This window comes from Clostridium vitabionis (genome assembly GCF_015351765.1).
In the GTDB taxonomy this organism is placed as follows: domain Bacteria; phylum Bacillota; class Clostridia; order Lachnospirales; family Lachnospiraceae; genus Clostridium_R; species Clostridium_R vitabionis.
Map to the genome: position 1 here is coordinate 1 of NZ_JADKQA010000002.1, position 50658 is coordinate 50658.

Here is a 50658-nt window from a genome sequence, read left to right on the forward strand (position 1 = left end):
AGAAGAGGAAGACTGAAACGGGAAAAACTTCCAGAGACTGCAAAGAAGCTCGTTATCTGGTGCTTTAGTTGTAAAATCTCTGGAAGTTCACAATAAATCGTGTGCATCCGCGGAAAAAGTATGTTATAGTAGATGCAGTAAAACAGAACAGACAGATCGGCCATTTCGAGCCCCGGATCCTCCGGCTTTTATGCCTGGATCCCCGGCCAAAGGGTCCGGGAGGAAACGCCCGGGCCTCCCGTTTTCCGGCCTGCGCCGGAAGACATTGGAAAGAAATCGTCCGGAGCCTGCCCGAAGGGGCGCGGCGCGGATTCTCCCCGGAGAATCTCCATGTCAGCCGCTGCTTCGCGTACCGTTCCTGCAGAGGACGGCAGTACCTGACATTCCGGATCTCCGGAAGTGAGGGAGGGACAGGCATATCCATGGATTTCTCTCCGCGCGAAGTGACGGATCGCACAGAACACCTGGCTCAGTGCGGAGAGCAGCGGTCTCTCCGGCTGAGCCTTTTTGCGTATATGGAGAGAAGATCATGAAACTTTTACAGACTGACACGCCTGCGCAGGCGCAGGCAAAGCTCCTGGAGGCATTCGGAGCGCATCCGGTGCAGAGGGAACTGGTTCCTCTCGCTTCCTGCACGGGCAGAATTCTGGCGGAAGACATCCGGGCGGGCGAGGACATTCCCGGATTTTTCCGCTCCACCGTGGACGGGTACGCCGTCCGCGCGAAGGACACGGCGGGTGCGGCGGATTCTGTTCCCGTCTTTCTGAAGGTTGCGGAGACGGTGAGAATCGGACATCCTGCCGTGACACGCCTTGCTCCCGGGCAGTGCGCTTATGTGCCGACCGGCGGCATGCTTCCGGCCGGAGCGGATGCCGTGGTGATGGTGGAATACTGCGAGATGCTGACCGGTGACGAGATCGCCGCTGAGGCGGCGGTCGCCGTGGGTGAGAATGTGGTCCGCCCGGGTGAGGACGTCAAAGCCGGCGAAATCCTGCTCACGAAAGGCACAGGGATCGGGCCCGCGCAGGCGGGGGCACTGGCTGCCGCCGGGGTCCGCAGCGTACCGGTCTTTGTTCCCTGGAAAGCGGCCGTCATCTCCACCGGCGATGAGCTGGTGCAGGCGGATGACGTTCCGGGGCCCGGACAGGTCCGCGATATCAACACCTGGTCGCTGGCAGCTGCGGTGCGGCAGACAGGGATGGAACTGGTGACGGCGGTCTGCATCCCGGATGACAGGGAACGGTTCCGGGATACGGTCCGGCGCGCTTCGGAGGAGGCGGATCTGGTCCTGACCTCCGGCGGAAGCTCGCAGGGTGTGAAGGATGACACGGAACAGGTCCTGGACGAGGTGTCCTGCGGCGGCGTCTTTACCCATGGGCTTGCACTCAAACCGGGAAAACCGACGATCCTGGCGCTGGACCGTGCGCGCGGCACACTGCTGATCGGGCTTCCGGGGCATCCGGTTGCGGCACTGACCGTGTTTTCTCTCCTGGCCGCTCCGCTTTGGCGTACTGTGACAGGGCAGAAAGCACCGCATGCGGTTCCGGCACGTGTGACGGAGAACATTGCGGCAGCGCCCGGGAAAGCCACGTGCGTACCGGTAAGACTTGCGGAGCACTGCTCACCGGACGGCATCTGCACTTACGATGCCGTGCCGGTTTTCGGAAAGTCCGGACTGATCACGACGATGGCAGGGGCGGACGGATACCTGATGATGGATGTGAACGAGGAAGGCCTTCATGCCGGCGATCTGACGCTGGTGCATGCATTTGCCTGAAGGAGGGTTTGCAGGCATGGCAAAGAGAAATCTGTATCTGAAAAACACTCCTGCTGATGAAGCACAGGCGGTTTATATGCAGGCGCTGGATCAGATCCTGGTTCCGGCAGCGGAACAGGTGCCGGTGCCGGAAAGTCTCGGGCGGATCACGGTGCATGCGGTCAGCGCGAAGTACTGTTCGCCTCTTTATAACGCGGCGGCCATGGACGGGATCGCCGTGACGGCATCCCGGACGGAGGGCGCTTCCGAGCGCACACCGGTGATCCTTTCTCCGGACGAGTTTATCACAGTCGATACGGGCGATCCGGTGCGTGATCCGTGGGACGCCGTGGTCATGGCGGAGGACGTGACGGAACTGCCGGACGGAAGCGTGCGCCTGATGGCGGCCGCTGCGCCCTGGCAGCATGTGCGGCCGATCGGCGAAGATATTGTCCAGGGGGAGATGCTGGTGCCGGGACATCACCGGATCCGTCCGGTGGATATCGGCGTGCTCCTGGCAGGCGGCGTCACAAAGATCGGGGTGTTCAAAAAGCCGAAAGTCGCGATCTTCCCGACGGGCACGGAGATCATAGAGCCGGGGACGGAGCCGAAAGACGGTGATATCATCGAATCTAATTCCCGCGTGTTCGAGGCGATGGTCCGCGAGGCGGGCGGCGATCCGGAGCGGTTTGCCCCGATCCCGGATGATTATAACCGCATCCGCAATGCGGTGGACCGCGCGGTCGATGATCATGATCTGGTCATCATCAACGCAGGCAGCAGCGCCGGCACGGAAGATTACACCGTGCATATTCTCCGGGAACTCGGTGAGGTGCTGATTCACGGCGTGGCGGTGAAGCCGGGTAAGCCGGTGATCCTCGCGGTGGTCCGCGGCAAGCCGGTGATCGGGCTTCCGGGATATCCGGTCAGTGCATGGATCAATTTCAGAAATTTCGTCACGCCGGTGCTGGACCGTCTGACCGGGCGGACGGCGCAGGAACTTCCGAAGGTGCAGGCGGTGGTCTCGAAGCGTCTGGTCTCCTCGCTCAAGTACCGGGAGTATGTCCGGGTGAAGGTCGGCGAGGTCGGCGGAAAACTGGTCGCCTCACCGCTTGCCCGCGGCGCAGGCGCTGCGATGAGCCTCGTGCGCGCGGACGGTTTCTGCGTGATTCCGCAGAACAGCGAGGGCGTGGAAGCGGGTGATCCGGTGGAGGTCGATCTGTTCCGGTCTCTCGATGAGATCCGGCGCACGGCGGTGATCATCGGAAGTCACGATCTGATCCTGGATATCGTGGCGGATATGATGCCGCAGAGATTTCCGGGCTATTTTATCTCCAGCACGCACGTCGGAAGCCTCGGCGGGCTGATGGCGCTGCGGCGCGGAGAGGCGCATATCACGCCGACCCACCTGCTGGATCCGGAGACGGGCGTCTATAACATCCCGACGCTGAAAAAGCTCTTCTCGGAACCCATCGCACTGGTCAAGGGTCTCGACCGGATCCAGGGCATCATGGTGCAGAAGGGCAATCCTCTGGGCATCCGGGGCGTGGAGGATCTGCCGGGCGTCCGGTATGTGAACCGCCAGCGGGGCGCCGGAACCCGGGTTCTGCTGGATTACCGGCTGCAGCAGGCCGGCATCGATCCGGAGAGTATCCGCGGCTATGACCGCGAGGTGACGACGCATATGGCGGTGGCGGCACAGGTTGCCTCCGGCGCCGCGGACGCCGGCATGGGAATCGAATCTGCCGCGCGGGCGATGCACCTGGATTTTGTGGAGGTCGGTCCGGAAGAGTACGATTTCGCGATTCCGGTGAGGTTCCTGAAACTTCCGCAGGTGCAGGATTTCCTGCAGCTTCTGCATGATCCGGAATTCCGGAAGAGAGTGCTTGCCCTGGGCGGGTATGCATTTCGCCAGACAGGGAAGATCATCTATGTGAACGGAGGTGATCAGAGTTGAGCAGGCAGCATACTGCAGTCGAAAGCCTGCAGATTTTTGAAAAGAAGGGCGCACCCGGGACCGCCGTGGCGCAGGTGCGGGCGATGGCAGGAGCGGGCCTCGCCGGCGACCGGCACGCGGACGGAGGTCCGAAGCAGATCTCTGTGACCGATGCTGCCGCGGCCGTGTGGATGGCGCGGCAGCCGGAGGAGGGACTGTGCTTTCCCAGGTATAAGGCGAACATCACCGTAAGCTTTGCGGGCGGCAGGACCTTTCGCCCCGGGGACAGATTCCGGGCGGGCAGCGCCGTGCTGGAGATCACGGACAGCAGGAAGCTCTGCTTTCCGGAGTGTCCGCGCTTTCCGAAGCGTGAGGCCTGCCTGCTGCGCTGGAGCGCCTGGTATGCGCGCGTCGTGGAAAGCGGCGTGATCCGGACGGGAGATCCGGTCATATTCAGCGAAGAGGAACAGTGAACATCCGCATGCGGAAATCTGCCGCGGGCCGCGCGATTGCGGCAGCAGGTGCCGGGAAGATCCGGTGCATCGGCAGGAACACAGCAGTGTCGGTCAAGGAGGTATCACAAATGAAGCGAATTGCCAAAGATGAATCAAAATGCATCGGGTGCAGATCCTGTGAGAATGCCTGTTCCATGGCATACTATAAAAAACAGGATCCGCAGCTCTCCTGCATCCGGATCACGGATCTTCCGGATGGGGGACATCACATCGCAGCCTGCAACCAGTGCGGCATCTGCGCGTCGGTCTGCAACACGGTCGTGATCCGGCCGAATCCGAAGGGCGTATATATGCTGAACAAAAAAGAGTGCGCCGGATGTCTCATGTGCGTGGGGTTCTGCCCGCAGGACGTCATGGTGCATGCGGAAGGAGCTCTGGAACCGTCGAAATGCACTTCCTGCGGTCTGTGCGTGAAAGCCTGCCCGACCGGTGCGATCTGGATGGAAGAAGTCTGAGGAGGGAAGAACCATGATCAGAATGAAAGATGTAGCACGCTATGCCAATCCCGATCCGGCCGAGATCACGAAGATGAAACAGGCGCACTGCCTGATCGCGGAGATGTCCTATGAGCACACTCCGCTCGAGAGAGGATATACGGACAAGCGCCTGCGGATCGACATCGGCACAAACGAGATTCAGATTTTCGATATCCCCGCGGACGTGAAGGAAAAATTCACCGGCGGCAAGGGATACTGCCTGCGGTATCTGTGGGACGACGTTACCCCTGAGACCCGGTGGGACAGCCCGGAGAACGCGATCACCATGTCTCCGGGACCGATCGCCGGCATCACGCAGTACGGCGGCACGGGCAAATGTCTTCTTGCAACCCTTTCCCCGATGACGGACATCCCGGTTGACTGCAACGTCGGCGGCTACTTCGGCCCGTTCCTGAAGTTCTCCGGCTTCGACATGATCGAGCTGGTCGGCAAGGCCAGGGAGGACATCATCATCGTCATCGACGGCATGAAGAACACCATCTCCATCGAGACGGCGCCGGAAGAGCACGAGGACGCGCACCTGCTGACCGAGGAGCTGACCAATGAATACGCCGAGGACGAGAACGACAAGAAGAACATCGCAGTGGTATGTTCGGGCAGTGCCGCAAAATACGCGAACATGGCCATGATCAACTTCAGCTTCTTTGATCCGAGAAGGAACGTCTGCCGCCTGAAACAGGCGGGCCGCGGCGGCATGGGCCGCGTGCTGGCTGACAAGCACATCAAGGCGGTGGTCTGCCGCTTCGGACCGGTCAAGGCGAACCTGAACAATCCTGCGGATCTCGATATCCTGTTTAAGGACGGACTCAAGTTCCACCGCGAGGTCGCGAAGCTCGACAGCAAGCAGAACGGCATGCGCAAGACGGGTACTGCCTACTCGATCGAGACGCTGAGCGATTACGATATCCTGCCGTTCCACAACTATCAGTACGGCGGCACCCCGGATGCGCCGAAGTTCGGGCCCGGCGTGTTCAAGGAGAAATATCTGACGCAGGGCGGCGCGGACGGCTGCTGGTACGGCTGCTCTCTTGCGTGCGCGAAGACGGCGGACCACTTCCTGCTGAAGACGGGACCTTATGCGGGCGAGCGCGTCTGCGTCGACGGGCCGGAGTACGAGAGCGCCGCGGGACTGGGACCGAACTGCGGAATTATTGACCCGGAGGCGATCCTGGAGCTGAACTTCTACTGCGACACCTACGGACTTGATACCATCTCCTGGGGCACCATGACAGCGTTCCTGATGGAGTGTTGGGAGAGGGGAATTCTGAACAGCGAGCGCACCGGCGGACTGGATCTGACCTGGGGCAACTGGAGATCCTCCCTCGAGATGATGCACATGATGGCGAAAAACGAGGGCTTCGGAAAGATCGCCGCGCTCGGCGCACATAAGCAGAAGCTTTACTTTGCGGAGCAGGGCTGGGGCAATCTCAAGGAGATGGACAGCTTCTGCATGGAGATGAAGGGCATGGAGTTCTCCGAGTACGGCTCGAAGGAATCCCTGGCGCAGCAGGGCGGCTTCGGCCTGACGAACAAGGGACCGCAGCATGATGAAGCCTGGCTGATCTGGATGGATCAGGTCAACAACCAGATCCCGACGTTCGCGGACAAGGCGGAGGCGCTGTATTTCTTCCCGATGTTCCGCACCTGGTTCGGACTGGTCGGCCTGTGCAAGCTGCCGTGGAACGATATTGCTCCCGCGGACAATGCGGAGACGTCGGAACCGGCGAAAGTTCCGGAGCATCTGCAGAACTACTGCGATCTGTTCTACGGCGTGACCGGGAAGAAAGTGACCGAGAAGGATCTGATCCGGCAGTCCGAGCGCGTCTATGATTTCCAGAGAATCTTTGATATCCGCATGGGCAAAGGACTCCGGAAGAATGACGCGATCCCGTACCGCGCGGTGGGCCCGGTTACGGAGCATGAATATCTCTCCCGGCAGGAACGCTACGACGGGCAGCTGACGGAGCGCGCCGGCATCCCGAAGGAGAAGGTTGCGCAGATGAGCACGGAAGAGAAGATGAACGAGACCTGGAAGTACCGTGCCGGTGAGTACACAAAGCTGATCAATTCGGTTTACCCGAAGCGCGGCTGGACGCTGAACGGTGTTCCGAAGATCGAGTATCTGAAAGAACTCGGGATGGATCTGCCGGAACTGATCGAGATCGTGGCGCCGCTGCAGGATGCGGAGCCGGATGCCGGTCCGGACGTGATCTGAGCCGGAGGTGCAGGGGATGAGAGTGGCGATCATTACATCCAGTGATTCCGGTTACGCCGGGACGCGGGAAGATCAGAGCGGTCCGGTGATTCGGGATATGATGACGGAGGCAGGCTATGAGATCGTGTCGGCCGACCTTCTGCCGGATGATTTCGACCGGCTGAAATCAAGAATCATGGAAATCTGCGATCAGGGGTCTGCGGATCTGATCCTGACGACGGGCGGAACAGGTTTTTCCCCGCGCGATGTTATGCCAGAGGTAACGAAGGCAGTCTCGGAGCGGGACGTTCCCGGCATTCCGGAAGCCATGCGCGCGAACAGCATGCAGTATACGGACCGGTCCATGCTGTCCCGCGCGGCAGCAGGCATCCGGAAAAGCACGCTGATCATCAATCTGCCCGGGAGTCCTAAGGCGGTTCGGGAGAATCTGAGTTTTATTCTCGGACCGCTGCGGCACGGGCTGGAGATTCTGACCGGACAGGCGGGCAACTGTGCAAGGTGATGGCATTCCGGTACATTTGTAATTTGCAACTGTTTGTGTTAAGATAAAAACAGAAAATTCACAGTGACACAGCCCGGCGGCAGACCGCCGGGCTGTATGTGACAAGGCGGCAGATCCTGCCGTGCACGGTGACGCCGCACGGTTTGTGCCGGAGTTTCCGCGCAGAGCAGACGGCAGGAGGTTTCCTTCTGAGGAGATGAGAGAGATGATGCTGAATCACAGACCATATCAGGACTGGCACGAAGGCCTGACCGTTCAGGGCGTGATCGAACATATGAAGTTTACCTGGCCGAAATTGGTTGTGAAGATCAACGGAAAGCTGATCTGGCCGGAACAGTACGGGCAGGCACAGCTTGCCGAGGGGGATGACCTGGAGATCATTCACCTGCTCGGCGGAGGATGAGGACGAGAAATTTTCGCAACAGGTCAGACAGGAAAAAGGAGCGTGAGGAGCAGCTGTGGCAGAACAGAAGATGAACCATTTTGACGAGAAGGGCAACGCCGTGATGGTGGATGTGTCCGATAAAGCGGTGACCAGCCGCACCGCGCAGGCATCCGGCCTGATCCGCGTCAACCGGGCGGTGATGGACGCTGTCCTGGCGGGAACCGTGAAAAAAGGCGATGTCCTGAATGTGGCGCGCGTCGCCGGTATCATGGCGGTGAAGCGCACCTGGGAGCTGATTCCGATGTGCCACCCGCTGCCGGTCACGAAGTGTGCGGTGGATTTCGAGACGGATCCGGAGCACCTGACGATCCGTGCGGTCTGCACGGTGAAGGTGGACGGGAAGACCGGTGTGGAGATGGAAGCGCTGACCGGCGTCAGCACAGCACTGTTGACGATCTATGATATGTGCAAGGCGATCGACCGGCGGATGGAACTGGATGAGATCCATCTGGATGCGAAATCGGGCGGAAAGAGCGGTGACTTCATCAGATGAATGACGAGTACGGAAGAAAGATCAATTACCTGCGGATTTCGGTGACGGACCGCTGCAATCTCAGATGTCTCTACTGCATGCCGGCGGACGGCGTCCCGGATGTCGGACACGATCAGATCCTGACGTATGAGGAGATTGCCAGAATCACACGCACGGCTGCGAAAAAGGGCGTGACCCGGATCAAACTGACCGGCGGGGAACCGCTTGTCCGCGGGCATGTGAGCAGCCTGATCCGCGAACTGAAGCAGGTCCCGGGCATCGAGCAGGTGACGCTGACGACGAACGGAGTGCTTCTGGCGGATCAGTATGAGGAACTGGCAGACGCGGGGCTGGACAGTGTGACGATCTCGCTCGATACGATGAACAGCCCCGCCTATCAGGCGATTACCCGCCGGGACGAATTCGAGCGGGTGATCCGCAGTCTGAGATACGCGATCGCACAGGGAAGGATGCAGCTGAAAATCAACTGTGTGCCTTTGCCTGGAATCAACGAGGACGATCTGATTCCGGTCGCGCAGATCGCGAAAGAGCATGAGGTTCATGTCCGTTTCATCGAGATGATGCCGATCGGGCTCGGCTGCAGTTTCCGCCCCATTCCGGAGTATCTGATCCGCCGCCGTCTGGAGGAAACGTTCGGCACGATGACGGAGGTGGAGGAAAAGCTGGGCAATGGTCCAGCGCGCTACTATGCGATCCCGGGCTTCCGGGGGAGAATCGGATTTATCAGCGCGATCTCCCACAGGTTCTGCAGTTCCTGCAACCGGGTGAGGCTGACATCCACCGGATTTCTGAAGACCTGCCTGCAGTACGACTGCGGCACGGATCTGCGCGGGATCCTGCGCGGAGGCGGCACGGATCAGGATCTGGAGCGCGCCTGGGAGGAAGCGATCGCGGGGAAACCGCGGGAGCACCGTTTCGGAAGTGCCGCGGCATATGTGCAGGACCGCGAAGAACGGGGCATGAACGAGATCGGCGGCTGAAAAGGAGAAAACATGGGGAGACTGCTGGCAGTGTGCACCAGTCCCGCGAAAGGGACAGAAAAAGTGAATATCCATGAGGGGGATCTGATCGCCGACTGGGGACTGCAGGGGGACGCGCATGCCGGACACTGGCACCGGCAGGTCAGCCTTCTTGCATACGAGAAAATCGAAGATTTCCGAAAGCGCGGGGCCGAGATCCACGACGGTTCCTTCGGAGAAAACCTGATCATAGAGGGCTGGGATTTGAAAACGCTGGACCTGGGGACGCGCTTTCAGATCGGCGAAGCGGTTCTCGAACTGACGCAGGTCGGGAAGAAGTGCCATCACGGCTGCGCGATCTTCCAGAGGATGGGCGACTGCATCATGCCGCGGGAAGGCGTCTTCACACGCGTGATCCGCGGCGGGCATGTGAAAGAAGGCGACGAAGTCGTGCTTCTGCCTCCGGTGAAGACACCGGATCAGATCCGGGCGGAGACCGAGGCGGATCTGATCCGCATGCAGGCGGAAAGCGCTGCAGCCGGGCGGGAAAACTGAGCAGAGAAGGAGTAACTGGATGAAGTATTTGAATCTTGCGGACGGCAATCGGATACCGGAGATGGGATTCGGCTGCTATAACGCGTTCGGGGACGAGATGGTGAAAGCGGTGGCCTGTGCAATCGGGTCCGGGTACGCGTACATCGACTCGGCGGAGAAGTACGGCAATGAAGACGAGGTCGGCAAGGGGATATCGGAAGCTGGCGCAAAGCGGGAAGATCTCTTCCTGCTCTCGAAAGCGTGGCCGACGTCCTTCGGAAATCTGGAGGACGCGCTGGTGCAGACCATGAAGAAACTGGGCACGGATTATCTGGATGCGTATCTGCTGCACTGGCCGGGCACGAAAGCAGATGTGCGGCTGAAGGCCTGGGAGCAGATGCTGCGCCTTCAGGAGCGCGGGCTTGTGCGAACAGCGGGTGTGTCGAATTTCCTGCCGGAACAGATTGAGGAGATCGGAAGAGAGTTCGGAGCACTGCCGGCGATCGATGAGCTGGAGTGCCACCCGAGTTATCAGCAGCGTGAGATGCAGAACTGGTGCCGCGCGCGGAAGATTCAGACGATCGCCTATATGTTGACTTCCAATAAAACGTGCAACTAGAGAAAAACTGCGCGCAATACAACGCCCCAAAAGCCTTGAAAACACTGGATAATTCCGCATTTTTGCTTGCAATTGTGCGGATTTTTTGATACACTATATATAGTCGTAAATACCACTATTTAATTTTGGAGAAAGCTATGTATCTTGGTTACCTTGTTGATGTGCCGGATGAAAAGGGAAAAATCACTTTCCGACAGAAGGGAAATGCGAAGTACGTGTACTATGAATACGATCGCGCCTATGATCCAAAACGCAAGTATACGATCGTGAAAAGATCGACGATCGGAAAACTGTCGGATGAAGATCCGGATAAGATGTGCCCGAATGAGAACTTTCGAAAGTTCTTTCCGGAGGTGGAAGCAGCCGGGGAACGTGGTGATGCCGGCCGGAGCAGCGCACTGAAAGCCGGCACATATATGGTGATCAATCAGGTGGTGAAGGATCTCGGGCTGGGCGAGAAACTGGAGGCTGCTTTTGGCGTCAGAAACAGCGGGATGATTCTTGACCTGGCTGCCTACTCCGTCATTACAGAAAATAATGCGGCACAGTACTATCCGGATTATGCGTATAACCATCCACTCTTCACACCAAATATGAGGATCTACAGTGATTCAACGATTTCTGATTTCCTGCGGGATCTCAGTGAAGACCAGCGGCAGAACTTTCTGAATCTTTGGAATGAGGAACGGAATAAGCGTGAACGGGTCTATATCTCCTACGATTCTACAAACAAGAATTGTGAAGCCGGTGACATCAGCATGATTGAGTATGGCGCAGCGAAGGTCGATGCCGGCCTGCCGATCTTTAATTATGCCATTGGTTACGATGTGAACAACCGTGAGCCACTGATGTATGAGAAGTATCCGGGAAGCATCAATGACGTTTCGCAGCTGCAGTACATGATCGCGAAGGCAAAAGGGTACGGGTACAACAACATTGGTTTTATTTTGGATCGGGGCTATTTCAGCAAAGAAAATCTGAAGTTTATGGATGAAAACGGATTTGCATTTATTATTATGGTGAAAGGCATCAAGGACTTTATTCATGATCAGATCCGTCAGCAGAAAGGCTCCTTTGAGAACGACTGGGGTAATCAGATCGCGGAATTCGGCGTGTACGGGAAGACGGTTCACACTTTTGTGTATGCATCAGATACCAGGAAGCGGTATGTACATATGTATTATAGCGCGGCGAAAGCGGCCGGTGAACGCGCCAGATTTGAAGAGAAGATCCAGCAGATGCAGAGCTTCCTGGATGCACACCGCGATGAAGACCGGGAGTTTGGCCCGACATTTGAAAAATACTTCTTCCTGCACAGGGATAAGGAAAGCGGCATGTTTGTTTACGCAGAGCCGAAGCTTCAGGTGATCCGGGACGAGCTGGAATTGTGCGGTTATTTTGCCATCATCACATCGGAAAAGATGAATGCAAAGCAGGCAATCAGCCTGTATAAAAACCGTGATGCGTCAGAAAAACTGTTCCGCGCAGATAAGTCCTACCTTGGCAATGGGGCGCTCCGGGTTGCCTCGGAAGAAGCGGCAAATAACAAGATCTTTATCGGATTTATTGCGCTAATCATTCGCTGCAGAATTTATACCGCGTTAAAAGACAAGGCAGGCACTATGCTAAAAAAGCCAAATTATTTCACGGTGCCTGCAGCTATCCGGGAGCTGGAAAAAATCGAGATGTGCAGGCAGTTGGATAACGTGTACAGGATGGATCATGCGGTGACCAAGACACAGAAAGAAATCCTGAGCGCCTTTGGAATTGATGCATCTTATGTGAAATATAAGGCTGCCTGCATCAATAGTGCGCTAAAGGAGGGAACAAAGTAATGGCAAGAACAATTAGCAGAGATGCACTGGAGCAAAAGATCAGTAAGCTTGAAACGGCAATCAGTAAGAACAGGCAACAGTATGATCAATTGACGCAGGAACTGAAAGAGCTGCTGGACAAGAAGAAAGCACTGCAGAGCGAGGAACTGATGAAGGCAATCGCTGAAAGCTCCCGAAGCTATGAGGATATCCTCCGTTACATCAAGGGCAGCTTGCCAGAAGAGGAAGACTGAAACGGGAAAAACTTCCAGAGACTGCAAAGAAGCTCGTTATCTGGTGCTTTAGTTGTAAAATCTCTGGAAGTTCACATGTTGGACGAGGTGCAGCTTCTCGGAGATTTTGAGTCGTAAGAAGCTCCTTAAGTTCGTCCTGGACGACGGAACGGGCACGGACCGCGTGATTTTTAGCGGTATCCATAGCTTTTACGAGCCGGAAGAGCTGGTCGGAAAGACCCTGATTGCCATCACGAATCTCCCGCCGAGAGCGAAGATGGGGATCGACTCCTGCGGCATGCTCCTGTCCGCGGTGAACGAGAGAAGCGGCGAGGAAGAGCTCCATCTTCTGATGGTGGACAACCACATTCCGGCCGGCGCGAAGCTGTATTGATCCGGAGAAAATCACGGGCGGAAAATCTGACACACATCCCAGTTCCAAAAACCTTCAAGGCACTCCTTTTCAGAATCAATCTGAGAGGGGTGCCTTTTATCATGCCAGATACGTTAATTTTTCATGCCCTCTGGGTACATTTTGACAACAAAATGCTCCGGCGATCGTGCTTGGAAAATCCCGGAAACTTATTGACAAAGCAGATGAAATAAAATATATTACATCAAGAAAGTCACATTGTAGCTCAGGGAGGAGAGAAAATACATGAATGCACAGAACTGTCTGGATATCCTTAGGGAGATTAAGGATGTGGCTTTTGCCACGGTGAATGACGAGGGAAAGCCGGAGGTTCGGATCATCGACGTGATGATCGTGGGGCAGGATAAGCTGTATTTTTGCACCGGTCGTGGAAAGGATTTTTACCGTCAGCTCATAGAACATCCGGACGTAGCCGTTACCGGACTGAATAAAAAGTTCCAGATGGTACGCCTGTCCGGGAAGGCAGAAACGCTGACAGATCAGAAATACTGGATTGATCGGATTTTTGAGGAGAATCCGGTGATGAATGGCGTTTACCCGGGCGAGAGCCGCTATATTCTGGAACCGTTCTGCATCAGCAGAGGGGAACTGGAATTCTTTGATCTCGGGAAAAGCCCGATTTATAGGGAAGGCTTCGTGTTTGGCAGTGCGGAGGCTTCGAGAGAAGCAACGCAGAATACGGGAAAAGAGGCGCAAATTTGTCATGCACCGCGTGAAAAAGGTTTTCTGATTACCGATGTCTGTATCGGCTGCGGGAAGTGCATGCGCGGCTGCCCGCAGCAGTGCATTACGAAGGGGACACCATTCCGGATCCATCAGGAGCACTGCCTGCATTGTGGACTCTGTTTTGAGAACTGCCCGGTTCAGGCAATTATAAGGAGAGGAGCATAAGATGCTGAAGGATGTATGGATCTTACTGACCACCAAATGGGACTTTTTCGGAAAACTGCTCCTTGAACATATCGGGATTTCGATCGCGGCAATTCTGATTGCCATTGTATTCGGAGGACTTGTCGGGATTCTGATCAGTGAATATCAGAAGAGCGCGAAGCCGACACTTGGCGTCATTAACTTTCTATATACCATTCCCTCAATTTCGATGCTGGGCTTTCTGATCCCTTTTTCCGGAATCGGCAATGCGACGGCAATAATCGCACTGACCATCTATGCATTGCTCCCGATGGTGCGAAATACGTATACAGGCATGACCAACGTGGATCCTGCAATTTTGGAAGCGGCAAAGGGCATGGGCAGTACAAAGAAGCAGGTTCTGTTTCGCGTGCAGCTTCCTCTCGCGATGCCGGTGATCCTCTCCGGCATCCGGAACATGGTCACGATGACAATCGCCCTTGCCGGCATCGCGTCCTTCATCGGCGCCGGCGGGCTTGGCGTCGCGATCTACCGCGGCATTACAACGAATAATGCTGCGATGACGATTGCGGGCAGCCTTTTGATTGCGGTTCTGGCTCTTGTCGTGGATTTTCTTCTTGGCTTTGTGGAGAAGAGGATGAATCTGCATGGAAAGAAGGCAAAAAAACAGAACCGGATCATGGCTGTGACAGCTGTGGCTTTGATTGTCTGCATGATTGCTGGAATCGCATTTCCACATAGGAGCAATAAAGTGATTCATCTGGCTACGAAGCCGATGACCGAGCAGTATATCCTCGGAGAAATGCTGAAAACAGTGATCGAACAGGACACGGGGCTGACCGTAGACCTGACACAGGGTGTCGGCGGTGGTACATCCAACATTGAACCGGCTATGGAGAGCGGGGAATTTGATCTTTATCCGGAATACACCGGAACTGGCTGGAACATGGTTCTAAAACGGGACAGCCTGTATTCGGAGGATCAGTTTGAAGAGCTGCAGAAAGAGTATCAGGACAAGCTGGGACTTACCTGGGATGTGATGCTGGGCTTCAATGATACTTACGGGATAGCTGTCCGGAAAGAGATCGCGGACAAGTATGGACTGAAAACGTATTCTGACCTACAGAAAGTTAATGGAAAACTGGTCTTTGGCGCGGAGTACGATTTCTTTGAACGGCAGGATGGTTATGACAAGCTCTGCAGCACCTACGGACTCAGTTTTAAATCGACCAGCGACATGGACATGGGGCTGAAATATCAGGCAATGAACAGCGGAAAGATTGATATCATGCCGGTGAATACGACAGACGGACAGCTCTCTCAGGCGGATGTCACTGTGCTTGAAGATGACAAGCAGATGTATCCGTCTTATCAGTGCGGGATCGTCGTTCGCCAGGAGATCCTTGACAAGTATCCGGAGCTTCAAACAGCACTTCAGAAATTTGACAAAATCCTGACGGAAGCTGATATGCAGGAAATGAATTATGAGGTAGAAACGGAAAAGAAGGAGCCTGCGGACGTTGCAGAGGCATTTCTGACGGAGAAAGGGCTGGTGAAATAAGAGATGGATACAGCGATTGAGTTCCGGCATATCCGGAAATCGTATGGGGATACGGTCATTGTCCCGGATTTCAATCTGGAAATCGAAAAAGGCGAATTTGTCACCATCATCGGTTCCTCCGGATGCGGCAAAACAACGGCGCTGAAAATGATCAACGGCCTGATTCCGCCGACCAGCGGAGATATCCTGGTCAACGGAGAAAATATCCGTAACAAGGACATGATTGCGCTCCGTCGCGGGATCGGATATGCGATTCAGGGCAGTGTGCTTTTCCCGAATATGACCGTGGAGCAGAATATCTCCTATGTTCCAAGCCTCCTGAATAAGAAGGATAAGGAAAGGACAGAAAAGGCAGTGGACAAATGGATGCAGATCATCGGACTGGATCAATCTATGAAGGAGCGCTACCCCTCAGAGCTTTCCGGCGGACAGCAGCAGAGGGTCGGGATTGCCAGAGCGCTTGCAGCCTCTCCGGATATCCTACTGATGGATGAGCCCTTTGGCGCGGTGGACGCAATCACAAGAGAACAGCTTCAGAATGAGCTGAAAGAGATTCATAAGAAGACCGGAATCACAATTCTGTTTGTCACGCATGATATTGAAGAAGCCTTGGAACTCGGCACAAAGGTACTGGTGATGGATCACGGAGAAATCCAGCAGTACGGGACGCCAAAGGAATTGCTTCAAAATCCGGTGACAGACTTTGTGAGGAAGCTGGTCGAAAAACAGCGCAGGATGTGCTTCCTTCCGGAGGGAAAACTGAAAGACTGCGAGTACTGCGGCGCGGCGTGTGGAGCAGTCGCAGGCTGAGACGGCAAAAATTGTTTCTCACATCGCCTGAAAGCGCTGGTTATGGTTCTATGTTTCTATGATGCGGCTTAAACGCAGCCGGATGTTGCCATTTACGGAAAGGAGCATCAGATGTATTATTTTAATCCGGATACAATCATGACAAATGGTCCGAAAATGAGCTTTGATCAAAAAATATCCGTACTGCAGGAACAACTTGCCAATGTGGATGCGGTTGTGATCGGAGCAGGGAGCGGTCTTTCGACTGCGGCAGGATATACCTACTCGGGAGAACGCTTCGAGAAATATTTTGCCGATTTTGGGAGAAAATATGGCTTTCGGGATATGTATTCCGGAGGCTTCTATCCGTATCAGACGATGGAAGAATTCTGGGGATACTGGTGCAGAAATATCTGGATCAACCGGTACGCGCAGATCCCGTCAGATCTCTATGAGCGGCTGCTTGCACTGGTCAGGGACAAAGATTATTTTGTCCTGACAACCAATGTTGATCATTGCTTCCAGAGAAGTGGATTCGATAAGAAGCGGCTTTTCTATACGCAGGGGGATTATGGCTTATTCCAGAGCAGTTCCCCGGGCAAGGCGGCGAGGAACAAGACCTACGATAACTACGAGGTCATCCGCAGGATGATCCTCTCGGAAGGATATCAGATCGGAAAAAACGAAGAACTGATTGTCCCGAAGGATACGGCGATCAGAATGACAGTGCCGTCTGATCTTGTTCCGGTATGTCCGGATGACGGAAAACTGATGACCACGAATCTTCGCTGCGACGACAGCTTTGTGGAGGACGAGGGCTGGCATCAGGCGGCACTGCGGTATCAGGATTTCCTGCGCCGGCATGAACGGCTTCGTGTTCTGTATCTGGAACTCGGGGTCGGGATGAACACACCCGTAATAATCAAGTTTGTGTTCCATCGTCTGACCCGCGAAAATCCACGTGCTTTCTATGCGTGCGTGAATCAGGGGGAGGCATATTTTCCGGATGACATTGCGTCCCGGTCTGTCGCAATCAACGCTGACGCCGGGAGGGTGTTATCCGCATTGATTCCATAAAAGCGGCATGCCGCTTCGCCCTTCATCGAAGTAGTTCATTCACGCGGGACTGCACGGCGTTGTAATCATACCCGGCAGCTGTCAGGCGCTTTTTGCGGTCCGACCCGGTTCCCCATTTTCCAGCGATAACCTCGCGGGCCAGCTGGTCATACGTTTTTCTTGTCGAGGATCCGGATAGTTTGGCATTGACTGCGGACTGCACGGCGGAATAGTCATATCCTGCCGCCTCGAGGCGACTGCGCCGATCGGAACCATTCCCCCATTTTCCAGCAAGAACCTCGTTCGCAATTTCGCCCACAGATTTCTTTGCGTCCGGTTCATTGTATCGCAGGACATGATTCCATGGATAGTTACGATATGAACGGATGAGGAATTCGCGCCCTGTCTGGTCGCCCGGTGTCCCGCCGGTAGCGGTCCCCTTCTCATTGATGGATGCCTCCACCTCGCGACCATTCCCGCAATATATGGCCGTGTGATGCGACGTATTCAACAAAACGTCGCCGCGCTTCAATCCCGCGCCGGTCGAAAGCGTGATTGAATTTGTTACATCAACGAACCCGCATTTGAGGAATGCGGCAAGCATGTTACCGGTATATGTGGCCCCTGCGTCGCGAACTTTGACGCCCGCCTGCTGCCATGCAGAAATCACGGCAGCAGAGCAATCATAATCGCCCTTCTGCCCCCAGCGGAATATCTGGTCGTATCCGTGGGAATTGTCGGCCGCCATTCTTTCCATCCATGCAGTAGCGTTTTCGGTTTTGCTCATGCCGCGCCTCCTCCCTTTTTATAGTTCATGCTCGAAATGCCAAGAACTGCGCCGAGGAATGTATCCACGGCAGCGATAGTTCCGGTGATCTCGGTTCCGAACGGAAGGTTCCAAATCTTCGCGATGGCGGCATAGAATACTCCTGCCGCCGGGAGAAAATACTGTGCAATCCACTTCAAACGGTCGTATGTTTCGTTCTTCATGCTACAAACTCCTTTCGTCTGATTTCCAAATCGCGGGCCTTCGCCTCGCTGTCCGAAATGACTTCCAGCTCCTCGCACGCCTCAAACCCGGATTTCCCGTCGCCGTTCCCGCCCATGTCGTGATACGGTTCATATAATTGTTCGAGGTTTGCGCGTTCACCGACGGTGATTGCCCCGCGGTCGATGTACTTTGCCGTCAGAAATACAATCCGGTCATGGCCGATTGCGAGAAGCATTCGAGCCACGGCAGAATTTTTTTCCTTCGCATGCTCCACCTTTTTGTCGTGCCGGGAAATCAGGAACGTGATGAACGACACGATTGTCCCGATGCCTCCGGATGTAATAATTGCGACAGCGATTGTTTCATTCATTTCCCGCCTCCAATTCTGCGAGGCGTTTTTCTTCCTCGTCCACGTTGCAATACTGGGCCAGCTCATCAATTAAATCGCGGCACAAAAATGACAGGCCGTCGATGATTGCGGCCTGCCCCTCGGCTATTGATTGCCAGTCTTTGTTCATTCGGTGTAATCCTCCCCGGTGATTTCCTTAAATTCCGCCTCGGTGATCCACGGATTCTTTGTCGGATGCGTGACCGCATTCTTCACGCGGGTGATACTCCAAAGGCCCATATCGTAGTAGCGCTTTACCTTCTCAAAATATTTACTGTGTTCCATGATTACACCTCCTCCAGGTCAATGTTAGCCATCATTGCAATATAATCGATGTCGCAGCGGGTTTTCGCGGTTGCAACCTCATTTGTGGATAGCTCTCGAAGGACGAACCAGTATTTCGTGCCGATTTTTGAAATCTGCACCAGTTCGAGGTTTTTTCTCGCGTCGGAGTTCCCGTCGCTGTCGGTAATAGTCACAGCGCCCAGTTTCCCGCTGAATGTTTCCTCAGTGACCTTCACTGGGGAAATATAATTGTTGCCATTCAATGTGAGGTTGGAAATTTCCGTCCCGTCCTCAAGTGTGATTGTGTACGTTACTTTCGCCATTTTGGCCTCCTTCCGAACAGGTCGAAATACAATTCCGACATGTTCTTGATTTGTTGTTTCGACATGATCTTTGTGAAGTCACCCATCCATGATTTATATGATTGTTCGATGCGGTCGTATGGCATTTCTCCCCGATCCATCAGGCGGCGGTATGCCTTTAGTTTTCGGCGCTCCCGCGTGACCGTGGCCGGGTTGATCCGTTTCACGACGTGGCCGGTGTCGGTCAGACTGTATCGAATTTGCAGAAATTTGAATCGCGAGGACAGTTTGCATATATGCGTTTTCCTCTTGTTGATGAACAGCCCAAGGTTTCCGGCCTCCTCTATGATTGCATCCAGCGCCGCGTTTACGGTTTCCTTGTCGTGAGCGATGATATACATGTCGTCCATATACCTGCCATATCGTGGCAGGCCGAGAACAATTTTCATTCTGTTATCAATCCGTGTCGGAAAGAATGTCCCGATGTTCTGTGATGCCTGGTCTCCGATGTCAACGGATTTATCCATGTATCGGCGGCCGGTTTTCATTTCCGGAGGAATGGCCGCGGCATATTCCACGGAATCGAACTTCGTTTCCATACACGCCGTGAATTCCGAATCATCCATATATGACACATCGACCCGGAAATCCCGCAGAACTTCATCCATCAGCCAATGGCTCGCGTCGGTGATTTTCGGATAGATATATTCCCGGATTTTCGGATGCTGGATATTATCATAGAATTTCGATAAATCAGCGAACCCGACATATCCTTCGTTCGTGCGGTATTCCAGCCAGTAATTGTGTAAATCCCGTTCGAACATTTTCCGGGTGAACGCAATCCCTTTCCCCTTCTGTGATGCACCGTTGTTGTAAATCAGATAAGGCCACAATGATGGGTCGAGGACGTTGTCGCAGAGAACATGACGGACAACGCGGTCGCGCATCCGTTTTCCGTGAATGTACCGGATTTTCCCGCGTTCATGGATGATGAAATTCGTTCCCGGCAGGGTTTTATATGTGCGGCTGGTCAATTCGTGCTGCAGCTGAACCAATTCCGACAGGAAATCAATTTCGAATCGTTGCGGTTCGGATTTCCACGAACTGCCGCGCATGGATGCACGGAACGCCTCATACAAATTGTTGAGGTCGGTGATTTCATTAAATGCCATTTTTTACTTAAGTGCCGGATAGCGGTTCAATCGTAATTGACTGCATAGCACAGGTGGAAATGGCAAACCGTCCCGCGTTTTACGCGCTAGCATTTACCGGATTCCGCATCCGGAGGGACGGCCCTTCCTTTCAAATCAGCACCATTGCCGCTCACGGCGGTCTTGTCGTCGGTGCTTATGAAATCGGGGCGCACGCCATTAGAATCCGACGCGTAGTCGCTGTTCGCATCGCCGTTCGCGTTGCAATTAGCAAAGTTCGTGGAGTTCGCGACGTTTAAGGGCCGCCCCTTGATTGTTTTCAGGAATCGGTTGTCGGATTGTCTCACGCCACGGTATAACCGAATCTGTTCGTCGATGGCGTCCGAATAGTGGACGAATTTATTCATATCGACGGGCAGGGTTCGGATGATGTATTGCATTTCCTGCTTTAGTGCGAAACAATTTCCGATTGCCGCATCCATCCGGCTTCTCCTTTCCAAATATTCTTCGTAATACACCGGGTGGATGCTGTTCCCGATGGTGAAATTCGTTTCAATGTTCCGGAGGATTTCCAGCACCGCGTCGGATTCCTTGGAAACGAACCACGCGTTGAACGCATCACATTTCTCCCGGTATTTCGCGACGGATTTCTCCGGGTCCGGGTCGTTCTTCCGAAGCTCTCGGATTCTTGCGATTTGTTTTTCATATCGCTCCGTGTCAAACCCGAAGCGGCGAACCATCAGCATTGTTACCTCGTCGCGCAATTTATAGAAATGGTGCTGTGCCTCGAATTTCGTTTCCGAACGGCGTCCTTTTGGTACTGACATTTATTCCTCCGATATGCCGCCCATGAAGGGCGGCGATTTAAGATTGATAGATTGAGAAAGCGGGGCGCACGCCAAAAGAACCCGACGCGTAGTCGCCGCCCGCATCGCCGCCCGCGTAGCAAAGAGCAAAGATCGTGGAGCTCGCGACGTTACGCAGCCAATAATCCGCGCGGATGTTGATCTTCGTCGGGTCCATTGCGAACAGCGGATACTGTGACTTATCAACGGTATGATGTGCCGCCCAGTTCGTTCCCTGAATACGGTCCGTGAAGATTTCACCGCCATATAGATTCTGTTCGGTCATGAGTTCAACCGTCGAATCGTACCATGCAATGCCGGTTTCATATCCGTTCGTGACGGCGTTTGCAAACAGATTCCGGTGGTTCAGGATGTGGCCGGAACCGAACGCGCTGTTGATGGTTGATTTCGCCGATGCCAGATTCGACGTGTACATAGCCGAGCCGACATACGCACCGGTGACGACATTTGACGTGTTCATCTGCGCATTGTACAGGGCCGTATCCGGAACGATGGTTACATGGTTGACTGTGCATTCCGTGTCTCCGGTATGCAGATAGTAGTTGAACGCCGCAATGCGCCAGTTCACGCCGCTGATGGTCCAATAGTCGCCGATGTATAAATCATCGAACGTGCCCGCCTTGATAGCTGCCCACTGGTCAGATGTGACCGATGACCCGAGGTATTTCCCGCGGTAGATGCCATTATGGACACCCGCGCCGGAATAATTCTTCAGGATTTCGTTTAGTGCCTCTATCTGTTTCTTGGCGGTCGATATGTTTGTAACGATTTCATTTATGGCCGTCACGATGTCGGTTTTGTCGTCCGTCGTCAGGCCGGAGATGTCGCCGATGACGAATGCTTTCAAAAGGTCGGCCGTCGCCGATTTTGTTCCGGTGCCGTCGGCCTTCGATGCAAGGAATTTGTCACCGCTGGCGATGGCATCCATCGCGGCATATTCGCCGAATGGCTTTCCATTTGATACATCAATAGTCATTTTTTCTTCTCCTTTGTGTGAATGTTTACATCAACATGTATCTGTGTTCGCCAATGATGGCGTTCCCGGCAGAATCAAGTATCGGGTTCCCGTCGTCGTCGAGGATCGGTGCGATGAAATGGTTGTGCGTGGTTTCGTATTCGAGGAGTTGCATTCGTTCCTCCTGATCTGCCGCCTGTGCCTCTAATTTCCCGGCCGCGTCATCGCTCAAGGTTCCCTTGATGGTTGCGAACCATGTGTTGAACGTGTTCTTCGATGTCCGTTCGAATTCCGCCATTGATGCGGTGATGTCTGACAAATCGGAATCACCTTTCGATTTCAGCCCGGAAATATAATCGTTGATTGCTGCCGTGAAATCTGCATATGCGTTTTCGGCCATGTCCTCGAATTTGTCGTATGATGCATTCGATTTCGACACGAATTCCTCATAGAATGCATTGAACTGTGCATATAATGTCTCCGTGTCGAGGTGGTCAATCAGCTGCGTGATGTAACCGCACACAGACGAATCCGGACGTGTGTCGGTAATGGCCGACTGTGTGATGATTGTCTGGTTCGCGTTGATGGTGATTGTTGCGAGGCCGAGTTCGTAGTAGTCGCCCGATGCCGGTTGTAGAAGTTCCGGTGCCGTCGGTGTTGATGCCGCCGTGCCGGTTTTTATGATGATTTCGCACAGCCTTTCGGCATAGTTCGCGCGGAGCACAACACGGTCGATTCGGGAATACTGCGTCGGTGCCGTTTCCAATGCGTGAGCTTCCTCTGCGTTATCGTATGCGAACGCACCGTTCACCATGCCGAACCCCGGCTCAACCTTCACGGTTAGTCCGTCCCCGGCGATGACCTGAAAGCAGTTTCCCGGAGACGCCAGGACGCCGTTAGAAACCAGTTTCGCAAAAAATAGCCGGAACAGTTCGGAGGTTTCCGCACGGTCAAAAATCGGCATTCCTTCCTCGTCGGTTCCGGTTATTTCGGAATCAAAATATCCGTATCGCAAAGCCATTATTTTGCCTCCCTCTTAATGATTTTTGTGATTGATGTTGCATCGTCCACGCCGAACGTGATTGTCAGCGTCACCGATGACCCCTCGTAAACTTCCTGAATCTCGGTGATTCGCTTCGCGCATTCAATCCCGACGTCGGTGTTTTTGTAGGTGCATAAATCTCCGAGGTCATAATCCTTCCGGTATACAAGATTCGCGTCGGCGTCGATGTCCGAATTGATGGTCTCGACGAGTGCATATTCTCCGAGTTTTTCGAGGCCGCGCTGCCGAAGCATTGCCTTGTATTCGCCTGCGGAATACGTGTGCTCGGTTCCGTCAGCGTCCTGATATGTCGACTGCAAATCGCGGGCGTCAACATAAACCTCCCGGCGTTCCTCGTCCGGCGAAGTCCGGATGTCGACCTCGACAATGGTTCTATTCGGGTCCTCGCCCTCCCCGGCGACGTATGCATAGTTCTTTGATGCCGATTCGTCACGGTCATATACGACCGACTTCACGTTGTAGAACGAATTTGAGAAAATCGCCCAGGAATTCGTTTCCTGCGAATCGGTCCGGTCGAGGCCCTGCCACACTTCAAACGTCAGTGTGTTTGTCTGGTAATCAAAAACGAGACGGTGCGACATTTCCTGTGTCTGCTCCACCTCGTACATTTTCGTTCCGACATTGTCGCCGGTCGTTTGCAGCGTTGTTGATGTTCCGATGCCTTTCCGTTCCCCGAGGACAATATTCCAGACCTTTCGGCCGGAATCGGTCGGGTTCAGGAAATACGTTGACATTAGCGTCCGGGATATATCCTCCGGGGTTCCGGTGATGTTCACGGTGTTCTGGATGACACGGTCGTCAAGAATATGCTCCGCGAAGTATCCCTTTACGTATGCCGTGCGTTCGCCTTTGTCCGTCTGTTTGTAGCTGACCTCGCGAATAATTCCGAGTTCCGTCCGGTCATTTCGATAGATGTATTTTCCCGAATTCAGCAACTCGAAATATTCGACCGGTGTATGTAGTTCGAATATGCCGCTTTCGTAATATCGGCGGTCCCATATCAGGGAATTGAATATTCCGACGACGCCGAGGGTGTCGAAATTCTTGTCGAGAATGATGATCCGCATTCATTACACCCCCAGATATTTCGGCGTGTAATATAGGTTCACGTCGAGATTCACATAGTTTTCATCTGCGCTATATTCAAGATAGTTGTCGCCGACGGCCAGTTTGAACGGTTCCGACGCACGGTCGACGTGCTGGTAATAATTCGCCCCGTTCAATTCAATGGTTTGATGCCGTTCGTTCGTGTCGATGGTCAGGACGTCGCCCTGCGCCATGTCCACGACGACGCGCATAAATTCCCCGGTCCTGGTGTTCGTGATTTTCGGATTTTTCACCGGTCCGCGGGTTGCCGTGAATTTGATAATAACGCCCGTCGGGACGTCTCCGTCATTCGGGAGAACGGCCTGTTCGTGGAGCGTCCTGTATCCCATTGTCATGCCGCCGAGCATCAGCCCGCGGGCCTTCGCTGGATAATTCCCCTTGTTGGTTGCGCGGGACGGCAGAACGAACCACGGAAACGCGAACAGCGGTGTGATTGCGGCCATGTTCTTGCCGAAATTGTCGACGTTCTGCATGTACGGGTCCGGGCATATCAAATCAGCCTGAAACTTTAACCGGGTATCGAGGTTTTTCTGCTTTTCAAATGTCCACCCTTCCAGTTCATACTCAATATTCCGCGATGTTCCCATGTTTTCGACCAGCATCAAGCCGGTGTACTTCGGATTGAAAAATTTAATCACCGCGGCGCGATTTTCCTTGTTGTTCGCGATGTCGCGGAATGCCGCCTCAATATGAACGGGGCGGGGCGCGATTTTCTTCCCGTCAACCGTCGCCCCGTCCACCAGCGCGTTGTCCGTTGTGTTCAATGTGATGTCGGACGATTCGAGGCCGGTTATGGCCGTGATGTCGAGGTCCGAATCCCTGCCGAGCGTCAACGTCCGCCCGTTGCAGGTCAGTGTGATTTTCATTGTGTTGTGGTTCATTTCACACCTCCAACGATGCGGCGCATTGCGTCGCGCTGTGTCCTTGCCACCTCGGACGGGGTCGCTGTCGGGACGTTGTATGTGTTGTTCTGTTCCATCCTGTTGTCGTTGTACACCGTCGTTCCGCCTCCGGTTCCTGCCAATGCCGCGGACGCGTGCATGTTCACATCGCCTAGCGATGCATTGACTGCCGTCTGCATTTCATCAACAAGGGCGGCAGAGCTGTCACGGACGGTTTTCATTATGTTAGGCATCGACTTGACAATGCCTTGGCCGACGCCCGGCATGATCCAGCGCCCGACCTCGTCGCGGAATTTACGCGACGGCGAGCCAATTCCGAGCGCGCCCTTCGCCGCATCCAACATGCTTGTTGCGAGGTGTGAAACCTTGTCTTTCAGCCAATCCCACCCGGACGAAATGCCATTCCATATCCCGGAAACAATGTTCGACCCGATTTCCTTCATTTTGTCAGGCAACGATTTGACACCGTCGACAACCGCATTGAATAGCTGTTTCGCTGCCGCAGCGCCTTTTGTCGCAAGGTCTCCACCCCATGAGACGACCTTTGCCGCGGCCTGAGACAGAAATTCCCATATTTTGCCCGGAAGCTGCATCATCCACGACGCAATCTTGGATAGCATGTTTGACATGGCTGTTGATGCGTTCGTCACCATGTTGACGCCCCACGTCACAACGCGGGTTGCCGCCTGAATGAGCCAGTTCCATATTTGGCCCGGCAACTGCGAAACCCATGTAACAACCGTGGACAGCATGTTCGACATAGCTGTCGCTGCCGACGTGACGACCTGCACGCCCCATTGAACGAACCTGTTCCATGCCTGAACGAGCCAGTTCCATATGTTGCCCGGCAGCTCGGACATCCATTGAATTGCTGTTTGCAGCATAGACGACATCGACTGCCCGACCGATTGCAGCACCTGCCCGCCCCATTCCGCGAAGTTCTGAAGGGCATCCGACAACCACTGCCAGATGATACCGGGCAGCTGTGAAATCCATTGCCCGATGTTCTGAATCCATTGCGGGCAATTTTCCGCGATCCACTGCAATAGCTGCGCGCCAAGGTCGGCGAAGCACTGCAAGATTTGCTGCAACCCGGCGACGATGGCCGGAAGGTTTTCTATGATGCCCTGCACCAGTGCAATAATGATTTGCGCGGCGCATTCAATAATTTGCGGGAGGCATTCTGTCAGTACCTGGACAATAGTCGTTATGATCTGCGGAATAGCCGCGATCAGCACCGGCAACGCGTTGATGACTCCCTGCGCCAAACCCTGAACAATCGCAAGGGCCGCCGTGATTAGCTGCGGAAGATTCTCAATCAGCGTTTGCCCGATGTATAAAACCAGCTGCCAGATTGCCGGAACCAGTTTCGGGAGGGCCTGCGCAATCCCGGTCGCGAGGCCGGTAATTATTGTCATCGCTGACTGAACGAATTTTTCAAATCCGCCTGAATCAATAAATCCGGTTATGCCCGTTGCGATCTGGTCGGCAATCCCGGCGAAATCGAATGACATCACGATGTCTGCTAGCGACGACATCATATCAAGCACCGCCTGCCCGATTATCGGAAGTGCATCTCCAATCACGGAAATAAGTTCCGGTATTGCCGAAACAATGGATTGTATCAATGCGGTGATGCCATTCACAACAGCGGGCAGCAGGCTTTGAATCAGCTTCGGGATTTGTTTCCCAATCGCTGAAATGACTTTCGGCAATGCAGTAGCGAGCCGAGGGATGATTTCTGTCGCCGCGTTTACGATGTTTGTTGCCGCCGTGCTGAATGCATCCGCGAACTGATCCGCGTCGCCGGTCCCGGCCATGAGGTTGTCCCATGCCGCCTTTGCGGAATTCATGGAACCTTCGATTGTGGTCGACGCCTCCTTCGCCGTCGTTCCGGTGATGCCTAGTTCGCCCTGGATGACGTGGATTGCGGAATACACATCCGACAGGTTGTTGATGTCGTACTTGACGCCGGTTATTTTCTGTGCGTCGGACAGCAGCCGCTCCATTTCGGATTTTGTTCCGCCATATCCGAGTTTCAGGTTGTCCAGCATCGTATAATTCTGCTTTGCGAACCCCTGATATGCGGTTTGTATCGATCCCATGTCGGTGCCCATCTTGTTGGCATTGTCCGACATGTCTTGCATCGCGGTGTCGGCTACTTTTGCCGCTTCCGTCGAATCTGATGTCGATTGTTTCAGGGCAGCGGCAAACGATGTCACGGTTTGCATGTAGTCGTTCGCCGACATGCCGCAGGTTTGATATGCCTTGTCGGCGTTATCGAGGACGAGGTTCTGCGCCTGGTCTAACTGCGTCCATTGGTCGCGGACCTCGTCAACCGATTTCCCGTTCGACGCTGCAAATTCCTCCAGCGATTGCCCGGCATTTCCGAACAGGGTCTGCACGCCGCCGACGTTTTGCTCCAGCGATGAAACCGAATCGAGGGCGCTTTTCCCGATTTCCGTCAGGGAATCAAACGCCTTTGTCATCAGGTTTCCGGTGAATACGCCGAGAGCCGATTGCGCGGCCGCTCCGATTTTTCCAAGCCCTCCGGTAAATCCGGAAGGATCCATTTTTGTATCAAATGTTAAAGAGCCATCAGCCATTTTTACTGTTCCTCAATAATGATTCAGGGTTTCCCCCTCGCATCAATAGAGCAGTAAGGTCAGCTTCCTGCGGCGATTGCGTGTACTCGTCCGGCAGCGCATATATTCGTTTCATCCGTTGGATATGATCCCGTTGTTCCTTGCTACAATGTTTTGGAATCCGCATTGTTCTGTATCCAATGATTTTTACGATCTGCGTTGTTTCCGGGAGCGCACGAAATAGCGCGTGGAACTGCCACCAATGGAGATTTTTTTGTGTCAGGTCGATGCCGTATGCCTCCATGAATCCGGCATAAATGTAATCGGCATCGTATTCATACGAGAACGACCGTTTCCCCGGTTCGCCCTCGTCATCATTTTTTGGCAATGGCTTATCATCACCGCACCGGTAAAACCACAATGCGGCCTCCGCAGCCGGTTTAACTGTTTCTTCCGTCAATTCGATGCGCGGGAAATATAGCCCAAGCATCGTTATGACCTTCTCCTCGTCCGACATCGTCGCGTCGTTTATGGCTTCCTCGAAAAGGATCCCCGTCCGGAATCCTGCTTCTATCGGGACCTTCTCCCCGGCGATGTTGACCGTTTCCGGAAGCCCATCGATCAGAAGATTCACTTCTTGCGCTTCCAATCCGGACGGTACGGAACCGTGTTTCTCTGCGTGTAGCGATTTAGAAAATCGTTCTGATCCTTACGGTACTGGCGCGCACAATCCGCAAGGTCGGCGATTGCCCGCAGATGGTCCTTCAGATTGTGATTATCCGGCCCGAAAATGTCATCAGCCGTACCGCGCCCGAAGATTTCATCCACGCATTCGCGCACAACCTGAATCTGCGCCCGCATTGCATCACCAACCTTCTTGTAGTGCTGGTTTTTTCCAGCCTCGGCGCGATCCTTCATGTGAATCATTGCGCTTTCGTATCGGTCCATGAAATCCGCATCGTAAAAATCCCCTTCGAGTTCCTTGCCGTTGATAACGATTGCCATATTCTTTTTCTCCTTGGTCGACGCATAAAAATAACGGGCATAGGCCGCGTCGTTGGTCTATACCCGTTCTGCCATGTAATCGGTCAGCGAATTATCAATCAGGCGTCATATGTTCCTTCGAACGTGCCCTCCGTGAACGCCTTTGCCACGGTGTCGAATTTGCCGAGAACCGGGTCCCCGACTGCGTGAAGGGTTCCGGAAACGGAATTCTTTCCGCCGCCGTCGCCTTCGTAATCGGAAACCTCATTCGCAACAATGAACTTTCGTGCCATGTACTCGGCCTTTGTGTCGCTCGCCGTGCCGACAGGGTTGTAAAGGTCGACGCGGACATATTCATGCTGCGCGTCTGCGCCGGTCAGATGGTTTCGCCCATCTTTCCACAGGGCCGTAATGGCCTTCTGCGACGGGATGTGATTCGCCTCATATGAAAATTCGGTTTCGTATCCCGTGATGTCGGTCGAGGACGAAGATTCGTTGATGTATGTCGTCGAATCCGTCTGCGCCGAAGGAGATTCATTCAGGGATGTGAAGCCTGTTCCCATCAGCTCGAACGTATCATCGACCTTCAGATAATCTGCGATCTTGTTTCGCATAACGACAGCTCTTTCGGTGTCTGCCATGTCATACCTCCTTCATGTATTTCAGTGATAATTGAATCTGATAACGTGCATTCCGCATCGCCGTATCAAACAGATAGCCCGGCGCCTGAATTTCTAGCGTTTCCGGGATGCATCCGTCCGGCATATCCGGCAGTATTCCGGCTTTGTTCTGTGATTCTATCCAATCGGCCAGTTTTTCATAGAATGTCGAATTCTGGATGTTCTGCAACCGATCCATGGAATAGTATTCGCGTGAACCGAAATTGAACTGGTATTGTCGCTCCGACGATCCGTCGATGTATGTCTGAATGATCGGCGACGTGATAGCCGGTTCGATGGTGTACTCGACCGGGGCATCGCCGAGGGCATCGACGCGGAACACGCCATCGCTAAGCAAAGGGCAGGCCATGAAATAATCAACCAGCCCCTGAATGATGGAATCGGTCATTTGACCTCCTTCCCGGCGGCACGCAGAATATCGGCCTTGTGCGCTGCTTTCATTGTTTCAAACCACATTCCCTTTGCCTGCGGGTGCGCGGGCGATCCGCCCTGATTGTTGTAATACTGGCGCCGTGCATATGGCGCAGCATAAACAATCTCCCCGGAACCGATGACCGTTCCGAGCGTGGCGGATTTTATCATTGCTCCGGTCCGCATCGGCGTGAGAGGGTTCATGAATCGCAGACACTCGGAATCAATGATTTCCTGCGCCTTGTCAAACTTCCCGCTCATTTTCTCGCCGAATCCGTCGTTCCAGACCAGCTTCGCCGTTCCGCCTTTTGTTTCGATTATGCAGCCGCGCGGCGTTTCGATTTTGAATGCCATTATCTGCCTCCGATCCGCCAATGTTTCGTCGAATCGCAGCCGCGGGCGGTGTTGTCGGCGTAATCCGTTATGGAAATCATTTTTATTCCAGCGCTTGACGCCCATTCAGATGCCTCTGCGCGCGTCAGAATCGCCGTATTTCCCGCGTAAGCTCCGATGGCGATTAAGTCACCATGTCTAATCGTCCACGTGCTGGAATCGCCATTGTAGCGTTCCTCAGGCACATATTTCCGCCTGCCATCGATCTCCGCGCCGAGATATGGGATCCTGATTTTGTATGCCGACTGATCCGTCAATACACCGTCATTCGTGTTCACCGTTTCGGATGCGTAGAATGACACGTTCCGAATCACCGTCGGGATGAATTTTTCATTCCGTGTCGTTTTGTCGTACACGGCGTTGAATATTGTGATGTCTGCGTTTGTCGTCATCATTCCACCCCGAAATCCATCAGCCCGGTTTGAGACAGATATACATATGCCGCCTGGTACAAACTTTTTTCTGTGATTGATTCCCGATCCGCTTCGGATGCCGACGCGAACGAAACGGAATACCCGTCGTTTGATTCGCTGGCGATTTCCCGCCCATCGTGTGACGATTTCCGTTTTTCCACCAGATACATAATGTCGGCCATAGAACAAACGGCCAGACGGACCGCCGCGGCGTATGATTCGCCGTCAAAATCCGTCTGGTCGATTCGTTTCATGGTGTAGCAGTCCAGTTTTTCACTGGCCCGCGTCGCTAACCGGTTGAACGCCTCCTCGCCGGTGATCCGGTCGCCGCAATATGTTTCATGATAGAAATTATATTCGGCGTATCTCATCAAGCTGCGGCAACGGTATGCGCATAGATTCCGAGCTTCTTGTTGTCGTATACCTCGGCGATGCCGACAGTACGATAGCCGAACTTCCATGCGTCCGCGTCCGGGTTGTTGTCCGGGGTGACGATCTTCGAAACCGTGTGCTTCTGGAACTGCATCACGGCGGCCTTATCAGCTGCGAGGAAGTTGATTGCCTGTGTTCCGGTGAATCCGTCCGCGCCGAGCTTTACAGTCTTGAACATGCGGGCGGTCGGAACAGTAACAATTCCGGCCCAGTCCTCCATAGCGCGACGGGATGCGGTCGTGTCGAGGTCGTCGATCATGCCGCGAAGGTCCGCCGTGATGAACAGGTAGCATGTCGCGATGTTCGCCTCGGAATCAATGATCTTCCTTTTTGCGGTAGACACGGCATCAAGTGCCGCCTTCCCGGTCGTCAGGGTTCCGGTGACTGCGGTTCCCGCTGCGTTTGCATACGCACCGATTCGGTACGCATCAAGTTCCGGAACAACCTTTGTCCTGACGAATTCCGCAGACAGCTTGGAAAACGCGCCGAGGGATTCCTCCTCGTCCTCTGCATCGACCGTGAACATTCGGCCTCGGTCATACTCGCACTTCTTCGTCTCGTACTCAAACGTGACGTTGCCGGACGTAAATCCAGCGTTGCGGTCATAGTCCGCAAGCCCGGACATGGACATCTTTGGAACGAGGATCTCGTTCGCATTTGCGCCCGCACGGACCAACGTGTTATCACCGTCGAGTACCGCCGTCAGGGACGCAAGCTTATACACCTCATCGAGTGCTTCGGAATAGTTCTTTCTAAGTGTGATAGTGTTTGGCATTTTGTGAGCTCCTTTTACTCATTCTTTGCTGGCAATCCCATCGCCGCGCGGATGGCTGCGAGCGATCCGTTTTCACTGCCGCCGTTTCCTCCCGTCGGGTTTGTGGGATTCTTGTGAGGTTCGTCGGAACCGAACATGTATGCATCGGATTTCTTGACCGCATCAATGGCGTTTTTGATGTCCGCCGTCTGATCCTTTGACGCTTTCAGGGTGGCAATGTCAAGCAGGGACATAATCGCCTTCGGGTTGCGCCCGCCTGCTGCCGTGATTGCCGCGGTGATGTTGTCATTGAATGCACGTTCCGCCTCTTTTGCGGAATACTCGTCATCCTTTGCTTTCAGGTCCGCCTGCAGCTTGGAAATCTGCCCCTTCATTTCGTCGACGTTCACGCCGTCGAACTTCGCGAGTGATTCCTTCGCGGTGTCGAGCTGGGTTTTGTAATTGTCGCGTTCGGATTTCGCCTTATCGGTTTTGGCCTGTTCCGCGGCGATGTCCTTCCCGTTTTCCGCCATGATCTTGTCGATAGCGTCCTGCTCAAGTCCTAATCCCTTCAGAAACTCAGTTTTCATGTGTCTATTGCTCCTTTCACGTAATAGGTTGTTTTAGGGCTTTAACCGGCGCCCCGTGATTGACCGTTTTAGGCCTCATCGTCTGGCCATATAAAAAGGCACCCGGCCTTTATGGTCGAGTGCCAATTCATCGCAATGTTTTAATATATGTCGTGCCATTTGCACGCGCGGCATGTTCCCTTCCAGCCGCGGTTCTTTGTGAAATCAGGCGGGATGTTCGGGGTTATTGCCCCCTCGACGATGTCCCGATTTTCGATGCAATCCCCCGCGTCAATTTCGTGTCCAACAAGAGGGCATTCCACCTTGTCCGGGTATTCATTGTTTGCCATATTGTTTCAATACCTCCATCGCGTTCTTAGCGTCTCCACTCACCTCATCGCCCATGAATGCGGTTCGTATGGTTTTGTTCTCCATGTTCACGTAAACAGCTCCGTTCATTGACGGGCTATAGTACCGCTCAAATTTACCGCCCCAAACCGTGACGGACACAGCTGCCGTTTTGATGATTTCACGCGCCTGTTCCTCGGTGACCTTATGGCCGCGTTCCCCGTTGATGTGAGCGTCATCAAATTTAAGTTCGTCAACGTCAATCTTCGTCGGTGTAATGTGCACATGCCCCTTTACGCCGCCTTTGTGTATCTCGCGGATGATGACGCCGTCGTATTTGTGCTTCTCGTATTGCCTGGCGGTCGGTGCAACCCTTCCGTTCAAATCATAATAAATTCGTTCGCGCTGTTCAAGCATATTGAACATTGCGGAGAATTCCTTATATTCGTTCAGTTCCGCCTGATATTTGCAGCGCTCGATCATGATGTCGTCTTGGTCGGCGTCGGCCTCCTGCATCAGCTTAACCTTTTCGCGCTGTGCCCGCATGTTGGTTTCCATTCGGCGCTGTTTCTGCGTGGCCTCATAGGTATTGTATTCATGGCCGCGGAATGATTTCTTTTCCGCCTCTCTGCGGTTCTGCGCCTCAAGCCACTCATCCGTATACGTCCGAGTGGAATCGTCGAAGAACAAATAGTATTCATGTCGGCAGTTCCAGCCGAGAAGCCCGTCGCCGGTTCCGAGGCCGCACACGGTTTCAAGCTGCTTCCGTGTGTATACCTTCCCTTGCCAGGCGGCGTGCTCCGGACGTGCGCCGACGTGCCACGATACCTCGAACTTATCGACGTGCAGCCGCTCTGCGTTCATATCCATGATATGACCGGTCAGCTGTGACGTTCCGGTCATGATGGCGCGCCGGGCGGCGACATCAATTCGGTTGTGCCATCCGGACGGATAATCAACGCCGAACGTGTTCTGCGGGTTCGTGCTGAATGGATGGCTCGTTCGTAGCCCGGAATCCGTCAGCTGCTTACACACGCGTCGGATAACGGTGTTGTAATCAAACGCGCCGGATGTCATATCAACAACTGCCTGATCCAGAATTTTGTTGTACGTGTCCGACAGCTCGGTGAACTGCGGACCGTTCCCGAAATCTATCATGAACCCCATCGAACGGGTGATATTCGTCAATTCCTCGGTTGAATTCTTTTTGATTGCCGCAACGATTTGCTGCAGTTTCAAATTATCTTCGTATTTGACGAATTTTCCGGTGATCTGCTCATATTTTGATTTGTTCGCCGTGTATTCATCCGCGACAACCTGTTTATACAGTTTGTCCACCTCACCGTCATCATACTGCACAGCCGACGCCACAATTTTTTTAATATCGCGCGACGATTTTCCGAGGATCCGAATTCGTTCAATCTGCCAGTCTGCCGTGCTGGTGATTTTCCGTGCCTTCTTTATGCGGCGGACAATGTCGGACTGGATTTCGTACTCGAGCGTCTGATAGCGCTTAACCAGTCCGGCATCAATCTGGTGCTGGTAGGATTCCCGCATATCACGGCATCACGTCGGACGACTGCGGAGGCAGATTTGCCGCAGCCGTTTCCTCGTCCTCCTGATACCATTTCGACCGGTATTCCGTCAGTGACATGACGCCCATCGCGACATCCTTCCGATCCTGTTCGCGTTCCGTTTCCTCGTCGGTCAAAATCGAGTCATTGAATGCGCATGTGAATTCGTATTTCGACATGTACATGTCATTGTAGAACGCCAGGGCATCAACGAAATCAGACAGGCACTCCTTCAGGTTTTCCTGAATGGCGTTTACGCGGTTGTATTTCCGCTGCTTCGAAACCTTGATTTCGGTTGCTGTTTTGTCGACGTTCGAAGTATCGGACAGGTCGCCATATGACAGGCCGACAACGAATTCAATGTTCCGGTATGCACGCTCAAGGCCGCGGATGAATGCGTCGTCGCGCATGGCGGGAGAGTACTCCTTGTACAATTCACCCTGATTCGATTCGAGGTTCAATCCGCGATATAGGCGCTGGCGTCCGCGCGGCATCGTGACCCGCCCGTCCTTATGGCGGAGGGCGCGTTCATCGACATGTATCGCACGTTCCGCGGAATCATACTCCCAGTCGAGGCGCCCATATTGAATATCTGCCCGCTTGATCAGGTCGCTTGCCTCCCCGAATATGCTCACGCCGCACGGCGATCCGTCAACGCGGTTCTTCAGCGGGACACGGAAATATCCGAAATCATTTTGTTTCATTCCCGGATATACGACCGGTTCCGTTTCAATGTTGGCCCATTCAGGCACGGCAGACATGGAGCAAATGTCCCCGATGGCCGATTCCGATGAGGAATGATAGCACTTGTTTTCGATGACGAGGTCGCCGTTTTCGTCGAATCTGTGCCTTTCGACTCGCGTATAAAACGACGCCTGCCCGGTGCGTTTACGCGTAAAGAACATGATGTCGTTCGGTTTCCCTGAATCGTCAAAGGAAATCGGGACGAACTTGTCCGCCGTCACGAATTCGGAGCGGTTGCCGCCCATCGGTTTGATAATGAACGATCCAAGAGCAAGACCGTCCTGCAGGTTTTCGTTCAAGTCGCGGATGGCATACTGGAACGCAGCGTCAAGAACCTCATTGTCGACGCTTGCGTCCATTTCCCCAAGCGTTATATCCGTGAATTCGCGGCATATTCCGATCTCTGTCCGCAGCGAAACAATCCCGCGTTTCTCGTCGATCCATGGTGCCGTCCCGTTTATCATGTCATGCCATAGGTTGATGGCGTCAATCATTGCCTGCGACATCGCGATGTCGGTTCCGGCAATGGATTTCATCTGTGTGTATCCGAACATTCTTCCCATGACCCCTCTTATCCAGTTTTTAAGACCTTCAAACATTTCATTCCTCAATCAAATCCTTCATATCGCGCTCGATGGTGTATTCCATGGCATCGAGCGAATCAATGTCGGACGAGCCATCATCAAGGCGGGCGTCGTCGTCCTTTGTTTTGTCCCATACCGCCTCGGACAATGCCGTCGTGACCGATGCAGCGTCATCCGTAACCCAAAAACGGCCCGCGCCCATGAGGCGGAGGACCGTGTTTATTCTGTCATTTATATGCCGCTTTTCTGCCGGGCGGACGATGATGTACGGGAATTTCTTTTCGACCGCGTTCCGGATTCCGTTTCCGAGGACTGATTCTGCATTGTCGTAATAAACCGATTCGACATTGTGCCATCCGTCCCGCGATGACACCCCGTATTTGTCAATCACGCGCTGGAGGAATTCAATAAACAGTCGGTCAAGAACGTTTCCGTCAATCGGCTCGCCAGTATCGGATGCCATGACGCGCTCTGACATCAGGATGATAACGTCCCGGAATCCGTCGGTATATCCGCGGGCAACGAATGCGTGCCCGGATTGATTTCCGCCGAAGTCCAGGCCGATTTCAATCGAAATAATATCGCGCTTCGCAAATTGTTTCGTTGCATTCCCCGGTGTGGTTTCGTCCACGATCTCGCACCGGAACGCCCGCGGGTCGTCCGCGAACCTCCGGTATATGGCGCCCTCGGCGCGTTTCCATTTGCCAAGAATCAGCCGATCATAATAAATCGTTCCGGTGTATTCCTTGCAGATATTCGAAACGAATTCTTTCGACAGGTGAGGGTTGTCGAATATCGTGTATTGCTGCAGATAGATGTCTGCACCCGAATCAATGAACTTTTTCAGCCAGTGTGTCGGATGTTCCGGGTTGCACGATCCATCAAAACACGAATATGGCTTGTCGAGACGGGATTTGAGAATCTGGAATACTTCGGAGTTCCATTTCGCCACCTCGTCGCCGTATGCGTATTTTATTGACGCGCCCTGAATCTTTGCTACCTGCGATACCTTTTCGGCGCCGAGGCAATAAACCGGTTCGCCGAACAACGTCACCACGTTTCGGCTGTTGATTGTGCCGATGCGTTTATCTGTGTAGATTTCCCGCATCGGTTCGAGGACGTTTCGTTCTATGGTGTCACGGGATACCCCAAGGATGACCGATATTCCGGATTTCCCGGTGCGCTCGATAATTCGTTCCGGGATAACCGCCGCAACGTCTACAAACGATTTTCCGGATCGGACAGCACCCGATTTTATGTTCCAGCGTCGATTCGCGGCGTTCAGGTATTCAACCTGTTTCGGGTTTAGGTGAATCACCGTGTTTCATCCCCTCGATGAACTGAATCACAAGGTCGTTGTCGTTCGTCTCGACCTCATATCGGTCGCGCTGTCCAAGGTACTGTTTCCCGAGCCAAATTGCCATTGTCGCATTCTTTTCCGCCAGGCGGAACTGCGCCCGACGTATGGATATTTTGCCCGGTGCCCGCTTTTTGTCGAAAACTGCCGCAAATCTTTCCTTGTACGTCCTCTTGCAGAACCGATCTATCGTGTCGGGTGACACGGAAAACCATCCGGCGATTTCTTCCTCCGTGCATTGCAGGGCGCACAGCTTTTCAAATTGTTCTTTGTCTATTTCTTTTCGTGGCCTTGCCATCCGTATATCACCTCGCAATAAAGCCGGGAGGTCAGATTCGAACTGCCATTTCCCGCAAGGATTGCGGGCGTTCTACCATTGAACCACCCCGGCGAATATCATTTATCAATATGGCGTTCCGCTTGTGCGACCTTTTCGCCCTTGTACATCCCGCCGCCGATTTCATCAATCGTTGAGAACGGCAATTCCGGAACTGCCAGATGATAATTCCTGTTTATGATGTAAATGTATCGGAACTGATAGCCGGAAACGACCTGCGTGTGCAGGAGTTCCGCTATGTGCTCAACCGTGACGTTTTTTCCGCCGAGGTTGAATTCCGCATTCAAAACCTTATATAACCGATTCGATTTTGACTGGAACGACATCCGATGCGCATATTTACCGCCGCCGTTGTATTTCCGGTATTTCTCCGGTAAAACCAACATGCTCCCCCTGCTATACCCGGTTAGTTTGAACCCCGATGCCCGGTATATGGTGCCGTCTCCGCAATGTGATCCATCGGCAAATGAGAGGATCCATTTTATCTGCGGCGCGTTTTTCCGAATCAGGCGGATTGCAACGGAAATACAATGTGATTCAGAGTTCCGCGGGAGTGCTTCATCAAACGCCATTCGGTTTAATTCCAGCATGTCGTTCCATGGTGCCGGGTTCCCGTCCTGATCAACGACGAGGCCGAGGACTTTCCGGCGGTCCATCGGGCTGCCGAACGACATCGCGCCATGCAGGCGCCCGTCGAGAAACGCTCCAAAGTGAAGCGTCGAATTGTGTACATGTTTTCCGGAATAGTGATGTTTGTCGACAAAATCATTCGCGATTTTCGACGGAATCACTTTCAATCTGATGTCTGTTGCTGAAGCCATTCGTCCACCACCAAAAACAGGGCATTTCCGTTTGAATTCCCGTTATTATCGTTCTGATAGTTCTTGTACCGTTCCGTTCCCTTCATTTTCCCGATGGCGTCCTTTATGATGTCCGCCTGCTCCTGCGACAGCGAGAACGACATCGTTGACGAGGTCGTTTTGTCCCCGGATGCCAGGTCAAAATCGGTTCCGAATTCGTCGTCGGTCCCGAGGTCGAATCCGAAGTCCTCCATTTTGAAATCCGGCAGCAGGTCGTCCAGTTCCCCGCCGAGTTCGTTATAGTCCCATTCGGACCGTTCCCCGACCTTGTTGTCTGCCAGTCGGAACGCCTGAATCTGCTTATCAGACAAGTCGTCCGCGCGGATGCACGGAACAGATTTCATTTTCAGCTTTTTAGCCGCCTTGAGCCGTGTATGGCCGCACACAACGACGTTGTTCCGGTCGATCACAATCGGGACTTTGAATCCGAATTCCTTTATTGAATTCGCGACATATTCGACCGATGCGTCGTTCTTCCGTGGATTGTGGTCATACGGCGTCAGGTCTGACACCTGAATCATTTCGATCTGCATCTCGTTCACCATGAAAAAATGACCGGGATTTCATGCCCCGGTCATTATGCGCTTGACGCCGCGCCGCGTATTTTGAAAAGGAGGAATCATTACGATCTTTCTACATTTCCATCGTATAGAATAACATTTCAAATCGGGACATGTAGGACATTCAGGACATTTTTGCATTTTTTTTCATGAATCTTTCAAATTCCTTCCGCACGCTGTACTCATTCGCACCGCGCCCGATGATTTCGGCTGTTTCTCGCCATGATTTACGGTCAAATATATGTGCCCGGATAATGCGCTGCATCCGGGCCGGAATTCCAATCATCCAATTCTCAACCTCTGCCCGCAGGGCGTTGGCATTCCCGCGCTGGAGAAGAAGGATCCGTTCCTCGGCATCGATCAGGGCTAATTCCTTCGACGGCGTCCCCTCGATTTTGTAATGTTGTACCGTATACGGGAATTCCGGCGATGATCCGATGACGGTGTCGTGAACTGTCGATCTGTTTTCCCGTAGTTTTGCAATTCTGTCCTCGGATTCCTTCACCAGCTCACACGCATCGATGTACTGGTCAAGAATTGATTTCTGCATCATTTCCATTCCTTTCCAGTCGCACGGTCCCGCAGGTGGATGCGATTCGTCACATCCAACCCCGCGAGGCTTGCGACAGATTTCATCAGCCTGATAACCTCCGCTATGTTGTCCGGAATGCGGTCGGCATTGCGAACTGCAATGTCCGCCGTAGGGTCCGGGTATTTTTCTCCGTTCATACGTTCCCCTCCGTCATTATGTACGCGACGATCTTAGCCGCGGTTCTTTCGCCAATTCCCGGTATTTCCTGCAATTTCCGGAACAATTCGTCATCCGACAATATGACAGCATCGTCCGGGATTTCCTTTTCTCCTTCCTCCAATCCGTCCGCGAATGCCGTTTTGTATATCGACGTAACCCAACGGTTGAATTCATTCAGCGACATTCGTGTGACGGTCTTGTAGGTTTGGAAATTTACCGGTTTCATCAGTCAAACGGGAGGCTTTCCTGCATCCCGTCCGGAATGTTCATGAACCCGTCGCCATCCGTTGCCGGTTCCGGTGCGGCGGGAGTGGTTTTGGATTCCACGAATTCACATGTTTCAACAATGACATCGGTCGTGTAAACCGTGTCCCCGTTGCGGTTTTTGTATGACCCCGTCTGCAGATGCCCGGAAATCAGGATTTTTGATCCTTTGCCGAAATACTTTGCAATATTCTCGGCTGCCTTATCGAATGCGACGCATGACGGAAAATCCGCCGCCTTATCCTGCGCCCTTGGCCGGTCAATCGCAATGCTGAACCTCGCGACGGCCATGTTGTTCTGCGTGTACCGGATTTCAGGGTCCCGTGTGAGGCGGCCCATCAGAATTACCTTGTTCATTTCGTGTATTCCTCCATTTCGTTCAATGCCGTTTTGATTAACTCCGCTCCGAGGATCCAGAGCAGGAGAGGAGCGCCGATCAGGGCAATAATTGCAATCATTCGTGTTCCTCCTTCCTGAAATTTTTCCCGAATATCCACATCCATTGAGCGTGGGTATGATTCTTTTCGAATTCCACCTGGGCGATTTCCTCTAGTTCTGCATCATGGGCGCCATGGTCGTGCAGGTCCGCATGACACTGGCGGCATAAATGGACTTTCAGCCCGCATCGTTCCGCGTTCGCCCGCCTGCTGCCGTGTAACATGTGATGCACTTCCATCTTCCCGCGGCGCCCGCAGATATAGCAACGGTCCTTGACATCGCCCGGAATAATGCTGTTCATGCCCCCTCCTTGGTCAGCTGCAACTGTTCGGAATTTCCGACAAGTTGCCGCGTTGTCTGCTCAATCAGTGCCCGGACCTTTGACGGGATTTTTGCCTCATCCTTCATCTGCTGCACCGTCGCATTGTATGCCCGGATGAATTGCGACTGTTCGACCGTTTCCACCTCGTTTGTCGGCAGCATGCACATCTCGCGCAGGTTTGCCGCGGACCCGACCGCCCGCTGCACCGCCGGAGGAAGTTTTGCGAATTCCTCCGCGGAATTGTATCCGGAATTTCCGAGGGCTTTCCGGACGAGCGTCCACGCCTCAAGCGCGTTCATTTCCAGTTCCGGCTGCTTCATGGTTTTTGTGATGCAGTCGATCACCTGCCCCGGAGACGGCGGGAATCCTTTCGTGTCGGATGCCAGGTATATTTTCAATCCGGCGGATGCCTGCATGTATGTGTAATCCTCCATGACGGCTGTCCACGCCTGAATCATGTTGTCATAATCCTTCGTCGTGTATTTCGTAAAATGCGCTGGGTACGTGACCTTGATGACATACACGATTTTCGCGGTTTCCTGCAGGGTCATTGTCCTTCGCCTCCTCCGTTGATGATCCCCATGAGATAATCGTTCGCGTCGAATCCTCCCGGTTTCGTTGTCCCCGAACGTGCGCGCTCGGCGGCGGAACGATACCCCCATTTTTCCATCACGAGGGCATAGTTCCGGTATGTTTTGCCGGATTGCTCGCAGTATTCGTCAACCGCCCGGATGGCATTCTCTGTTTCCGTGCTCCCGTGCTTTGCGACCAATGCGTCGAACTGGTCGTCCGTCAGAAGGACGTGGCCGAACTGCCCGTGTTTGTGGCGGGCAGGACGCGCGGACGCGCTTTTCTTTTTAGCGCCCGTAGGGTGCTCATTCTCAGATTCATTCTCAGTATCAGATTCAGATTCATTATCAGATTCATACTCAGATTCATTATCAGCGACGTTTGCGACGTTTTGCGATTCCGTATTATCGCAAATATCGCTTTTGCGACCGTTTGCGATGTTTTGCGATTCGTCGTTATCGCATTTGCGATCATTTGCGACCGTTTGCGATTCCGTCCAGCGTTTTTCATTCCCCCTGCGCCCGGCATCAGAACGGTTGCGGCACGTTTCGTTATACTTTGCCGTGTCCTTGTCCAGTTGCGATTCGATCATGGAAAACATGGCGCTGACAACGGGGTCGGTGATTTCATATTCCGCTCCGGTCTGTTTTGCGCAGATTGCCTTGATCAGGATTCCGGCCTGTTCTTCCGGCAGATTCGCAAGGAGCGTCGCCCATGACATATACATCACAAAACTATTTCTTTCAGCCATGATTCAGTCCCTCCATGCACCGAACAAATCTATCCAATCGGACAATCTCATTGTTACCATCCATTCGCCGCGATCCCGGCGATGAAACACTGTCGGGATGCCGTCATTTCTTTTCTTTGCCTCGTCCACGGCCTGCGCCATGGCGTTGTAGATATTAAGCCGTTCCTGGCGTTTAACCTCCGGATGAATGCCGTCAAGCCCGACGATGTCGGATTCATGATAGAAAACCTTTCCGCGATGAACGTCGTATCCGTACCAGTCGCGAAGGATCCCGGCAAGCTCACGTTCTGCATTCGCACCCTTATTTCTGGCAGCCTTTCCGCGCTTGTGTTTATCCGGTTCGCTTATCATGTTCCCGCCTTTCCATCTGTTCAAGCAGTGCCCGCATTTCCGCATCCGGAGGCGTTTCCAGATGCATGTCGTGCATATCATCGATAACTCCATTCAACAGCCGGGAAAATTCCTCGGTGTTATAGGTTGACGATCCATAAAAGCAAAGCATCTGAATCATTGTCCTTGGCGTTCCGGAACCGGGGTCAATGACTTGCATCTCCCCGACAACCTTCGTTTCCCGCCATTGCGCCTTGACGGATTCCACCGCCTCCGGAATCACGAGGATGTATGTATATTTCCCGTACCGTTCCAATTCGTAGAGGTAAACCGTCCAGTTATCCGTCCGCAGTGCCTTTGCGATTTCTCCGAGGCACGCCCACAGCATCGCATTAGCGTCCAGCGACCGGCGTTCCCTGTGCTTTGCGAACGATATGTCTAAATCCATGTCCGCGTATTTTTCGACGTCCTCCGGGTCCGCGGTAACCTCGAAGGATACGACCGGTTTCCGGCTCCGAAATGGAACCGAAACCCCGGTCAATGTCCCGCGTGTTTTCATGCCGTCCGCTTTTTATCCCATTCCTGGAGCATCGCATTCCCGGTGTGGCCGAAATCCGCCCAGTCGCCGATTGTCATTTCCGTGAGGTCCTTGTGACCGTACTTCTCGAAAATCATTGATTCCGGCATTTCGTGCCGCTTGCACATCATTTTCAGCGTCAAAACCTGTTTGTCGCTTATCGGCTGTGCGGGGTCAACCTGCTTGCGATGTGGTTCATTCTGCGCCCCATCGGCGGGCTTTTCCGGCGTGGGTGCACACTTATTCGCCTGCGCCTCCTGACGCGATTCTGCGGCATTCTGCGCGTTCCTGCGGCCATACGTGAATACAACTTCATCCCTGTTACTGTGGTTCACAATTTCGAGGAATGATATTGTTCCAGCGTCGTTGTATTCAATGGTTTGCACCGCGAAGCGGTCGTATGTGTAGAACTGCCCATTGTCCTGCTGCAGATTGAATTTCCCGGCGGGAATCCAGATGAACGGGGCGGTGTAGAGTTCGCGGCCAATCCCGAAATTGAAGCAGGCGCGTTTAAACGAATCGGACGCCTGTCCCTTTTCCTTTTCCGTGTTTGATTCCGTGCCAACGTCCTGCTTTTCGACCCATTCGCCTGTTTCGGGATCCTTAACCGCAACGGTGCAATATAGGTTCCCTCCGATGATTTCATGGTGCCGCTGCCAGCCAAACATGCCGAACGTCTCGTCCAGAATGTTCTGGTCAACGCGGGCATCCTTGTAGAGGAGGACGGAACAACCGGTCTTTTTCACCATCGCCACGCGGGCGTCGATCTCATCCGCCCGTAATAGTCTGAAATGCTGCATATGCCCCTCCTATCTGATCCGGATTCCCTCGTCCTGTTCCAGGTGCGCGAATGGAAGCGCCGCGCCTGATTTCAGTTCCGCCATGATTTTCTTCTTGTCGACCGTCGGGTCCTGTGGGACGAGATAATCGATCGGAATATCCGTCAAATTTTCCGCATCCATCACGACACGCGGCGGGTTTTTCTGGATTCCAAACGAGAACAGCGACGTCTTGAATTTCCGCTTCCCGGTCGTTTCCATCGCCATCTGCAGGGATTTCTTCATGCGGTCGATATTTCCCTCCATGGATTTCTTTCGCGCCTGCAGGCGCTTGATTTCGTCCCCGATGGCTCCGGAATCGGCGTTCATCTGTGCGATGATCTTCGCGTATCCATCGGCCTTGTCCTCAAATTCCCAGTCGAGGGATTCCAGCGTATCCGAAAATGCCTGCGGGTCCGTTTCGGGATCCTCGGCCATTTCCAGCAGTTCGAGGTATTCCCCCGATAATTCGTATAATGTTGCCATGTTTGTATTCCTCCTATACCGCCCATTCGGGCGGGGATGTTAGATTTTCAAGATGAAAGCGGGGCGCACGCCATTAGAATCCGACGCGTAGTCGCTGTTCGCATCGCCGTTCGCGTTGCAAGTAGCAAAGTCCGTGGAGTTCGCGACGTTACGCAACCATCCCCATTCATAAACACCATCCCGGAATGCTACCCGGTTATGCCTGTCGGCCATTGGTTCCCACTGCATCACGTCGCCTTCGTCCTCCTCGGCAAATATGTTCTTGCCGAACATTTCGCGCTCTGACGGGATTGTCAGAATGTCGCCGTTATCAAATGGAATGAGCCGTTCCCTGATGTCGTCCGGGAAACTGTCGAGGATTTCGCCGTTGAGGGACTTTCTAAGGTCGGATGCCTCATATCCCCCGCGGGTGCCGCCTCTGTGGTTCATCGGGTACGGTTTGCTGAGGAAATCAACGGCACAGAATACCGTTCCGTTTATCAGTTCCTTGACTGCCATAGCCTCGACCTTTTCCCCGGTTTTCAATGTGAAGCTGATCCGGTCGCCGATTATTGGGCGGGTTGTTTCGACCTCTGTCATACGATTTACTTTCATGCCTCTTCCTCCTTCTCTGCACGTTCAGCATTCAGCTTGTTAATGGCGTCCGTTACGTCTGTGGAACGGGTCAGCCCGAATAATCCTCGGATATAGCCGACATCGACGCTGGATTTCGGAACGTACTGTTTCGCCGATCCATAGCCGCGCTCCATCCCGATGTCGCTCATTTCCTCTGCGTTCAGTTTCGCGTCGAGGCGGCGGATGCGGTCATGGATGACGGCAAGTTCCGCCTCTGCCCGTGCCATGCGGTCGATGATGTCTTTCATGTTTTCGTTCATAATTGTTCCTCCTATCTATTGAAACGGCCCTATTGCCGATTCATTCGTAATTGAAATAGTGATCCTGATATTTGAATGCCAGTGTCCCGTATGGCTGAAACCCGTCCGATGAAAAGTAGAGGACGTTCCAATCAGCGCGTTCCTCAAGCTCCATCGAAACGGCCTTGTAGCAGTCCGGGGTTACGTCTGTGAATGCCCGGTCAAGCGCGCCATTCGAAACCGGCGTGAACTGGTTCTTCTGGTAGATGACGCCGCTGATTGTGTCTGGAAAGTCCGGAGAATCGACGCGGTTCAGGACGGTGTCGGCAACCAACCGTTTCCCCATCAAATCTTGATTACCGGCCTCGGCGTACACCAGACAGGCAAGCAGTTCGAGCTCCGCCTGATAATTTTCCTCGGCAATCTGTTCCGATTCGGCGATTGCCTCCTCGCGGAGCGCTTCTGCCCGGTCGGCTTCATATTGTCGTTCCTGTTCCATCTGCACCGCGTACAGTTCCTTTGCGCATTTCACGCGCTGGATTTTTTGGAAATGCAGTGATGTGATGGCGAGTGCCGAACCGATGGAAATTCCGAGCGCCGCAGAAATCAGATTCTCCTTCGCGGTGTGGCGTCTCATTTTTCCGCCTTTTTCAGGATGTCGTCCTTTACCATCTTCAGCACTCCATCGACGAATACCTCCATCGTGTCCGGACGGAACATGCGGGTTCCGTCTTTGTCGGTTGTCTCCCAGATTCTTTTGATGGTCGGTCCGATGGCGTTCAGCAGGATGTAAAGCTGGACAACCGGGGCGTTAAATGCGTTGTCGGTTATCGTCGGTTCGGTGGTTCCCGACGGCATGTCGATCATCATCTGGATGTTGCTTCCTTTGATGAGGGCGTCCATAAACTCGCCGAATGTATCGATGTCAATTTCCTTGTTGTTCATAATTGTTCCCTCCTAGTACCTTGTAACCTGCCGCTTGGAATGCCCGGACGGTCATGCCGTGCGCAATCCGTTTCAATTCATCCGGTGGGATTTCATCAATCCGGCGCTCGCGCCGTTCCCCGTGGTGCTGATCCACGATGACCCCGGACACGTTCCACCCGGCTGTCATTTCTGCTCCTTGCCGGATTCTGCCCGGCGCGCCATCTGCACGCCCCGGATGATTCCGATGAACTCATAGCGTTCATTCGTTGTCAGGGATTTGACGAATTTAATGATTTCGTCCGCCTCGGTTTTCTGCTCCTTATCTAACAAGACATCCATGTTTGAACCTCCTTTCATTCATCCGCTACTGGGTTCGTCCCGTCCAGACATCCACATGCGTGCATCCCGTTTATCCATTCCTTGACCGGGGTCTCCGACTTCCCAACGGTGAACCTCTGTGATGCCACGGCATACATCCATTCGATGTGCCGCCATGCATCGCCAAGCGTCCGATGCGCCGATGTGATGGTCCCGTTTGTGATAATCAGGAATGCCGCTCCGTTGTCCGCGATCCTCACGTTATTCATATGTGAACCTCCTTCCGGGATGTCTTTCTGTGTTTCTGTGACTATTATATGTGCTAATGTGACTATTGTCAATTGCTTTTTGTTGACAAACGCACATTTTTAATTTATTATGAGCGGGTAGGAGGTGATTGCATGACTGGAGAACAGGTTCGCATTCTGCGGAAGAAGTTAGGTATGACGCAGCAGGAATTTGCCGACAGAATAGGAATAAAGAGAAACACGATTGCGAACTATGAAGTAGGCCGGAACGATCCGGTTGATTCAGTTTCAGCATTGATATGCCGTGAATTCAATGTCCGCCGTGAATGGTTGGAAACGGGAGAGGGCGACATGTTCGCCCAGCCGGATGAATTTTCCCTGGACGATTTCCTCCGGGAACATGGTGCGGATGCGCTGGAAGTGCAGTTGATGAAGGCATATTTCGAGCTTGATCCGGACATCCGGCACCGGATTGTCGAGCAGTTCAAGGAAAATTTAAGGCGCGAACAACAGCAGAACCGGGTTGCCGATGCGGAGGAAGAATATATAAAAAGCAACTCAAGGAATGCACGGAACGCGGATTCTACTGCTTCGAATACTACAGAAGGCGTTGGTTGAATGGGCATAATAAAGAAAATACTTAATCGCTCGAATAACAAACCAAGCGATAATTTTATGTATAGTCGTGAATTTCAATCCCTAGAAAAAAGGTGGGTGGAGAGTTCTAACGATGTGAGCGCTGGCTGGTCAATGCTTTATAACCTGAAAAAATTCGACGGAATGCGCTCTGAAAAATATGAAGTGTTATGCCGGAAAAATATTGAATTGTTTTTATCCGTGCGTGATCAGTATATAAAGAATGGTCAGAAGGTAATGCCGACAATTTGTGAGGGATATAAGAGACTGGCGATGTTATACGAAAAACGGAAGGATTATATTTCCGCGTGCAATATCTGCAATGAAGCCATTTCAAACGGGGCGGTTGACGAGCTCGACAAACCTAAGGGAATGATGGTGAGATATATCAGATATGCCAAAAAGGCTGGAATTGAGTTACCAGAATAAAAAACCGCCCGGCATGTTGGCATCATGTCAGGCGGTGTAGTTCCCGAAGGAACAATTATGAACGTGTTTATTGTACAGCCTCCGGGAGATTATTTCAATCGGAGGTTTTTCTATGGTCCAATGTATCGAGTACACACGGGCATCGACGAACAATCAGGAATATTCCGTCGGCGATCAGGACAAATCCATCCGTGACTGGGCGCGCCGCAACAAATACAAAATCGTGAAATCATATTGTGATGATGGCATATCCGGCCATTACGCGGCGAAGCGTCCCGGATTTTTGTCCATGATCGAGGATGTCACGACAGGGAAATATCCGGATATAAAGGCGCTTTTGATATGGGATTCGTATCGGTTTGCCCGGAACATGGTCGAGTTCCTGACATACAAGCAGATGATCCAGCAGCACGGAATATCCGTGATTGCGGTGTCTGAGCCGATTGTGCAGGACGATGACGCGCAGTTATACATTGACGCAATCAACGGCGCATCCGGCGAATTGTACCTCCGGAAGTTGTCGAAGGATTCCAGGCGCGGAATTCGTGCGAAGGTCGTCGAGCGGCACGAGCACATCGGAAAATGTCCGTTCGGCTATATGATGAAGGACGGCGCACTGGTCGCCGATCCGGACCGTGTGCCGTGGGTAAAATACATGTTTGACGCGGTGGAAGCCGGGACGCCATATCTGCAGATATGCCATGCATTGAATGACAACATGGTTTATTCCGTGAATGGTGCGCAGTGGTGTGTCGCCACGCTGAAATATGCCCTGCAGAACCGGACATACTGCGGGCAGATTGAGGCGACGCTGTCCGGCGATCACGGAATATACGACGGAAAGCATCCGGCAATCATCACGCCGGAACAGTTCGATAGGGTGCAGAATGTTATGGCGGAGCGGGCGGCAAAGCGCAAGAAATACGAACATTCCACGAATCAGTATGTGCATTGGCTTTCGGGGCTGGTGAGGTGCCCGATCTGCGGGCGGTCAATGTCCCATGTGAAACGCCCCGGCGGGAGGAAACCTGCATACCGGTGCAATGGATACGTCGGAGGGCAGTTATGCACAAACGGGTCTGCCCGCGTGTGGATAATTGAACAGGCCGTGTATAGGGAATTGGAGCGGATATATACGGAACCGGATGCCATAGAAACAGCAAAGATTAACGTCGTGCACCCGAAGGCGTCGATCGACTATGATTTCGAAATATCGAAGCTGGAAAAGCAGCTTGACCGGGCGAAGCGCGCATACATAGAGGAAATCGACACGCTGGAGGAGTACCGGGAGAACAAAACGCGCCTCACGGATGCCATAAACGAAATGAAAAAGAAAAAGGCCGCTGCCCCTGCTGCCGATTCGGTCATTCCCGACGACTTCCGGGCGAGGTGCCGCGATGTGCTGACGTTCCTCAAGTCCGACGCGCCGATGGATGAAAAGGCAGCCGTTGCACACGGCCTGATTGAAAAGGTTTGCCCCGATTCCAGGGCAAAAACGATCACGATTTATTTTTATGCCTGATGGAACACAAAGTTGCTGAATACACCGGTAATTATAAAATTTCCTTTCTGGAAATACACGCGGCAGAATCCCAACGCCTTCTACGCCTGCATAAACCTTGGCGAGGCGGGCTGCAGCCGTGAGATTGTGAAGCAGAGTATCTGCATTGATGCAGGCATCGGCGAGGTTCTCGAAGCGCTCGGTTCTTGTGAGGAGCCTGCATCATCCGGATTCATAGGCTGAGTCGTCAGAAGCCCGGCTGTCTGAAGAGAGGGGGATCATTAATGGATAGGCACGATTTAACAGAACAACTTCATTTTCTGATCAAGTGTCTGGAAGCAGAAATGCCGGAGTATGCGGGATATGCCATGCCGGAGGATCCGAAACAGGCGTTTAATCTGTATCGGGCGCTCTGCAATATCCGCATGCCATCCGGGGATACCGGGCATACATTGCCAGATGATTTCTATACGGTGCAGTCTGAAGTCCTGCAAAACATAACGGAGGAAAAGGGGATCACAGAGGCAGCGGCTCTGTCGCCGGCCAGATTGGATCAGCGTCTTTTTCTCTGGCAGGGAGATATCACAACGCTACAGGTCGATGCGATTGTAAATGCCGCCAATTCCCAGATGCTCGGGTGTTTCTCGCCGCTTCATGGCTGCATTGACAATGCTGCACTTGGCTGAATCACACAGGCATCATACAGAGAAGTGGCCTTAGTTTAATCAATTTTGCGACTCGGATGCCGGATCCTGATGAAAATGCTACTCCCCAGGAGAAGTTAAGGTATTATCGAATGGTCAGTGGTCTTAGTTATGAAGAGCTGGGATCACGTCTTGGAATGACATCTTTCGGAATTATTAATTTGGAATCCGGTTTTAATGACATCCAGTATGAGGATGCTCATAAGCTTGGAGAAGCTTTAAGCGTCGATCCAAAGGAGTTCCTGGATGAGTATTCGAATTTCTGCGGACCGGGATATGGAAAGCGTATAGCATCTATACGACATGCCATGGGACTTACGCAAGAGCAGTTAGCAGATAAGATGGGAGTTCTGCGATCTACAGTGAGTATCTGGGAATCTGAATTTGATAATCATCATCCTGCAAGGGAAATGTATGAACTGCTCAAGCAATATGCATCAGAGCATGGAATCGATATTATACAGCAGGTTGAGAACCAGGAAAAATATGTAGACGAGTACGAGAGATTCGTCGCACAGGATTGGGGAAAGAAGCTTCGACGGATCCGCCTGTGTTATGGTATGATTCCGTCAGATTTTGCTACGATTCTTGGATGTGAGGAACAGACCCTTACACATTGGGAACTTGAATGCTCAAAGCCGCTGAGAAGATACTTCGGGACAATCAAAAAACTGGCAGCAGATAAAAAAATCAATCTGGATAGCCTGAATAAAAATCCTGATCGATATACAAGTGACTTTGAGAATTTCATCGCCAGAGATTGCGGAAGAAAGATGAAGAGTATCCGCATGGCGTATGATATGACGCAGAGAGAATTCAGCCGGTTGATCGGATGCTGTGATGTGGCTGTATCTAAATGGGAGAATGGCTTGTGTACACCGGAACTTAAGTATTTCCGAACAATAGAGATGC

Annotated in this window: 70 protein-coding genes, 1 tRNA gene, 2 pseudogenes and 1 riboswitch; of the genes and pseudogenes, 24 read left to right on the forward strand and 49 right to left on the reverse strand. The window is 53.2% G+C overall.

Annotated features, from left to right (window positions below):
* Window positions 1-151 precede the first annotated feature (151 nt).
* Window positions 152-292, forward strand: a riboswitch (molybdenum cofactor riboswitch).
* A 237-nt stretch (window positions 293-529) separates the two neighbouring features.
* The 3 genes from ISF27_RS04810 to ISF27_RS04820 are packed head-to-tail and all read left to right on the forward strand — an operon-like array spanning window position 530 to window position 4165.
* Window positions 530-1777: a molybdopterin molybdotransferase MoeA gene (locus ISF27_RS04810; RefSeq protein WP_194609746.1), complete on the forward strand. Its 1248-nt coding sequence runs from the start codon at window positions 530-532 to the stop codon at window positions 1775-1777.
* Between the two features lie 16 nt (window positions 1778-1793).
* The gene (locus ISF27_RS04815) at window positions 1794-3713 is read left to right on the forward strand and encodes a molybdopterin biosynthesis protein (protein WP_194609748.1); all 1920 of its coding nucleotides are present in this window, start codon (window positions 1794-1796) and stop codon (window positions 3711-3713) included.
* On the forward strand, window positions 3710-4165 hold the full coding sequence (locus tag ISF27_RS04820; protein ID WP_194609750.1) for an MOSC domain-containing protein: 456 nt from the start codon (window positions 3710-3712) through the stop codon (window positions 4163-4165). Before ISF27_RS04815 ends, ISF27_RS04820 begins: the two co-directional genes overlap by 4 nt.
* Here ISF27_RS04820 and ISF27_RS04825 read toward each other — a convergent pair.
* On the reverse strand, window positions 4146-4343 hold the full coding sequence (locus tag ISF27_RS04825) for a hypothetical protein (RefSeq protein ID WP_194610610.1): 198 nt from the start codon (window positions 4341-4343) through the stop codon (window positions 4146-4148). The two genes, ISF27_RS04820 and ISF27_RS04825, sit on opposite strands and share 20 nt — an antisense overlap.
* On the opposite strand from ISF27_RS04825, the gene ISF27_RS04830 reads away from it, so the two are divergent.
* The 15 genes and pseudogenes from ISF27_RS04830 to ISF27_RS04900 all read left to right on the forward strand — a co-directional run bounded on the left by ISF27_RS04830 (window position 4276) and on the right by ISF27_RS04900 (window position 17248).
* Window positions 4276-4662 carry a 4Fe-4S binding protein gene (locus ISF27_RS04830; protein WP_194609752.1) on the forward strand — a complete coding sequence of 129 codons (387 nt, stop codon included), beginning with the start codon at window positions 4276-4278 and terminating at the stop codon, window positions 4660-4662. The genes ISF27_RS04825 and ISF27_RS04830 overlap by 68 nt on opposite strands.
* A 13-nt stretch (window positions 4663-4675) precedes the next feature.
* On the forward strand, window positions 4676-6919 hold the full coding sequence (locus ISF27_RS04835) for an aldehyde ferredoxin oxidoreductase family protein (RefSeq protein WP_207727392.1): 2244 nt from the start codon (window positions 4676-4678) through the stop codon (window positions 6917-6919).
* Window positions 6920-6935: 16 nt separating this feature from the next.
* Entirely contained in the window at window positions 6936-7421 is a 486-nt protein-coding gene (locus tag ISF27_RS04840) for a MogA/MoaB family molybdenum cofactor biosynthesis protein (protein WP_194609754.1), read from the forward strand.
* A 196-nt stretch (window positions 7422-7617) separates the two neighbouring features.
* Window positions 7618-7824 (forward strand): sulfur carrier protein ThiS, encoded by a 207-nt coding sequence (thiS, locus tag ISF27_RS04845; RefSeq protein ID WP_194609756.1) that lies wholly within the window; start codon window positions 7618-7620, stop codon window positions 7822-7824.
* Window positions 7825-7894: 70 nt separating this feature from the next.
* Window positions 7895-8359: a cyclic pyranopterin monophosphate synthase MoaC gene (gene moaC / locus ISF27_RS04850; protein ID WP_194610529.1), complete on the forward strand. Its 465-nt coding sequence runs from the start codon at window positions 7895-7897 to the stop codon at window positions 8357-8359.
* On the forward strand, window positions 8356-9339 hold the full coding sequence (gene moaA / locus ISF27_RS04855) for a GTP 3',8-cyclase MoaA (protein ID WP_194609758.1): 984 nt from the start codon (window positions 8356-8358) through the stop codon (window positions 9337-9339). Before moaC ends, moaA begins: the two co-directional genes overlap by 4 nt.
* A 12-nt stretch (window positions 9340-9351) precedes the next feature.
* Entirely contained in the window at window positions 9352-9873 is a 522-nt protein-coding gene (locus ISF27_RS04860) for an MOSC domain-containing protein (RefSeq protein ID WP_194609760.1), read from the forward strand.
* Between the two features lie 19 nt (window positions 9874-9892).
* Window positions 9893-10471 carry an aldo/keto reductase gene (locus ISF27_RS04865; RefSeq protein ID WP_194609762.1) on the forward strand — a complete coding sequence of 193 codons (579 nt, stop codon included), beginning with the start codon at window positions 9893-9895 and terminating at the stop codon, window positions 10469-10471.
* 137 nt (window positions 10472-10608) lie between these two features.
* The gene (locus ISF27_RS04870) at window positions 10609-12306 is read left to right on the forward strand and encodes an IS1634 family transposase (RefSeq protein WP_194609764.1); all 1698 of its coding nucleotides are present in this window, start codon (window positions 10609-10611) and stop codon (window positions 12304-12306) included.
* A complete protein-coding gene (locus tag ISF27_RS04875) occupies window positions 12306-12539 on the forward strand; it encodes a hypothetical protein (protein ID WP_194609766.1) in 234 nt (77 codons plus the stop codon). The genes ISF27_RS04870 and ISF27_RS04875 overlap by 1 nt, the downstream gene beginning before the upstream one ends.
* A 115-nt stretch (window positions 12540-12654) precedes the next feature.
* Window positions 12655-12912 (forward strand): annotated as a pseudogene (locus tag ISF27_RS04880) (hypothetical protein); the annotation flags it as partial.
* Window positions 12913-13176: 264 nt separating this feature from the next.
* A complete protein-coding gene (locus ISF27_RS04885) occupies window positions 13177-13842 on the forward strand; it encodes a pyridoxamine 5'-phosphate oxidase family protein (RefSeq protein WP_194609768.1) in 666 nt (221 codons plus the stop codon).
* 1 nt (window position 13843) lies between these two features.
* Window positions 13844-15382, forward strand: a complete 1539-nt coding sequence (locus tag ISF27_RS04890; RefSeq protein WP_194609770.1) for an ABC transporter permease/substrate-binding protein — start codon at window positions 13844-13846, stop codon at window positions 15380-15382.
* A gap of 3 nt (window positions 15383-15385) precedes the next feature.
* Complete coding sequence (locus ISF27_RS04895; protein WP_194609772.1) at window positions 15386-16192, forward strand: ABC transporter ATP-binding protein; 807 nt, start codon at window positions 15386-15388, stop codon at window positions 16190-16192.
* Between the two features lie 111 nt (window positions 16193-16303).
* Window positions 16304-17248 carry an SIR2 family NAD-dependent protein deacylase gene (locus tag ISF27_RS04900; protein WP_194609774.1) on the forward strand — a complete coding sequence of 315 codons (945 nt, stop codon included), beginning with the start codon at window positions 16304-16306 and terminating at the stop codon, window positions 17246-17248.
* A 22-nt stretch (window positions 17249-17270) separates the two neighbouring features.
* Here the strand turns inward: ISF27_RS04900 and ISF27_RS13260 are convergent, their stop codons facing one another.
* The 48 genes from ISF27_RS13260 to ISF27_RS05135 form a co-directional block, all read right to left on the reverse strand.
* On the reverse strand, window positions 17271-18014 hold the full coding sequence (locus ISF27_RS13260; protein WP_235986036.1) for an endolysin-like domain-containing protein: 744 nt from the start codon (window positions 18012-18014) through the stop codon (window positions 17271-17273).
* The gene (locus ISF27_RS04910) at window positions 18011-18217 is read right to left on the reverse strand and encodes a phage holin (RefSeq protein ID WP_194609776.1); all 207 of its coding nucleotides are present in this window, start codon (window positions 18215-18217) and stop codon (window positions 18011-18013) included. The genes ISF27_RS13260 and ISF27_RS04910 overlap by 4 nt, the downstream gene beginning before the upstream one ends.
* Window positions 18214-18588 (reverse strand): hypothetical protein, encoded by a 375-nt coding sequence (locus tag ISF27_RS04915; RefSeq protein WP_194609778.1) that lies wholly within the window; start codon window positions 18586-18588, stop codon window positions 18214-18216. Before ISF27_RS04915 ends, ISF27_RS04910 begins: the two co-directional genes overlap by 4 nt.
* A complete protein-coding gene (locus tag ISF27_RS04920; RefSeq protein WP_194609780.1) occupies window positions 18581-18736 on the reverse strand; it encodes a hypothetical protein in 156 nt (51 codons plus the stop codon). The genes ISF27_RS04915 and ISF27_RS04920 overlap by 8 nt, the downstream gene beginning before the upstream one ends.
* Window positions 18733-18891 (reverse strand): XkdX family protein, encoded by a 159-nt coding sequence (locus tag ISF27_RS04925; RefSeq protein ID WP_194609783.1) that lies wholly within the window; start codon window positions 18889-18891, stop codon window positions 18733-18735. The genes ISF27_RS04920 and ISF27_RS04925 overlap by 4 nt, the downstream gene beginning before the upstream one ends.
* Before the next feature lie 2 nt (window positions 18892-18893).
* Window positions 18894-19214: a hypothetical protein gene (locus tag ISF27_RS04930; RefSeq protein ID WP_194609785.1), complete on the reverse strand. Its 321-nt coding sequence runs from the start codon at window positions 19212-19214 to the stop codon at window positions 18894-18896.
* Window positions 19202-20365, reverse strand: coding sequence for an RNA-directed DNA polymerase (locus tag ISF27_RS04935; protein WP_194609787.1), 1164 nt, complete (start codon window positions 20363-20365; stop codon window positions 19202-19204). Before ISF27_RS04935 ends, ISF27_RS04930 begins: the two co-directional genes overlap by 13 nt.
* Before the next feature lie 86 nt (window positions 20366-20451).
* Complete coding sequence (locus tag ISF27_RS04940; RefSeq protein WP_194609789.1) at window positions 20452-21171, reverse strand: hypothetical protein; 720 nt, start codon at window positions 21169-21171, stop codon at window positions 20452-20454.
* A gap of 37 nt (window positions 21172-21208) precedes the next feature.
* Window positions 21209-22186 (reverse strand): hypothetical protein, encoded by a 978-nt coding sequence (locus ISF27_RS04945; RefSeq protein ID WP_194609791.1) that lies wholly within the window; start codon window positions 22184-22186, stop codon window positions 21209-21211.
* A gap of 25 nt (window positions 22187-22211) precedes the next feature.
* Window positions 22212-23186, reverse strand: coding sequence for a hypothetical protein (locus ISF27_RS04950; RefSeq protein WP_194609793.1), 975 nt, complete (start codon window positions 23184-23186; stop codon window positions 22212-22214).
* Window positions 23186-24295, reverse strand: coding sequence for a siphovirus ReqiPepy6 Gp37-like family protein (locus ISF27_RS04955; RefSeq protein WP_194609794.1), 1110 nt, complete (start codon window positions 24293-24295; stop codon window positions 23186-23188). Before ISF27_RS04955 ends, ISF27_RS04950 begins: the two co-directional genes overlap by 1 nt.
* Before the next feature lie 3 nt (window positions 24296-24298).
* On the reverse strand, window positions 24299-25216 hold the full coding sequence (locus tag ISF27_RS04960) for a phage distal tail protein (protein ID WP_194609795.1): 918 nt from the start codon (window positions 25214-25216) through the stop codon (window positions 24299-24301).
* Window positions 25213-27843, reverse strand: a complete 2631-nt coding sequence (locus tag ISF27_RS04965) for a phage tail protein (RefSeq protein ID WP_194609796.1) — start codon at window positions 27841-27843, stop codon at window positions 25213-25215. The genes ISF27_RS04960 and ISF27_RS04965 overlap by 4 nt, the downstream gene beginning before the upstream one ends.
* Window positions 27836-28456 carry a bacteriophage Gp15 family protein gene (locus tag ISF27_RS04970; protein ID WP_194609797.1) on the reverse strand — a complete coding sequence of 207 codons (621 nt, stop codon included), beginning with the start codon at window positions 28454-28456 and terminating at the stop codon, window positions 27836-27838. Before ISF27_RS04970 ends, ISF27_RS04965 begins: the two co-directional genes overlap by 8 nt.
* Window positions 28453-28827: a DUF6673 family protein gene (locus ISF27_RS04975; protein ID WP_194609798.1), complete on the reverse strand. Its 375-nt coding sequence runs from the start codon at window positions 28825-28827 to the stop codon at window positions 28453-28455. Before ISF27_RS04975 ends, ISF27_RS04970 begins: the two co-directional genes overlap by 4 nt.
* A 98-nt stretch (window positions 28828-28925) precedes the next feature.
* Window positions 28926-29447, reverse strand: coding sequence for a hypothetical protein (locus ISF27_RS04980; protein WP_194609799.1), 522 nt, complete (start codon window positions 29445-29447; stop codon window positions 28926-28928).
* 1 nt (window position 29448) lies between these two features.
* Entirely contained in the window at window positions 29449-29874 is a 426-nt protein-coding gene (locus ISF27_RS04985) for a hypothetical protein (protein ID WP_194609800.1), read from the reverse strand.
* Complete coding sequence (locus ISF27_RS04990; protein ID WP_235986037.1) at window positions 29871-30356, reverse strand: minor capsid protein; 486 nt, start codon at window positions 30354-30356, stop codon at window positions 29871-29873. Before ISF27_RS04990 ends, ISF27_RS04985 begins: the two co-directional genes overlap by 4 nt.
* Complete coding sequence (locus tag ISF27_RS13590) at window positions 30251-30685, reverse strand: DUF6751 family protein (protein ID WP_407926054.1); 435 nt, start codon at window positions 30683-30685, stop codon at window positions 30251-30253. The genes ISF27_RS04990 and ISF27_RS13590 overlap by 106 nt, the downstream gene beginning before the upstream one ends.
* Window positions 30682-31077 (reverse strand): head-tail connector protein, encoded by a 396-nt coding sequence (locus ISF27_RS04995; RefSeq protein ID WP_194609802.1) that lies wholly within the window; start codon window positions 31075-31077, stop codon window positions 30682-30684. The genes ISF27_RS13590 and ISF27_RS04995 overlap by 4 nt, the downstream gene beginning before the upstream one ends.
* Complete coding sequence (locus ISF27_RS05000; protein WP_194609803.1) at window positions 31074-31910, reverse strand: hypothetical protein; 837 nt, start codon at window positions 31908-31910, stop codon at window positions 31074-31076. The genes ISF27_RS04995 and ISF27_RS05000 overlap by 4 nt, the downstream gene beginning before the upstream one ends.
* Before the next feature lie 14 nt (window positions 31911-31924).
* Complete coding sequence (locus tag ISF27_RS05005; RefSeq protein ID WP_194609805.1) at window positions 31925-32479, reverse strand: phage scaffolding protein; 555 nt, start codon at window positions 32477-32479, stop codon at window positions 31925-31927.
* A 140-nt stretch (window positions 32480-32619) separates the two neighbouring features.
* Window positions 32620-32808, reverse strand: coding sequence for a hypothetical protein (locus tag ISF27_RS05010; RefSeq protein WP_194609807.1), 189 nt, complete (start codon window positions 32806-32808; stop codon window positions 32620-32622).
* Window positions 32795-34363 (reverse strand): phage minor capsid protein, encoded by a 1569-nt coding sequence (locus ISF27_RS05015; RefSeq protein ID WP_194609811.1) that lies wholly within the window; start codon window positions 34361-34363, stop codon window positions 32795-32797. Before ISF27_RS05015 ends, ISF27_RS05010 begins: the two co-directional genes overlap by 14 nt.
* A gap of 1 nt (window position 34364) precedes the next feature.
* The gene (locus tag ISF27_RS05020; RefSeq protein WP_328701516.1) at window positions 34365-35660 is read right to left on the reverse strand and encodes a phage capsid protein; all 1296 of its coding nucleotides are present in this window, start codon (window positions 35658-35660) and stop codon (window positions 34365-34367) included.
* A 64-nt stretch (window positions 35661-35724) separates the two neighbouring features.
* On the reverse strand, window positions 35725-37026 hold the full coding sequence (locus ISF27_RS05025) for a terminase large subunit domain-containing protein (protein ID WP_407926055.1): 1302 nt from the start codon (window positions 37024-37026) through the stop codon (window positions 35725-35727).
* Window positions 36998-37363, reverse strand: coding sequence for a hypothetical protein (locus tag ISF27_RS05030; protein WP_194609815.1), 366 nt, complete (start codon window positions 37361-37363; stop codon window positions 36998-37000). Before ISF27_RS05030 ends, ISF27_RS05025 begins: the two co-directional genes overlap by 29 nt.
* A 21-nt stretch (window positions 37364-37384) precedes the next feature.
* Window positions 37385-37456 (reverse strand) — tRNA-Gly (locus ISF27_RS05035).
* A 5-nt stretch (window positions 37457-37461) separates the two neighbouring features.
* Window positions 37462-38223 (reverse strand): Mom family adenine methylcarbamoylation protein, encoded by a 762-nt coding sequence (locus ISF27_RS05040; protein ID WP_194609817.1) that lies wholly within the window; start codon window positions 38221-38223, stop codon window positions 37462-37464.
* Complete coding sequence (locus ISF27_RS05045) at window positions 38196-38807, reverse strand: ParB N-terminal domain-containing protein (protein ID WP_194609819.1); 612 nt, start codon at window positions 38805-38807, stop codon at window positions 38196-38198. Before ISF27_RS05045 ends, ISF27_RS05040 begins: the two co-directional genes overlap by 28 nt.
* Before the next feature lie 139 nt (window positions 38808-38946).
* Entirely contained in the window at window positions 38947-39372 is a 426-nt protein-coding gene (locus ISF27_RS05050; protein ID WP_194609821.1) for an RNA polymerase subunit sigma-70, read from the reverse strand.
* Window positions 39372-39551 (reverse strand): hypothetical protein, encoded by a 180-nt coding sequence (locus ISF27_RS05055; protein WP_194609823.1) that lies wholly within the window; start codon window positions 39549-39551, stop codon window positions 39372-39374. Before ISF27_RS05055 ends, ISF27_RS05050 begins: the two co-directional genes overlap by 1 nt.
* On the reverse strand, window positions 39548-39694 hold the full coding sequence (locus ISF27_RS05060; RefSeq protein WP_194609825.1) for a hypothetical protein: 147 nt from the start codon (window positions 39692-39694) through the stop codon (window positions 39548-39550). Before ISF27_RS05060 ends, ISF27_RS05055 begins: the two co-directional genes overlap by 4 nt.
* Before the next feature lie 104 nt (window positions 39695-39798).
* Entirely contained in the window at window positions 39799-40194 is a 396-nt protein-coding gene (locus tag ISF27_RS05065; protein ID WP_194609827.1) for a single-stranded DNA-binding protein, read from the reverse strand.
* A 97-nt stretch (window positions 40195-40291) separates the two neighbouring features.
* Window positions 40292-40576 (reverse strand): hypothetical protein, encoded by a 285-nt coding sequence (locus tag ISF27_RS05070; protein WP_194609829.1) that lies wholly within the window; start codon window positions 40574-40576, stop codon window positions 40292-40294.
* Window positions 40573-41148 (reverse strand): replicative helicase loader/inhibitor, encoded by a 576-nt coding sequence (locus ISF27_RS05075; protein ID WP_194609831.1) that lies wholly within the window; start codon window positions 41146-41148, stop codon window positions 40573-40575. The genes ISF27_RS05070 and ISF27_RS05075 overlap by 4 nt, the downstream gene beginning before the upstream one ends.
* Window positions 41145-41918, reverse strand: coding sequence for a DUF6291 domain-containing protein (locus tag ISF27_RS05080; RefSeq protein ID WP_194609833.1), 774 nt, complete (start codon window positions 41916-41918; stop codon window positions 41145-41147). Before ISF27_RS05080 ends, ISF27_RS05075 begins: the two co-directional genes overlap by 4 nt.
* A 3-nt stretch (window positions 41919-41921) precedes the next feature.
* Window positions 41922-42269, reverse strand: a complete 348-nt coding sequence (locus ISF27_RS05085; RefSeq protein ID WP_194609835.1) for a hypothetical protein — start codon at window positions 42267-42269, stop codon at window positions 41922-41924.
* On the reverse strand, window positions 42250-42807 hold the full coding sequence (locus ISF27_RS05090) for a hypothetical protein (protein WP_194609837.1): 558 nt from the start codon (window positions 42805-42807) through the stop codon (window positions 42250-42252). The genes ISF27_RS05085 and ISF27_RS05090 overlap by 20 nt, the downstream gene beginning before the upstream one ends.
* Window positions 42804-43625 carry a hypothetical protein gene (locus ISF27_RS13265; RefSeq protein WP_235986039.1) on the reverse strand — a complete coding sequence of 274 codons (822 nt, stop codon included), beginning with the start codon at window positions 43623-43625 and terminating at the stop codon, window positions 42804-42806. Before ISF27_RS13265 ends, ISF27_RS05090 begins: the two co-directional genes overlap by 4 nt.
* 9 nt (window positions 43626-43634) lie before the next feature.
* A complete protein-coding gene (locus ISF27_RS05100) occupies window positions 43635-44129 on the reverse strand; it encodes a siphovirus Gp157 family protein (protein WP_194609839.1) in 495 nt (164 codons plus the stop codon).
* Between the two features lie 39 nt (window positions 44130-44168).
* Window positions 44169-44723: a DUF6273 domain-containing protein gene (locus tag ISF27_RS05105; protein ID WP_194609842.1), complete on the reverse strand. Its 555-nt coding sequence runs from the start codon at window positions 44721-44723 to the stop codon at window positions 44169-44171.
* Entirely contained in the window at window positions 44720-45004 is a 285-nt protein-coding gene (locus tag ISF27_RS05110; RefSeq protein ID WP_194609845.1) for a hypothetical protein, read from the reverse strand. The genes ISF27_RS05105 and ISF27_RS05110 overlap by 4 nt, the downstream gene beginning before the upstream one ends.
* A gap of 40 nt (window positions 45005-45044) precedes the next feature.
* Window positions 45045-45620, reverse strand: coding sequence for a cell wall hydrolase (locus tag ISF27_RS05115; RefSeq protein ID WP_235986040.1), 576 nt, complete (start codon window positions 45618-45620; stop codon window positions 45045-45047).
* A complete protein-coding gene (locus tag ISF27_RS05120) occupies window positions 45617-45928 on the reverse strand; it encodes a hypothetical protein (RefSeq protein ID WP_194609849.1) in 312 nt (103 codons plus the stop codon). The genes ISF27_RS05115 and ISF27_RS05120 overlap by 4 nt, the downstream gene beginning before the upstream one ends.
* On the reverse strand, window positions 45909-46097 hold the full coding sequence (locus ISF27_RS05125) for a hypothetical protein (protein ID WP_194609852.1): 189 nt from the start codon (window positions 46095-46097) through the stop codon (window positions 45909-45911). Before ISF27_RS05125 ends, ISF27_RS05120 begins: the two co-directional genes overlap by 20 nt.
* Window positions 46094-46249: a hypothetical protein gene (locus tag ISF27_RS05130; protein ID WP_194609855.1), complete on the reverse strand. Its 156-nt coding sequence runs from the start codon at window positions 46247-46249 to the stop codon at window positions 46094-46096. Before ISF27_RS05130 ends, ISF27_RS05125 begins: the two co-directional genes overlap by 4 nt.
* Window positions 46250-46263: 14 nt before the next feature.
* Window positions 46264-46497, reverse strand: coding sequence for a hypothetical protein (locus ISF27_RS05135; protein WP_194609857.1), 234 nt, complete (start codon window positions 46495-46497; stop codon window positions 46264-46266).
* 132 nt (window positions 46498-46629) lie between these two features.
* Between ISF27_RS05135 and ISF27_RS05140 the strand changes: the two genes are divergently transcribed.
* The 6 genes and pseudogenes from ISF27_RS05140 to ISF27_RS05165 all read left to right on the forward strand — a co-directional run.
* Window positions 46630-47094 carry a helix-turn-helix transcriptional regulator gene (locus ISF27_RS05140; RefSeq protein ID WP_194609859.1) on the forward strand — a complete coding sequence of 155 codons (465 nt, stop codon included), beginning with the start codon at window positions 46630-46632 and terminating at the stop codon, window positions 47092-47094.
* Window positions 47095-47541 carry a hypothetical protein gene (locus ISF27_RS05145; RefSeq protein ID WP_194609861.1) on the forward strand — a complete coding sequence of 149 codons (447 nt, stop codon included), beginning with the start codon at window positions 47095-47097 and terminating at the stop codon, window positions 47539-47541.
* Window positions 47542-47653: 112 nt separating this feature from the next.
* Entirely contained in the window at window positions 47654-49063 is a 1410-nt protein-coding gene (locus tag ISF27_RS05150; RefSeq protein ID WP_194609863.1) for a recombinase family protein, read from the forward strand.
* A gap of 12 nt (window positions 49064-49075) precedes the next feature.
* Window positions 49076-49285: an SIR2 family NAD-dependent protein deacylase gene (locus ISF27_RS05155; protein ID WP_407926056.1), complete on the forward strand. Its 210-nt coding sequence runs from the start codon at window positions 49076-49078 to the stop codon at window positions 49283-49285.
* Between the two features lie 41 nt (window positions 49286-49326).
* Window positions 49327-49728 (forward strand): macro domain-containing protein, encoded by a 402-nt coding sequence (locus ISF27_RS05160; protein WP_194609865.1) that lies wholly within the window; start codon window positions 49327-49329, stop codon window positions 49726-49728.
* Window positions 49729-49784: 56 nt separating this feature from the next.
* Window positions 49785-50658: pseudogene (locus tag ISF27_RS05165) on the forward strand (hypothetical protein); the annotation flags it as partial.

Bases quoted from the DNA above. Each gene is read 5' to 3' on its own strand.
- ISF27_RS04810 (WP_194609746.1), top strand. From the start codon at position 530: ATGAAACTTTTACAGACTGACACGCCTGCGCAGGCGCAGGCAAAGCTC.
- ISF27_RS04815 (WP_194609748.1), top strand. From the start codon at position 1,794: ATGGCAAAGAGAAATCTGTATCTGAAAAACACTCCTGCTGATGAAGCA.
- ISF27_RS04830 (WP_194609752.1), top strand. From the start codon at position 4,276: ATGAAGCGAATTGCCAAAGATGAATCAAAATGCATCGGGTGCAGATCC.
- ISF27_RS04825 (WP_194610610.1), bottom strand. From the start codon at position 4,343: ATGGAACAGGCATTCTCACAGGATCTGCACCCGATGCATTTTGATTCA.
- ISF27_RS04835 (WP_207727392.1), top strand. From the start codon at position 4,676: ATGATCAGAATGAAAGATGTAGCACGCTATGCCAATCCCGATCCGGCC.
- ISF27_RS04840 (WP_194609754.1), top strand. From the start codon at position 6,936: ATGAGAGTGGCGATCATTACATCCAGTGATTCCGGTTACGCCGGGACG.
- thiS (WP_194609756.1), top strand. From the start codon at position 7,618: ATGAGAGAGATGATGCTGAATCACAGACCATATCAGGACTGGCACGAA.
- moaC (WP_194610529.1), top strand. From the start codon at position 7,895: ATGAACCATTTTGACGAGAAGGGCAACGCCGTGATGGTGGATGTGTCC.
- moaA (WP_194609758.1), top strand. From the start codon at position 8,356: ATGAATGACGAGTACGGAAGAAAGATCAATTACCTGCGGATTTCGGTG.
- ISF27_RS04860 (WP_194609760.1), top strand. From the start codon at position 9,352: ATGGGGAGACTGCTGGCAGTGTGCACCAGTCCCGCGAAAGGGACAGAA.
- ISF27_RS04865 (WP_194609762.1), top strand. From the start codon at position 9,893: ATGAAGTATTTGAATCTTGCGGACGGCAATCGGATACCGGAGATGGGA.
- ISF27_RS04870 (WP_194609764.1), top strand. From the start codon at position 10,609: ATGTATCTTGGTTACCTTGTTGATGTGCCGGATGAAAAGGGAAAAATC.
- ISF27_RS04875 (WP_194609766.1), top strand. From the start codon at position 12,306: ATGGCAAGAACAATTAGCAGAGATGCACTGGAGCAAAAGATCAGTAAG.
- ISF27_RS04885 (WP_194609768.1), top strand. From the start codon at position 13,177: ATGAATGCACAGAACTGTCTGGATATCCTTAGGGAGATTAAGGATGTG.
- ISF27_RS04890 (WP_194609770.1), top strand. From the start codon at position 13,844: ATGCTGAAGGATGTATGGATCTTACTGACCACCAAATGGGACTTTTTC.
- ISF27_RS04895 (WP_194609772.1), top strand. From the start codon at position 15,386: ATGGATACAGCGATTGAGTTCCGGCATATCCGGAAATCGTATGGGGAT.
- ISF27_RS04900 (WP_194609774.1), top strand. From the start codon at position 16,304: ATGTATTATTTTAATCCGGATACAATCATGACAAATGGTCCGAAAATG.
- ISF27_RS13260 (WP_235986036.1), bottom strand. From the start codon at position 18,014: ATGAGCAAAACCGAAAACGCTACTGCATGGATGGAAAGAATGGCGGCC.
- ISF27_RS04910 (WP_194609776.1), bottom strand. From the start codon at position 18,217: ATGAAGAACGAAACATACGACCGTTTGAAGTGGATTGCACAGTATTTT.
- ISF27_RS04915 (WP_194609778.1), bottom strand. From the start codon at position 18,588: ATGAATGAAACAATCGCTGTCGCAATTATTACATCCGGAGGCATCGGG.
- ISF27_RS04920 (WP_194609780.1), bottom strand. From the start codon at position 18,736: ATGAACAAAGACTGGCAATCAATAGCCGAGGGGCAGGCCGCAATCATC.
- ISF27_RS04925 (WP_194609783.1), bottom strand. From the start codon at position 18,891: ATGGAACACAGTAAATATTTTGAGAAGGTAAAGCGCTACTACGATATG.
- ISF27_RS04930 (WP_194609785.1), bottom strand. From the start codon at position 19,214: ATGGCGAAAGTAACGTACACAATCACACTTGAGGACGGGACGGAAATT.
- ISF27_RS04935 (WP_194609787.1), bottom strand. From the start codon at position 20,365: ATGGCATTTAATGAAATCACCGACCTCAACAATTTGTATGAGGCGTTC.
- ISF27_RS04940 (WP_194609789.1), bottom strand. From the start codon at position 21,171: ATGTCAGTACCAAAAGGACGCCGTTCGGAAACGAAATTCGAGGCACAG.
- ISF27_RS04945 (WP_194609791.1), bottom strand. From the start codon at position 22,186: ATGACTATTGATGTATCAAATGGAAAGCCATTCGGCGAATATGCCGCG.
- ISF27_RS04950 (WP_194609793.1), bottom strand. From the start codon at position 23,186: ATGGCTTTGCGATACGGATATTTTGATTCCGAAATAACCGGAACCGAC.
- ISF27_RS04955 (WP_194609794.1), bottom strand. From the start codon at position 24,295: ATGCGGATCATCATTCTCGACAAGAATTTCGACACCCTCGGCGTCGTC.
- ISF27_RS04960 (WP_194609795.1), bottom strand. From the start codon at position 25,216: ATGAACCACAACACAATGAAAATCACACTGACCTGCAACGGGCGGACG.
- ISF27_RS04965 (WP_194609796.1), bottom strand. From the start codon at position 27,843: ATGGCTGATGGCTCTTTAACATTTGATACAAAAATGGATCCTTCCGGA.
- ISF27_RS04975 (WP_194609798.1), bottom strand. From the start codon at position 28,827: ATGGCAATCGTTATCAACGGCAAGGAACTCGAAGGGGATTTTTACGAT.
- ISF27_RS04980 (WP_194609799.1), bottom strand. From the start codon at position 29,447: ATGGCAGACACCGAAAGAGCTGTCGTTATGCGAAACAAGATCGCAGAT.
- ISF27_RS04985 (WP_194609800.1), bottom strand. From the start codon at position 29,874: ATGACCGATTCCATCATTCAGGGGCTGGTTGATTATTTCATGGCCTGC.
- ISF27_RS04990 (WP_235986037.1), bottom strand. From the start codon at position 30,356: ATGGGCGTCAAGCGCTGGAATAAAAATGATTTCCATAACGGATTACGC.
- ISF27_RS13590 (WP_407926054.1), bottom strand. From the start codon at position 30,685: ATGATGACGACAAACGCAGACATCACAATATTCAACGCCGTGTACGAC.
- ISF27_RS05000 (WP_194609803.1), bottom strand. From the start codon at position 31,910: ATGCCAAACACTATCACACTTAGAAAGAACTATTCCGAAGCACTCGAT.
- ISF27_RS05005 (WP_194609805.1), bottom strand. From the start codon at position 32,479: ATGAAAACTGAGTTTCTGAAGGGATTAGGACTTGAGCAGGACGCTATC.
- ISF27_RS05010 (WP_194609807.1), bottom strand. From the start codon at position 32,808: ATGGCAAACAATGAATACCCGGACAAGGTGGAATGCCCTCTTGTTGGA.
- ISF27_RS05015 (WP_194609811.1), bottom strand. From the start codon at position 34,363: ATGCGGGAATCCTACCAGCACCAGATTGATGCCGGACTGGTTAAGCGC.
- ISF27_RS05020 (WP_328701516.1), bottom strand. From the start codon at position 35,660: ATGAAATCCATTGCCGGAACCGACATCGCGATGTCGCAGGCAATGATT.
- ISF27_RS05030 (WP_194609815.1), bottom strand. From the start codon at position 37,363: ATGGCAAGGCCACGAAAAGAAATAGACAAAGAACAATTTGAAAAGCTG.
- ISF27_RS05040 (WP_194609817.1), bottom strand. From the start codon at position 38,223: ATGGCTTCAGCAACAGACATCAGATTGAAAGTGATTCCGTCGAAAATC.
- ISF27_RS05045 (WP_194609819.1), bottom strand. From the start codon at position 38,807: ATGGTGAACGAGATGCAGATCGAAATGATTCAGGTGTCAGACCTGACG.
- ISF27_RS05050 (WP_194609821.1), bottom strand. From the start codon at position 39,372: ATGCAGAAATCAATTCTTGACCAGTACATCGATGCGTGTGAGCTGGTG.
- ISF27_RS05055 (WP_194609823.1), bottom strand. From the start codon at position 39,551: ATGAACGGAGAAAAATACCCGGACCCTACGGCGGACATTGCAGTTCGC.
- ISF27_RS05065 (WP_194609827.1), bottom strand. From the start codon at position 40,194: ATGAACAAGGTAATTCTGATGGGCCGCCTCACACGGGACCCTGAAATC.
- ISF27_RS05070 (WP_194609829.1), bottom strand. From the start codon at position 40,576: ATGAACAGCATTATTCCGGGCGATGTCAAGGACCGTTGCTATATCTGC.
- ISF27_RS05075 (WP_194609831.1), bottom strand. From the start codon at position 41,148: ATGACCCTGCAGGAAACCGCGAAAATCGTGTATGTCATCAAGGTCACG.
- ISF27_RS05080 (WP_194609833.1), bottom strand. From the start codon at position 41,918: ATGGCTGAAAGAAATAGTTTTGTGATGTATATGTCATGGGCGACGCTC.
- ISF27_RS05085 (WP_194609835.1), bottom strand. From the start codon at position 42,269: ATGATAAGCGAACCGGATAAACACAAGCGCGGAAAGGCTGCCAGAAAT.
- ISF27_RS05090 (WP_194609837.1), bottom strand. From the start codon at position 42,807: ATGAAAACACGCGGGACATTGACCGGGGTTTCGGTTCCATTTCGGAGC.
- ISF27_RS13265 (WP_235986039.1), bottom strand. From the start codon at position 43,625: ATGCAGCATTTCAGACTATTACGGGCGGATGAGATCGACGCCCGCGTG.
- ISF27_RS05100 (WP_194609839.1), bottom strand. From the start codon at position 44,129: ATGGCAACATTATACGAATTATCGGGGGAATACCTCGAACTGCTGGAA.
- ISF27_RS05105 (WP_194609842.1), bottom strand. From the start codon at position 44,723: ATGAAAGTAAATCGTATGACAGAGGTCGAAACAACCCGCCCAATAATC.
- ISF27_RS05110 (WP_194609845.1), bottom strand. From the start codon at position 45,004: ATGAACGAAAACATGAAAGACATCATCGACCGCATGGCACGGGCAGAG.
- ISF27_RS05115 (WP_235986040.1), bottom strand. From the start codon at position 45,620: ATGAGACGCCACACCGCGAAGGAGAATCTGATTTCTGCGGCGCTCGGA.
- ISF27_RS05120 (WP_194609849.1), bottom strand. From the start codon at position 45,928: ATGAACAACAAGGAAATTGACATCGATACATTCGGCGAGTTTATGGAC.
- ISF27_RS05125 (WP_194609852.1), bottom strand. From the start codon at position 46,097: ATGACAGCCGGGTGGAACGTGTCCGGGGTCATCGTGGATCAGCACCAC.
- ISF27_RS05130 (WP_194609855.1), bottom strand. From the start codon at position 46,249: ATGGATGTCTTGTTAGATAAGGAGCAGAAAACCGAGGCGGACGAAATC.
- ISF27_RS05135 (WP_194609857.1), bottom strand. From the start codon at position 46,497: ATGAATAACGTGAGGATCGCGGACAACGGAGCGGCATTCCTGATTATC.
- ISF27_RS05140 (WP_194609859.1), top strand. From the start codon at position 46,630: ATGACTGGAGAACAGGTTCGCATTCTGCGGAAGAAGTTAGGTATGACG.
- ISF27_RS05145 (WP_194609861.1), top strand. From the start codon at position 47,095: ATGGGCATAATAAAGAAAATACTTAATCGCTCGAATAACAAACCAAGC.
- ISF27_RS05150 (WP_194609863.1), top strand. From the start codon at position 47,654: ATGGTCCAATGTATCGAGTACACACGGGCATCGACGAACAATCAGGAA.
- ISF27_RS05160 (WP_194609865.1), top strand. From the start codon at position 49,327: ATGGATAGGCACGATTTAACAGAACAACTTCATTTTCTGATCAAGTGT.